Source organism: Hymenobacter daeguensis, assembly GCF_054780555.1.
Genome location: NZ_BAAGWC010000005.1, coordinates 136,734 through 177,604, shown reverse-complemented (window position 1 = coordinate 177,604; position 40,871 = coordinate 136,734). Strand labels below are relative to the sequence as shown.

Below are 40,871 nucleotides of genomic sequence, written 5' to 3'. Positions count from 1 at the left end.
CACCTGACTCGTCAGGTTGCTGGCCATGTAGTTCACGTTGTCCGTCAGGTCCTTCCACACCCCGGCCACGTTCGGCACCACAGCCTGGCCACCGAGGCGACCTTCGGTGCCCACTTCCTGGGCCACGCGGGTTACCTCGCCGGCGAAGAGGTTGAGCGAGTCCACCATCTGGTTCAGGTTCTGCTTCAGCTGCAGCAGCTCGCCCTTCACGTCCACCGTCACCTTCTGGCTCAGGTCGCCTTTGGCCACGGCCGTGGCCACGTTGGCAATGTCACGCACCTGACTCGTCAGGTTGCTGGCCATGTAGTTCACGTTGTCCGTCAGGTCTTTCCACACCCCGGCCACGTTCGGCACGCTGGCCTGACCGCCCAGCTTACCTTCGGTGCCCACTTCCTGGGCCACGCGGGTTACCTCGCCGGCGAAGATGTTCAGGTTGTCGATGGTTTTGTTGATGGTTTCGGCCATCACCTTGAAGTCGCCCGACACCGGAATCTGAAAGCTTTCGTCCAGATTGCCCCGGCTGATGTTTTTCAACACCTTGCCTACTTCCAGTACCGGCACGGCAATGCTGTCCACGAGGCCGTTGATGTTGTTCACCATGTCGCGCCAGAAGCCCGCCGCGCCATCGGCCGAGGCCCGCGCCTTGAGGTTGCCCTCCACGCCGGCCACTTTCGAGATGCGCGACACCTCGCCGCCCACGCCCGCAATCATGTCCACCATCGAGTTGTAAGCCTCGGCGATTTCGGCGAAAATATCGTCGTTCTGCTTGGTGAGGCGCACCGATACGTCGCCTTTCTTAAAGGCATCGAGGGCGAAAAGCACGCGGTTAAGCTGGTCGTTGACGTAGCCGGGGTCCTGGGTGTCAATCGAGCCGCGCGAGCCGCCGCGCTTGCGGGTCAGGTCGTTATTAGTCCGCACCACGTCGAGGGCCGAAACGGCGCCGACATCCGGCATTCCGCCGGTGGTTTCATCCGAGGTAGCCACTTCGGGAGTCCGGCGGGGCTTAGATTGCGGAGTCTTGGGGGATGCCATATAATAAAGGAAGCAAATCGGATGAAAGAAGGACTAATGGGGAGGCGAAGTACGGGGCTTTGCCGGGAATAAACAAAGGTACGGCCCCTAAGCGGGGGCAATGAACTTGCCCGGTCAATTTCCGTGTTCAACCGACCTGTACGCGGCCAGATTATTGCATGATGCACTTTTGCCAGGATTTATCCGGCATCTTTGCGGCCAATTTTAACATTTCGCAGCGGCCGGCCGTTTCATTCACCCCACCCCTTTCCGTTTGTCGTTACCCTTACCCGCCCACATGGTCAAGAATTTAGTAATCGTCGAGTCGCCCGCCAAGGCCAAAACCATTGAGGGCTACCTCGGCCAGGATTTCGTGGTGCGCTCCAGCTACGGCCACGTCCGCGACCTGCCGAAGGACAACAATGCCATCGACATTGCCAACGGCTTCAAGCCCACCTACGTGGTGTCGGCCGATAAGCGCGAGCTTATTGCCCAGCTCAAAAAACTTTCGAAGGAAGCCGAAACCGTCTGGCTGGCGAGTGACGATGACCGCGAAGGCGAAGCCATTTCGTGGCACCTGGCCGAAACCCTGAACCTGCCCGATACCAAAACCAAGCGCATCGTCTTCCGCGAAATCACCAAGAATGCGATTCTGGGGGCCATTGCCAACCCGCGCGTGGTGAACCAGGACCTGGTGAATGCCCAGCAGGCCCGCCGCGTGCTCGACCGCCTCGTGGGATTCGAGCTGAGCCCCGTGCTCTGGAAGAAAGTGAAGCCCGGCCTCTCGGCCGGCCGCGTGCAGAGCGTGGCCGTGCGCCTGGTGGTGGAGCGCGAGCGCGAAATCAGCCAGTTTCTGAGCGCCAGCGCCTACCGCATCGTGGCGCGCTTTGATGCCGGCCGCGGAGCCATATTGGAAGCCGAGCTGCCCACCCGCTACAAGACCCGCGCCGAAGCCGAAGCTTTCCTGGAGCGTTGCGTGGGCGCTTCGTATCAGATTGAGAGCCTGGATAAGAAGCCCGGCAAGCGCAGCCCGGCCGCACCGTTCACCACGTCTACGCTGCAGCAGGAAGCCTCGCGCAAGCTGGGCTACTCGGTGGCCCAGACGATGAGCGTGGCCCAGAAGCTGTACGAAGCCGGTAAAATCAGCTACATGCGGACGGACTCGGTGAACCTGTCGGCCGAGGCGCTGGCGGGCGCGCAGGCCGCCATCACGGCGGCCTACGGGGCTGAGTACCACCACACGCGCACTTTCAAAACCAAATCGGCTTCGGCCCAGGAAGCGCACGAGGCCATTCGGCCCACCGATTTCGGGGCAGTGAAAGCGGGCGCTGACGCCTCGGAACAGCGGCTGTACGACCTCATTCGCAAGCGGGCCATGGCTTCGCAGATGGCAGAGGCCGTGATTGAGCGCACGACGGCCGTGATTGGCATCAGCACCCAGCCGGGCGTTACGCTGTCGGCTACGGGTGAGGTGATTACGTTTGAGGGCTTCCTGAAAGTGTATGCCGAAAGCAAGGACGACGAGGACGAGGACGATGCCAAGGACGGCGAATCGAGCTTCTCGCGGGGCCTGCCGCCGCTGAGCGTGGGCCAGCAGCTGCCCCTGCAGCGCCTGAGCGCCACGGAACGCTTCTCGGCTCCGCCGGCCCGCTACACCGAGGCTTCGCTGGTGAAAAAGCTGGAGGAGATGGGCATCGGCCGGCCGTCGACCTACGCCCCCACCATCAGCACGGTGCAGAAGCGCGGCTACGTGGAAAAAGACACCCGCGAAGGCAAGGAGCGCAAGTTTCACGTGCTAACGCTGGACGATAACGCCGTGAAAACGGAGGTAAAATCGGAGAACTACGGCGCCGAGAAAGCCAAGCTGTTTCCCACGGACACGGCCATGGTGGTGAATGACTTTCTGGTGGCGCACTTTCCGGTGATTGTGGACTATCAGTTCACGGCCAAGGTGGAGGACGAGTTCGACCAGATTGCCAACGGCCACGAAAACTGGACGGCGATGCTGACCGGCTTCTACGACAAGTTCCACGCCACCATTGAAGCCGGGCAGGACATCGACCGCAGCACCGTGGGCGGCACCCGCGAGCTGGGCGTACACCCCGAAACCGGCGAGCGCATCAGCGCCCGGCTGGGTAAATACGGCCCCTACGTGGCGCTGGGCGACACCGAGGGCGAAACCAAGCCCGCCTACGCCAACCTGCGCAAGGGCCAGTTCATTGAGAGCATCACGCTGGAAGATGCGCTGGAGCTGTTTAAGCTGCCGCGCATTGTGGGCCAGTTCGAGGACAAGGACATGACGGCCAACCTGGGCCGCTTCGGGCCTTATGTGCGCCACGACAGCAAGTTTTACTCCCTCACCAAGGAGCAGGACCCGCACACCATCACGGCCGAAGAAGCCGTGGCGCTGATTGAAAACAAGCGCAAAGCCGATGCCGAGCGGCTCATCAAGGCCTTCCCCGAAAACCCCGACATTCAGGTGCTGAACGGCCGCTTCGGGCCGTACATCGTGGCCGGCAAGAAGAACGTGAAGATTCCGAAGGGCGAAGAGCCCACGGAACTGACGCTGGAGCGCTGCATCGAGCTGGCCGACGCTACACCTGACAAGCCCAAGGGCGGCCGCTTCGGCAAGAAAGCCGCGCCGGCCAAGGAAGAGAAGGACACCGACGCGCCCGCCAAAAAAGCGGCGGCAAAGAAGCCCGCCGCCAAGAAAGCCACTGCTGCCAAAACGGCAACCAAGGCAAAAGCAGCGGCGAAAAAGCCCACGGCAAAAGCAAAATAATTATCGCTGCATAGCGTTGAACGCATACAAAAAGCCCGCACGTCGCGGGCTTTTTTGTTGCACAATTCGCTCATGACAACCTTACGAAACGCTCTGCTGCTGGCAGCCCTGGGGCTATTGGCCTGCACTACCAAGGCTTCGGATGCCTCGGTAGCCGAAGCGCCGGAAGCCCTGCCGCAACCGGCATTGGCAACGCTGCCGGTTGGCCTCTCCTACCCGTGGCTGGCCCGGTCTGGCAAGGCGGCACAGCCGCTGGCAGGCCGCTTTGCGCCGCCGGCCGGGTGCCGGCGCGTGGCGGTGGCGGCCGGCTCGTGGGGCGAATGGCTGCGCTGGCTGCCGCTGCGCCCGGCGGGCACGCCGGTGCACACTTTCAATGGCAAGCCCAAAGCCCGGCCCGAAGTGGTGGCCGCCGTGGTCGATATCGACGTGGGCACGCAGGACTTGCAGCAGTGCGCCGATGCGGTGATTCGGCTGCGAGCCGAGTATTTATTCAGCCATGACCCCAACAAGGTGCATTTTCACCTCACCACGGGCTACGATTTCTGGTTCTCGGACTATGTGGCGGGCAAGACGTTTCAGGTGCGCGGCGAGGAAGTGCTGCCGGCCACCCGGCCGGCAGAAGCGCCCACCCACGCGGCCCTGGCCCGCTACCTCATTCCCACGTTTGGCTACGCGGGCACGCGCTCGCTCAGCCGCGAGCTCACGCCCCGCCCCTTGCAGCAGGTGCAGCCCGGCGATGTGCTCATTCATGGCGGGGCGCCCGGCCACGCCGTGCTGGTGGTAGATGTGGCCGAAAACCCGGCTACGCACGAGAAATTTATGCTCCTGGCCCAGAGCTACATGCCGGCGCAGAATATCCATGTGCTGCGCCAGCGCTATGGGGCCGGTCCGTGGTTCAGAGTTGCGGCGGCCGATGGAGTGGTGAGCACCCCGGAGTGGGATTTTGCTGAAACGGAGCTGGCGCACTTCTGATTGCCAGACGCAATCAGCCGCCAATGGCCTCAATTTCCGGCGCGGTCAGCTCCGAGAAGTGCTGAATCACGCGGTCGGACAGGTGCAGGTTCTGCCCGGCCGAGTGCTCGCTGGCGTAGCCGATGCAGTAGATGCCCGCCGCCTTGGCGGCTGCCACGCCATTGGCCGAGTCTTCGATGACGATGCATTCCGTAACGGGCGTTTCGGCCAGTTCGGCGGCGCGCAGGAAAATGGCCGGATTGGGCTTCGACTGCGCAAAATCCTCGCCGCTCACGCGGTGCGAGAAGTACGGGCCCAGGCCAAAGCGGTCGAACACCCGCGCAATGGTGGCTTTCGAGGCCGAGGAGGCCACCACCAGCTGCACGTCGTGCCGCCGCAGGTCCTCAATCAGGGTGCGGACGCCGGGCAGCAGGTCCAGGCCGGCATCTTCGTCGAAGGCCTTGTTGAACAGCTCCCGCTTGCGCTGGAGCATGGTTTCCACGTCCGGGGCAAGGTGGTACTTCTCTTTCAGATACTGAAAAACGTTGCGGGTTGACTTGCCGAGGAAGGTGGCGTATTCGGCTTCCGTAACCGGAATGCCCAGCTCGGCAAACTGCGTGAAGAAGGCGTGGTGGTGGCTGGGTTCGGTGTCGATGATGACGCCGTCCATGTCGAAGATTACAGTACGAATCATTAGAAGCCGGAAAAAGGCGGTTTGCGGGCAAAGGTACCGGGTGCAGGTACGGATAATGGAACAGATGAAACTATTTTTCCACTAAATGATGTATCAACATTAAATGTATGTACATTTGTCATACAAAATCACTCAACAACTGCCAAACTCATGGCCCGCACCGTTCTGCATCCCGCCAATACCCGCGGCCACGCCAATCATGGCTGGCTCAATTCCTTTCATACTTTCAGCTTTGCCGGGTATAACAACCCCGAGCGCGTGCATTTCGGCGCGCTGCGCGTGCTCAACGACGACACCGTGGCCGGCGGCATGGGCTTCGGTAAGCACCCGCACGACAACATGGAAATCATCTCCATTCCACTGTCTGGCGACCTGGAGCACCAGGACTCGATGGGCAACAAAACCGTCATTCGCCAGCACGACGTGCAGGTGATGAGCGCCGGCACCGGCGTGGCCCACTCCGAGAAAAACCACAACGCCAGCCAGGAAGTGAAATTCCTGCAAATCTGGGTGTTTCCGAAACAGCGCGGCATCAGGCCCAACTACGGCCAGGCCACCTTCACACCGGAAGCCCGCCACAACCAGCTGCTGCAGGTAGTATCGCCCGAGGGCGAGGGCACCAACCCGCACATCAACCAGGACGCCTGGTTTCATATCGGCAACCTCGACAAAGGCTTCACGACTGATTACGCCGTGAAAAAAGCCGGCAACGGCGTTTACGCCTTCGTGCTGGAAGGCGACGTAACCATCAACGGGCAGGCCCTGCACCGGCGCGACGGCTTCGGCATCTGGGAAACCGACAAGCTGCAAATCAGCGCCGACAGCAGCGCCGAGCTGCTGCTGATGGAAGTTCCGATGGAGTTTTAACTTTTGTGGCCGTAGCCGGTATTGGGTAGTCAGCAATCGGACTGAACACGCAATACCGCTCCTAATACGCCTACGCAATACCAAGCACCAAGCCAACCTTATGAAACCCGCCCCCACCACCTACCCCGTCCACGAGCTCATTCGCAACCGTTGGAGCCCGCGCTCCTTCGCGGCCCAGCCCGTGGAGCAGGAAAAGCTGAACCAGGTGTTCGAAGCCGCCTCCTGGGCCTTCAGCGCCATGAATCTGCAGCCCTGGCAGTACATCTACGCCCACAAGGCAGATACGGCTGCCTTCCAGAAAATTCTCGACTGCCTGGTGCCCGGCAACCAGCCCTGGGCCAAAAACGCGCCCGTCCTCATCATTGCCCTGGCCCAAACGGCCAACGCCGACGGCCAGCCCAACGGCGCGGCGCTGCACGACCTGGGCGCGGCCAACGCCACGCTCATGCTCGAAGCCACCGCGCTGGGCCTGCACGGCCACCTCATGGGCGGTTTCGACCGGGAGAAAACGCGCCGCGACTTTAACCTGCCCGATGGCCTCGCCCCGGTTGTGGTGATGGCCCTGGGCTACATCGGCGCGGCCGAGCAGCTTGAGGAGCCCTTCCTGAGCCGCGAGCAGGCCGCCCGCAACCGCAAGCCGGTAGCCGAGTTTGCCTTCCGGAACGAGCTTCCCGCCTGACTAAAACCCGCCTCACCCGCGCCGCCGACCACGGCCTCCAAGCCAGCGTAAGCATCGACACGGCGGCCGGCACTTTGCCTGGCTTGAGGCCCGCGAGCAAGGGCAGGGCTTGCGGGCAGGCTCCAGCTGGCCCGCCGGTGGCCACCAGGCAAACGGCTTTGCCCAGGGCCTCCGTACCGGCGTTAATGAGATGTCTTTGTTAGCGCAAAAAGCCCGCTGCCATCAGGCAGCGGGCTTTTTGCTGCTCGTCCAGCCTCCCTACTCCACCACCACCCGCCGCGAGGCCACTGTGCCATCGGCCTGGCACACGCGCAGCACATACAGGCCCGCCGGCAGCGCCGCCGTGTCGAAGGTGAGGGTGGTCCCGCTGGGTTGTTGGGCCAGCACCGGGCGGCCGGTAGCATCCAGCAGCGTCACCTGCTGCGGCAAGGCGCCGGCCGGTAGCTTCACCTGAAGCTGTCCGTGGGCGGGCACGGGCCACACCGCCAGCTGCGGAGCGGCAGCCATGCCCCGGGCAGCCAGCGGCGCGGCCGGCAGCAGGCGGGCCAGCCCCCAATGATTCACGCCGCCCGCCTGCACAAACTGGCCGGCTACCAGCAGCTTGCCGGTAGGTTCGAGCAGCATGTCAGCCACCCGCGCCGAGTTGTAGATGGTGCCCCGGTAAGGATAGGGCGTGTAAATAAAATCCGGATTAAATGTAGCATCGTCGCCACCGCCACTCAGGGCCTGTAGCATAGGGGCATCGCCGATGTTCGTTACCATGCTGCCACTGGCCAGCGCTTTGCCATTGGGCAGCACCACCAGGTCGCTTACCGGGTTGTTGGGCCCGTAGCCTAAGCTGATGGCAAAACAGGTGAGCGAGAAGGGGAAAGTGGTATCCCAGGCGCCATTGGCCCCAATGTGCGCCACAGCCTTGGTCTGAAACCAGCCGCCCAGCATGTAGCTGCCATCGGGGCACTGCACCATTTGGCTGACGTGTGACGAAGGAAATTGTCCCAGATTAAAGGAAAAAGTCGAATCGACGCGGCCCGAAGCCAGCAGGCGGCCCATGCTGGTGGGCGGCCCCTGCCCTTGGAAGGGGCTACGGGCATAGAGAATGCGGCCGGAGGGCTCCAGCAGCACGCTCAGATAATCGGGGTCGGCCACAAACGCGGGCGGGTTAAAGGCGGCATCAACCTGGCCGTTGGGCAACAGACGAATGATGCCGTTGCGGCCCAGCGAGTCCGTGGTGTGGCCCACCAGCAGCAGCTTGCCATCGGGCTGCACTTCAATCTGGCCGATGCCATGGCCCCGCGGCCGACTGGCCAGCCGCGCCCGAAACGTATTGTCGGGCTGCCCCGAGGGCAGCAAGCGCCCTATCGCCCCCTGCGGCGCACTCGTCGGAAAGGAATAGAGAATTTTGCCATCGGCCTGCACCGCCAGGCCCGCCCAGCCCCCTTGCCCATACACCGGCAGCAGGGGCTGGTAGGTGAAGGTGGTGTCCACATGCCCATCGGGCAGCAGCCGGGCCAGGCAATTGGTGGCATGGCCATCGACGGACTGGAAAGAGCCCGCTATGATGTAGCGCCCATCGGCCTGTCGGAGCACGCGGCTCACCGATATGCTGAGCCCCGACAGCGGGGTTAGCACCGGCGGATGAAAACCGGGGTCCAGCTGCTGGGCACGCAGCACCGAACCATTGAAAACAGCTGGTGCAGCCACCAAAGCGGCTGCCAGCCAGGCACGGGTAAAGTTGAGCATAAAGAGGAAAGGAAAGGTTCAGCCCACGCCGCCCAATAATTATGCCTTAATCAATTATACCTTACCCGCTATTGAAGACCAATCGCACTTTGGAAGCGGCATTCTTCATTTGCCAGCCACTCCCGGCCCCATTTCCCACCGTCCACCCTGAGCTTTTCAACAAACCGAATTTGAGCTTTTCAACAAAGTAGCCCTCGCCCGCCTGCCGGACCTTTGTCATGAACTTTAACCCTACGAAAGCATGAACAACGTTTGGTTTATCACCGGCAGCTCGCGCGGCTTGGGCCGCAGCCTCACCACCGCCGTATTGGCCCAGGGCGGCCGCGTAGCCGCCACCGCCCGCCAGCCCGAGCACCTCGCCGACCTGGTGGCGCACTACGGCGACCAGATTCTTCCCCTGGCGCTCGACGTCACCAACCACACCCAAATCGACGAAGCCGTGGCCGCCGCCGTGGCGCATTTCGGCCGGCTCGACGTGGTGGTGAACAACGCCGGCTTCGGCATCACCGGCGCCGCCGAAGCCTACTCCGAGGAGCAGGTGCGCAGCCAGCTCGAAACCAATCTGTACGCCCCCATTGCCATCACGCGGGCCGTGTTGCCTTATCTGCGGAAGCAGCGCAGCGGCCACATCCTGCAAATCAGCTCCATTGGCGGGCGCGTGGGCAATGCCGGCGTCACCATCTACCAGGCCGCCAAATTCGGCCTGGGTGGCTTCAGCGAAGCGCTGGCCAAGGAAGTGGCGCCGCTGGGCATCCGGGTGACGTCGGTGGAGCCGGGCGGCTTTCGCACCGATTGGGCCGGCGCGAGCATGACGTACGCGCCGGCCATTGAGGGCTACGACCTGGTAAACCAACGGGCCGAGTACTTTGCCAGCGGCAGCTTCGTGCCCATGGGCGACCCGGCCAAGGCCGCCCAGGTACTGATAAACCTGGTGCAGCACCCTCACCCGCCCGTGCACCTGGTGCTGGGCAGCGAAGCAGCCGCCTTTCTCCGCCAGGCCGATGCCGACCGTAAAGCAGAGTTTGAGCAGTGGCTGCCGGTCACCCTCTCCACCGACCACGACGACGCCGAGAATTTTCTCGACACCGAAATGGGCAAGCTGTACGGCGTTCAAAAGGAAAACCAGCGGGCTGCGGAGTAGCCCGAACCAACAGACGCCACCAGGCAGAAAGTACGTCACGCCGGGCTGCGCGCAGCCCGGCGTGACGTACTTTCTGCTCTTTCCCGTTAGCCTCCCCATGCCCACCCTCTTCGACGCCCGCCCGCAAATTCTTTACTCCTGCTACCACAACTTCAGCCGCGCGGGCGAGCAGTTTGTGCCGCAGCACATCCTCAGCTACCAGCTTGCGGGCACCCTTACCGCCTACGATGGCAGCACCGAGCAGGTGTTTCGGGAGGGAAGCCTGCGCCTGAGCAAGCGCAACCACCTGCTCAAGTTCAGCAAGCAGCCACCCGAGCACGGCGAATTCAAATCGCTCTCCCTCTACCTCGACCAGGAATCGCTCCGCCACTTTAGTCTTGAGTACGGCCACCAGGCAGACAGGCACCCCGCCGCCACGCCGGCCGTTGTGGCGCTCAGCATGACCCCGCTGTTCAAAAGCTATTTCGACTCCTTGCAGCCCTATGAGCAGCTGGCCGAGCCCGGCAACGAAGCCCTGCTGGCGCTGAAAGTGCGCGAGGCCATCATGCTGCTGCTCAAGAGCAACCCCGAGCTGAAGGACGTGCTGTTCGATTTCTCCGAGCCGGGCAAAATCGACCTGGAGGCCTTTATGCGCCGCAACTTTCATTTCAACGTGCAGCTCAAGCGCTTTGCCTACCTCACGGGCCGCAGCCTGGCTACCTTCAAGCGCGATTTTGAGAAGATATTTCGGCTTTCGCCCAGCCGCTGGCTGCAGCAGCGCCGCCTGCAGGAAGCGCATTATCTGATAAAAGAGAAAGGCAGGGCTCCGTCGGAAGCCTACCTCGAAGTCGGCTTCGAAGACCTGTCGCATTTCTCATTTGCCTTCAAGAAGAGGTACGGCGTGGCCCCGTCGCGCCTGTAGCCCGGGCGGCACTTGGCAAGCGGACGCTACTTTTACGGCTCACGTTTCCGCATTTCATGGCGCAATTCCTCCTCATTCACTGCCCCGACGAGCCGGGGCTGGTGTATAAAATCACGGGCGTGCTCTTCCGGCACGGCCTCAACATCCTGCGCAACGGCGAGTTTGTGGAGCGCGAAAACAACCAGTTTTTTATGCGCACCGAGTTTGCCGGCGACTTCGATGCCGCCGTGCTGCTGGCCGAGCTTACCGGGCTGCTGCCCGCCGGCTCCAGCATTCGCTTCTCCGACAATCACCCCAAGGACATCGTGCTCATGGCCACCAAGGAGCACCACTGCCTCAGCGAGCTGCTGGTGCGCCATGCCTTCGGCGAGCTCAATGCGCGGGTGCTGGCCGTCATCAGCAACTACGAGGTGCTTGGCGACCTCACCCGGCGCTTCGACATTCCGTTTCACTTCATCTCGCACCAAGGGCTCACGCGCGAGGCCCACGAGGCCGCCGTGCTGGCCACGCTGGCGCAGTACCAGCCCGAGTTTGTGGTGCTGGCCAAGTACATGCGGATTCTGTCGTCGGAGTTCGTGGCCCACTACGCCAACCGGCTCATCAACATTCACCACTCGTTTTTGCCGGCCTTCGTGGGGGCCAATCCCTACGCGCAGGCCTACGAGCGGGGCGTGAAAATCATCGGGGCCACCGCGCACTTCGTGAACGAGCAGCTCGACCAGGGCCCCATCATCGCCCAGAGCGTCATCCCCATCGACCACACCCAGAGCGCCCGCGAAATGGCCCAGGCCGGCCGCGACGTGGAGAAAATTGTGCTGGCCCGCTCCCTCAAGCTCGTGTTCGACGGGCACGTGTTCGTGAACCGCAACAAGACCGTGATTTTTGATTAGGCCCGGGGCATCGGCGGTGGGCCTTTTGGCAGTATGTTAGTCGCAGGAAATCGGCACCTTTGCTCCTTCTTCCATTCGTCAGCCTTCGCCTTTTCATTCCCACCTGTTTTTTTATGCCCACGCCGCATTCCCTCCGCCACGCCACCGTCGTCATCACCAATGCCACCAGCCGCACGGGCCAGGCCACGGCCCACACCTTTGCCCGGCAAGGGGCCCGGCTGGTATTAGCCGCCCGGCACGTCGAAGACCTCAACGCGCTGGCCCTGGAATGCCGGCAGCTCGGGGCCGAAGTGCTGGTGGTAGCCGCCGAGGCCGCCACGCCCGCCTCCGTGCAGCGCCTCACCCGGGCCGCCACGGCCTTCGGCGGCCACATTGATGTGTGGGTAGATGGCACCGGCCAGCGCGCCGTGCCAGCCCCCGGCGCACCGGCAGCCGGCACCAGCAGCACCGGCCTGCCCTGGCTGGCGGCGGCCCTGCTGGCCGGCGTGGCCGGCGGCTGGCTGGCCTGGCGGCGGCTCAACAAGCCCGACGATTTCAGCTACTACGTGACGGGCGGGCAGCTCTAAGCGCTGCGCCTGACTTTTCACGCCCTACCCACCCTGCCATGCAGCACCTCGTCGTCCTCACCGGTGCCGGCGTTTCGGCCGAGTCCGGCATCCGCACCTTCCGCGACACCAACGGCCTCTGGGAAGAGCACCGCGTCGAGGACGTGGCCTCGCCCGAAGGCTTTGCCCGCAACCCCGCGCTGGTGCTCGATTTCTATAACCAGCGCCGCGCCCAGGCCCGCACCGTGCAGCCCAACGCCGCCCACCTGGCCCTGGCCGGCTTCGAGGAGGCGCCGGGCTGGCGCGTGAGCATTATCACCCAGAACGTGGACGACCTTCACGAGCGCGCCGGCTCCACCACCGTGCTGCACCTGCACGGCATGCTGAACGAGATGCGCTCCGTGGCCGACGAAGCCACCGTGTATTACTGCGACGGCGACATTCACGTGGGCGACCTGGCCCCCGACGGCAGCCAGCTGCGCCCGCACATTGTGTGGTTTGGCGAGATGGTGCCCGCCATCGAAGAAGCCGCCGAAATCGTGAGCACGGCCGATGCGCTGCTCATCGTGGGCACGTCCATGCAGGTGTACCCGGCGGCCGGGCTGCTGCACTACGCCCCCGCCACCTGTCCGGTCTTCGTCATCGACCCGCACCAGCCCGAAGCCGGCCGGCGCGGCGTGCGCTACGTGGCCGAGCCCGCCAGCACCGGCGTGCCCAGGGTGCTGAAAGAACTGGTAGGCTAACGGCTTTTTGCGCGAATTTCTGCTTTTCCAATAGCTTCTGTTTTCTACCTTAGCGGCATGTACAGAATCGTCACCAAATACAAGCTGCTCGGCCTACGCAACGAACACGAGGCCGCCCATCAGCACAACCACATGGTTCTTAGGCCCATTGCCGGAGTACCCGAAGCTTTCGACACCGAACAGGCTGCCTTCGACTGGGCCCTGGGCAACCACGATGACCTGCGCCATCACCCCGAATTCGTGGTGATGCCCGTGCACCACATGGTGCTCACCTGGCGGCCGGAAGATGACCCGCTCTAAAAGCGGCTTCTGGGGCGAATTCTGGCCCAAGGCCCTTATCATCGCCGCTATTTTCGTGGCCCTGTGGCTGCTGGAGCGCTACGGCATCATCCGTCGCTGGTAATTTCCCTGCTGCGCTGGCCTGCTTTTTCCGCAAAAGCAGGCCAGTCGCCTTTTTCCCTACACCTGCTCTATGGCCTCTGCATTCGGGCACGCCGCGCTGGGCGCCACCCTCGGCAAGCTCCTGCTCCCTAACCGCCGGCACTGGCCCTGGTGGGTGGCCGCCGCCCTCTGCGCTGCCCTGCCCGACGTGGACTCCGTGGGCTACCGCCTGGGCGTGCCCTACGACAGCCTCTGGGGCCATCGGGGCCTCACGCATTCGCTGCTGGCGGCCGGGGTGTTGGCGGCGGCAGGCACCGGCCTGAGTCGGCTGGTACGCTCGCCCAACCGGCCAGCGGCGGGCCGGCTGGCCCTGCTGCTGTTCCTGGCCACCGCCTCGCACGGCCTGCTCGATGCCATGACCACGGGCGGCCTGGGCGTGGCCTTTTTCAGCCCCTGGGACCTGAAGCGCTACTTCTTCGGTTTTCGGCCCATTCGGGTGTCGCCCATCAGCATCCGGGCGTTTGTGAGCGGGCGCGGGCTGCGGGTGCTGGCCAGCGAGGCCCTGTGGGTGGGCCTGCCGTGCCTGCTGCTGCTGGGGCTGCAGCGGCTGCGCGCCCGGAGCGGCAGGACGATGTAGGGCAGGCCCCGCGCCCCTCCCCCAGCCCCGCGTAGCATCGGGCCGCACCCGGTACACCGGGCCGGGCATTTCGTCGGCAATCAGCACTTCGGGAGGAAAACCGGACGGCTGGGTGCCGAAGCGAAAACAGGAAAATGGCCAACTGTTGGCAGAAACTAACCCCGGCCCGGCCATCTGCCGTAGAAGAATGCCTTAACCCTTCATCTATGCCATTTCGCTACGTTCGCGCCCTGCTTACCGGGCTGGGCCTTGCTGCCACTGCGCCGGTTTTTGCCCAGGCCCCGGCCCACACCGTTTTTCTGCTGGGCAATACCGCCCAGGCCGATTTGCCGGCCGCCCGCCTCAAGCTGCTGCGCCAGACGCTGGAGCGGCAAACCGGCCCTTTCACCGTTGTTCACCTGGGCGATATTGTGGGCAATGCCGGCTTGGCAGCCAAAGGCGATACTGCCCTGGCGCAGGCCCAGCGCGAGCGCGCCGATGCCCTCATTGCCCTCGTGAAGGGCTTGCCGCAGGGAAAAATCTACTTCCTGCCCGGCGATAAGGACTGGGCCAACTCGGGCCGCGACGGCCTCAAGGCCGTGCGCCGCCTCGAGAAATACATCGAAAAGCAGCTGCCCGGCCAGAATGCCTTCATCCCCACCAATGGCTGCCCCGGCCCCGAAGTGGTGGACGTGGCCCCGCTGGTGCGCCTGGTGGCCATCAACACGCCGTGGTTTACGCACCCCTTCGACAAGCCCGAGGCGCCTGATACCGACTGCAAAACGCTCACGAAGGAGGAGTTCCGCGAGCAGATGCAGGATTTGATTGACGACACCAAGGGCAAAAACCTGCTGCTGGTGGGCCACCAGCCGGTGGTGACTAACGGCGTGTACGGCGGCCACGAGCCGCTGTCGCGCCACCTCAGCCCGCCGGTGTTCGGCACCATCTACGCCGCCTACCGCCAGAACGTGGGCACCCCGCGCGACCTGGCCAGCCCCGGCTACCAGGACCTGCGCAAGGAGCTGCTGAACACGCTGGGCAGCAACCCCGGCGTGATTTACGCCGCCGCGCACGACTTCAGCCTGCAGGTCACGCCCTTCCAGGGCAACTACCACCTGGTGAGCGGCAGCTTTGTGGAGGACCAGCACGTGGGGGCCAAAGGCGCGGCGCTCTACAGCAAAAGCGAGGAAGGCTACACGACCCTGGAATATTTCGCCGACGGCACGGTAAAAACGCACGTTTTCACCTTCGCCGACGACAATCAGGCCGCCAAAGATGCCTACAGCGCCACGCTGTTCCGCTCGGCCTGCGCCGATGCGGCGGGCTCGAAGGCACCGCAGAACCCCTTCATCACCGAATGCCCGGGCGCGGCCAAAACCGTGGCCGAAAGCAAGCCGGACGTTCCTTTCCAGGCCACGACTACGGTGGTGCCCGGGCCGGAATACAAGCCCACCGGCAGCCGCGACTTTTTCATCGGCAAAATCTACCGCTCGTCGTGGCTCAAGCCGGTGACGGTGCCCACGCTCGATTTGAGCCAGGTGAAAGGCGGCCTGCGCCCCACCGGCAAAGGCGGCGGACGCCAGACGACGTCGCTCAAGCTCATTGCGGCCGACTCGGCCGAGTACGTCTTCCGCTCCGTGGACAAGGACGTGACCAAGATTCTGCCGCCGGAGCTGCGCAACTCGTTTGCGGCCGACATCTTGCGCGACATCACGGCCACGGCCAACCCGTATTCCAACCTGCCCATCAGCTACATGCTGGACCAGACGGACATTCTGCACGCCCGCCCGGTGCTCTACCGCCTGCCCGACAACCAGCAGCTCGGCCCCTACCGCGAACAGTACGCCGGCCTGCTCGGCACCCTCGAAGACTCGCCCAAAGACCCCAAGCCCAACCTGCCCGGCTTCGGCGGCTCCGATGAGGTGACGCGCAGCTTCGGCCTGTTTCGCAAGCTCTACAAGGACCACGACAACCGCGTGGATGCCCCCGCCCTGGCCCGCGCCCGCGCCTTCGACATGCTGGTGGCCGACTTCGGCAAGCACGAAGACAACTGGAAATGGGCCGGCTACAAGCAGGCCAACGGCGGCACGCTCTACCGCCCCATCCCGCGCGACCGGGACCAGAGCTTCACCCTCTGGAACGGTTTCCTCACCTACCTCGCCAACCGCGAGTGGGCCGTGCCCAGCATCGAAGGCTTCAACACCGGGTTTCAGGACATGAAAAGCCTGAACTGGCCCGCCCGCCACCTCGACCGGTTCCTGCTGCAAAACCTCAGCCGTGAGCAGTGGCAGGAGGCCGCCAAATACCTGCAGGCCAAGCTCACGCCTGCCGTCATCGACGAGGCCACGGCGAAGTTTCCGGCCGAAATTCAGGACCTCTCGGGCAAGGACATCAACCGCAAGCTGAAAGCCCGCATTCAGGAGCTGCCCAAAGCCATCGACGAGTATTACCTCCTGCTGGCCAAGCGCGTGGACGTGGTGGGCTCCAACAAAGGCGAGGTATTCCAGGTGAACCGACTGCCCGACGGCCAGGTGCGCGTGCAGATGTTCGACCGGGCCGGCGACACCGAAAACCCCAAGGGCGCGGCCCTGTTCGACCGCACGTTCAAGCCGGGCGAAACCAACGAAGTGTGCCTCTACGGCCTCGACGGCAAGGACATTTTTACCGTGACCGGCGAGGTCGGCAGCCACAGCATTCTGGTGCGCGTCATCGGCGGCGAGGGCAAGGACAAGATTACCGACAACTCCAGCGCCGCTGGGCTGCGCACCCTCACCAAAGTGTACGACGTGCCCGATACCGACCTGCAGCTCGGCAAGGAAGCCGACAACCACACCAGCACCCGGCCCGGCGTGAATGCCTACGACCGCGAGCAGTTCGAATTTAACAATTACCGCCCCACCATCGGGCTGGGCTACAACCGCAACGACGGCATTACGGCCAGTGCGGGCGTCACCTTTCTCACGCAAGGCTTCCGCAAGCCGGGCTTCAAAAACCAGTATTCCATTCTGGGCGAGGTGAGCACCGGCGGCCAGCGCCAGCTCACGCTCAGCACCCGGCACCGCTACGCCATCGGCAAGATTGACGTGGGCGCGGCGGCCAGCTACGGCAACTACTTCCCCTTCTACAACTTCTTCGGCATCGGCAACAACACGCCGCTCGACCAGGATAAATACGACGCCAAATTCTACCGCGCCCGCTACCGGGGCGTCACGCTGAACGGCTTTCTGGAGCGGGTGTTCCTGCAGCGCAGCGTGCTGCGCGTGGGCCCCACATTCGAGTATTACGTCACCGATTTCGCCAACGACAGCTACATCGGCACCTACGAGTTCCGCCCCGATGGCCCGGTAGTAGACCCGCCCATCAACGCCAGTACGCAGCGGTTGATTGGCCTGAATGGCGTGTTCGACCTCGACCTGCGCGACCGCCAGGCGTTTGCCCGGCGCGGCGTCCGCATCCGTGCCCAGCACGACAGCTACCGCCAGCTTTCGGGCAATGAAAAGACGTTCGGCCTCACCCAGGGCTTTGCCGAATACTATGGCACGGCCAAAATCGGCATTCCCGTCACGCTGGTGCTCAAAGGCGGCGGGGCCAAAAACTACGGCTCCGATGCCGACATTCCGTTCTACAAGCTCGCCTCGCTGGGCCTGCGCGAAGGCCTGCGCGGCTACTACCGCAACCGCTTCAGCGGCGACGCCAGCCTCTACTACAACACCGAGCTGCGCCTGGCACTGGGCCAGGTCAAAAACGGCTTCCTGCCCTTCTACTACGGCATTTTCGGCTTCTACGACCAGGGCCGGGTGTACTACCAGGGCAGCTCGCCGGGCGGCTGGCACGCCGGCTACGGCGGCGGCTTCTACATTGCCCCCATCGTTGAAACGCTGGCATTCGCCATTTCCTATCAGAAGTCGGAAGAAAGCACCCTGGTGCAGTTCGGCCTGGGCTTCCGCATCGATAAGTAAACAGGCAAGCGCTTTCGCCAATGGCAGGCGCCCGGCTTACCTTTGGCTTTTGGTTTCACGCTCCCATTCTGCATGAATTTTCCCCTTCGCAAGCTCGCCGCCATCGACATCGGTTCCAATGCAGTGCGCTGCCAGATTTCGGCGGTTTTGTATTACGAAGGGCGCTACCGCCTCAAGCGCGTGGAGTACGTGCGCTTCCCGATGCGGCTGGGCGAAGACGTGTTTGCCACCGGCGAGATTTCGCCGGCCAAGGAGGAGAAGTTCGTCAAGTTCCTGCACTCGTTGCGCCTGCTGATGGAGGTGCACGACGTGGCCCACTACCTGGTGTGCGCCACGTCGGCCATGCGCTCGGCCAGCAACGGCGCGGCCATTGCGGCCCGCGTGCGGCAGGAGCTGGGCATGGAAATCAAGGTAATTGACGGCCAGGACGAAGCCTTCTACATCAACCGCGTCATCGAGCACGTGCTGGAAGACAAGCGCCACTACCTGCACATCGACGTGGGCGGCGGCAGCACCGAGTTCAACATCTACCACGACCGCCGCAAGGTGGCCGCGCAGTCGTTCGAAATCGGCTCCATCCGGCGCATGCAGCAGGAAGAAAGCGGCCTGGCCGGCACCGAGGCCCAGGCCGAGCTGTGGGCCCGCATGGAGGCCTGGGTGCGCCACAACGCCCGCCAATACCACGTCACCCGCGCCATCGGCACGGGCGGCAACATCAACAAAATCTACAGCCTCACCCCGGCCGCGCCCGACAAACCCGTCACCCGCCGCAGCATCGAAGGCGTGCTCAACCGCCTTTCTGGCCTGAGCATGACCGAGCGCGTGAACGTGGCCATGCTCAACCCCGACCGCGCCGACGTCATCATCCCGGCCGGCCATATCTACCTCTCGGCCATGCAGTGGGCCAACGTCAACAGCATGGTGGTACCCGACATCGGCCTGAAAGACGGCATGCTCCAGGCGCTGTTCGAAGAGTTTTTCGACGAGATGGACCCTGAGCACCTGCACCCCGCCCACGTTCCGGTGCCCGACGTGCAGAACCAACCCGCCGGCATCGACTAGGTTGGTTTGTAGTTAAGAGAAAAAGCCCGTCTGAATTACCAGGCGGGCTTTTTTAATTCTTAATTTCTAACTCTCAGCTCCCCTTACGGCAGCTTTGCTTTCACCACCTGCACAATCTGGCGGGTATCCGCGTCGGCGATGTACACGATGACGGAGCACTTGCGGTCGTTCCAGACGCTGGCGGCCGGCATCTGGTAGCCGAGGTAGTCGCTGAACTGCTGGTTAGCCGTGGGCGCAATTACCTGCTGCGTGCCAAAGGTGCCGGCCAACGCGGCCCGCATCACGTTGTGGTGCGTGTAGAGGTCCACGGTCTGCTCCGGAAATTGCGTACGGTTCAGGCGGTAGTCTTTTTGCGCGCCCACCACGCTGTCTTCGGCCACCAGAATGCCGAGGCGCATGGTGCGGCCGGGCCGGGCGGTCAGGTATTTGGTGGCCACTTTCAGAATCAGCTTGCGGCTGCTGCGGTTGAACATGGGCGTGGCCCGCAGCTCAACCGTGGGGGCCTGGGCCAGCTGCGACGTTACCAGGCCCGGCCACAGCGAGAACGTCGCCACCGGGTCGTTGTTGGCCGAAGCAAAGGGCGAGCGGTTCACCGCGCCCTGCGGCAGGCCGCGGTTCGAGAGGTCAAACGTCTGGTCCAGCTCCTGGCTCACCACGGGCACCCGGAAATCGATGGGAAAATGCGGCAGGCGCGGGGCCGCGAAGTAATCCGTGACGTGTACTTCCGTCACGAACACGCGGTCAGGATAGCGCTGGTGCAGCGAATCGCCCATGTTGGCCGCCCGGGGGCAGTTGCCGCAATACTGGCCGGTGTAGTCCTCAATCAGCACGTTCTGCGTCAGGGCCGGAGCGGTGGTCTTGCTTTCCGCCGAGTCGAGGCGCGCCTGTTCTACGGGCGTCAGCGTCGAAGTAACTTTAACGGGCTGCGGGTTTTCGATAACATCGCAGGCCGGCAACGCGGCCAGGCTGCTCAACGCCAGCACGGCCGCAGCTGCCCAGGCAAAAGAAGGGTTTTTCATAACAAAAGTCGATACGTGGTGACCAGCCGTTGGCCTACTGCACAACCGCCGGCCACTGCTGATTAGTTGCTTAAAAAGAGCTGGTGATGCTGAGCGTAGCGCCGTTGGAAGCCGGCACGTAGCGGCACACGCCGCCCACGCACACAATGCCCGCCCGCTGCCGGCCGTAGCCGGCCGCAATGCGCGTGGTGCCCCCAATGTAGCCCACCTGCCCCACCAGGTAGTGAATCTGCTTCGTGGGGTCGTCGTTGCCGTAGTTATACTGGTCGTAGGCCGTGGCGAAGAAGTGGGGCGAATACGTGTACTCCAGCAGCGCCGCCGCCCACGAGCCCTGGTCGCGCTTGGTTTGCAGGGTTTGCAGCTCGCCGCGCAGGCTGTGCTTGGGCGAGAACTTATAGGCCACGTCCACCACGCCAAGGTCGGAGGTGATGGTGCCGAAACCGGCCACGCCTTCCACCACGTCCTTGTTGTACACAAAGTGCGCGTACATGGCGTTAGCCTTTAGCCTGGTAGAAAAGCGCCGGTGCACTTCCACGTTGAAGTCGCGGAAATACGGCGTGCCGCCCACTTTGAAAAAATCCGAGGTATACCCCTGCCGGTTGGTTTGCAGGTCGTTGAGCGGCGTGGTATCCAGGTTGTTCACGGCCGAGTAGTTCACGGCAATGTCGGTGCCGTATTTGCCGCCAACGGGGCCGCTGGGCAGGTGGTACGTCACCTCCAGCTGGCCGCTCACCTCGCCCAGCGGCTGCGTGGCGTAGGGATAGATGCTGGCCGCCAGCAGGTAGGTGTGCTGCTTGGTGAGGGCCGGCAGGAAGTTCAGCCGGTTCAGAATGCCCGTGGCGTTGCGGTCGGTGCGGAAGTCGAAATTATCAACCCGCTTGATGCCGGCCACGATACCGAAGCCGTTGCGGGCGTAGCTGCTGGTCACGAGCAGCGACTCGCCCTTGCGGTAAATGAAGTTGTTGGCCACCGAGGGGTCGTTGGCCCGCCGGGCATATTCGGCGTTGAACACGAAGCCGCCGTTGCTCACGCTCACGCGGCCGGCTCCGGCCCCCACGTTTTCGGGCAGCACCAGCAGCGGGTCGTCGGCGGCCTGGTACTTGCTCACAAACGAGCCGCCCACGGTCAGGCGCGTGGCCGCCGAATCGAGGCCGGGAATCAGCTCATTCAGGCTGATTTCCGCATCGGCCCCGCGCACGATGGCCGGCGCCTTGTCGAAGAAGTAGCGCTGCTTGCCGGCCAGGCCGGTAATCCGCACGCCGCGCACCGGCTGCAGCCGTATCCGCAGCCCGTCAATGGAAGTATCGATGCCCAGGTTACGCTCCTCATAAGCCCGGAACACCAGCCCCGAGCCAAACTGCTCGTAGAAGTTGCCCACCGTCACGGCCAGGCGGCCGGCGTCGTAAGTGGCGTAGCGGTACGGAATGCCCTGGCCGTTGTAGCGCTGGTCGAAGCCCTGCAGCGGCGGCAGGTAGGCCTCGTAGCGCACCCCGGCCGAGAACTTGCCGGCTGTCAGAATCAGGTTGGCGAAGGTGTTGCTGCGAACGCGCTCGCGCACGGCCGGCGCCCCAATGGCCGGGTCGGCCTTGTAGCTCTGCACGTCGGTCTGGAAGTCGCCGTGCACCTGGGCTCCTTCGAGGGGGTTGTCGCTCTGGGCGCGGGCCGCCAGCGGGGCAGCCAGTAAGGCCAGCCCAACGGGCAGCTTACGGTAAATGTTTGTCATCAACTAAATAGCATAAAAAATACCAGTCGAAAGTTAGGGCTTACGACTGGTATTCGGGAAGTAAAACAATAGGCAGTGGCGGCAATTCGTGGTCGGCTATTGGCTTATCTTTTCGCCTTTGGCCACCTTGCGCACCAGGTCGAGCAGGTGGTTTTCGTCGCCTTCGTTGTAGGCATTGTGCTGCCACACGATGTTGCCGGCCCCATCCAGCAGGAAGGTATGGGGAATGTTGTTCACGTTCAGGGCGCGCTTCAGGTCCTGGTTCTGGTCGAGGTACACAGGATAGGTCCAGCCCCGGCCTTTGGTCAGCGGGCCTACTTTGGCCGCGTTCCGCGCATCGTCGATGCTGACGGCAATGAGCGTGGCGCCCGTTTCGGCCTGCAAGTCAGGAAACAGCTCATGAATGTTGGTCAGCTCGGCAATGCAGGGCTTGCACCACGTAGCCCAGAAGCTGATAATCACCGGCTTGCCCTGCCCCACGCCCGGCAGCGCCGCCGTGCTGATGGCCTTGCCATCCATGGTGCGCACCGTGACGGCGGGCAGCTTACGGGTTTTCAGGTCGGCATCGTTTGGGGTGGCCGCCTGTGCCGGTGCCGACGAGCCCGACTGCGCGTAGGTCCGCGCGCCCGTGCCCAATGCCAGTACGGCCGTGAGCGCGAGCAAGGAAAGATTTTTTTTCACGAGAAGAAGAGATAGGAGAGAAAAAAACCAAGCCCGGCCGGCCTGGGTGGTGCCAGGCCGGGCTTGCTAAAGGTACTGCGCAAACGCTATTCGATGGTAAGCTTGCTGGTGCGGGTGCCCTGGCTGGTGCTCAGACGCACGGTGTAGAGGCCGGCGGGGCGCTGGCCCAGGTCGAGGGTCAGTTCCTGGGCCCCGGCGGTCATGTGCTGGGCCGGGCGGTCCAGCACGCGGCGGCCTACGGCATCGAGCACTTCCACGCGCACCGTTTCGGGGCGCGCCAGGGTTACGAACAGCGTGGTGCGGCCAGCCGCAGGGTTAGGGGCCAGCGAGAAAGCCGGGCCGGTTTGCGAGGTGCGCGTAGCCAGCGGGTTGCGCAGCGTGAGGTAGCCACCCTGATATACTTCCTTCGTCACCAAATCCTGTACGAACACAACTACTCTCAAGCTATCGAAGTGCTCCACATATTGCCATGTCAGCGGCAGCGTAGGGGCTGGAAAAGTGAAGCTCTGGTTGAGGTTATACGCTTGACCTGAGGCCAAAGCAGGTAGAGTTGTGCCATTCTGATTAGGCATCATCTTCTTCATCACGTCAAAGAAGCGGGTTTCCCCGTTGGTGCGGAAATTCAGAATCGTCTCGCGTTCGACAATTGCCATATGAGCAACCAAACGGCCAGCGGGTACTGCAAAGAGAGGCTTAACAATAGCATTAGCCGTCACTGTGTTGTTGAGCACCGTATAGCTGCCACCAACCCGGGCGAGAGCCGGCTTTGCGCGAAACTGGTCGAGAATACCGGCGGTATAGCTCTGCGAATTCTGGTTCCAGCCGCCATCTAGTAGCATATAAGGAATCGCACTGATTCCGTAATAACCACGGCGCGAAATGCTTTCCGGCGATTGGTAAGGGTCATCGCCGGGCGCAGGGAAGTTTTGCTGGTACTTGATTTCCACAAACTTGCCGCGTTGAGCCGGTTGCGTATTAATCGTACGGGTATTGATGTTGCCCAAACGACAGGGGCCGCAGGTGCTGCTGGTAAAATCCTCTTCCACCACGGTGCGCTGCATCGTAGAGTCGGGTACTACCACGGTGGTGCGCAGGGTATCGTTGGTAAAGTTCTGGTCCACACCGCCGTTGATGTGCGAAAACCAAGCCCGCACGCGGTGCACACCGCCCGTGGTCGGCACCCAGGGCGTGGGGTGCACAAACGAAGCCGTGTCCAGATACGCCACGCTCAAGCCAGCCATCGACGAAGAAACTACCGGGCCATTATTGATGCGGTAGTTTGCCGTCACGTCTGTCACCGTCTGGGTGCCCAGGTTCTGAAAGGCACCCTGAATGGTCACGTTCGATTGCTTGGCCGCCGTGCGGGGCAGGCGAATGGCGCGGCCCGCAATGTCGCGCACGGCCTGGGTGCCGGGGCCAAACTCATAGTAGCCGTTGTCGGCGGGCGTGAGGTCGGCCAGGTTGGGCACGGTCACGGCCGGCGAAGCGGCCACTTGTACCGCCTGCGTAGCCGAGAGCTGAATGCCGACCGTCAGCGTCTGCGGCTCCGAGTTTGCGCGCTGCCATACGGTGTAAATTTTATTGGTGCTCTCCTCCAGCACGATGCACAGGTAAATCACCCCGTTGGCATACGGAATGTTGGTGTTGGCTCCCGGAATGCTTATCGAGTTGAACTGCACCCAGTGCTGCCGGTTGGGTGCCGTGCCAAAAGTCTTGCTTACGATATAGTCGTTATTCGCCGTCATCAGCGTACCCCAGGTACAAATAGAATTGTCTGGAATAGCGGCATCGGGCAGCACACGGTTTTGGTTGCTGGGCACTGCCAGGGCGCCGGTGCTAAACGTGAGCACGCCGCTGCTCGACACCTTATAGCTCGTGAACGTCTGCCCGTTCATCTGAAAGCCGAACGGCAGCGTCTGAACGGGGGTCCACTCCGGGGCCGTCTGGGTGTTGGCCGTGCCGGTCAGGAGCAGGTTCCAGGGGGTCAGGGCCGTGTCGTGGCGGTCCTCGTTGTCGTTATTTAATGCCCCCGGGTTCTGGCCAGCCTGCAGGTTTGGCAAGATATAATACTGGGCCGCCGCCGGACGGCCAACCAATACCCCAAGTGTGCAAATTGTGGCGAGAAGCGTTTTTTTCATAAAATGACCTTAGAGAAAGAAATATTTCGCGGGAGGCATGAGGAATTTGGCAAAAAGCGCGTCAAAATGCACCGGTTTCCCAGAACGGGCCTGCCCTCACAGCGCCTTAAAGTTAAGATATATAGCCCCATCCGCTGTTAACGGGTAGCTAATTTGTCGTTTCCCACGTATTTTTGTTTCAGTCACTTTTCTCCGTCACCCCTTACCACCTCCATTAAGCATGAACAAATTCTTACTGTCAGCGGCCCTCCTGTTGGGCATCGCAACCACCGGCCAGGCCGGCCGTCTGCAAGGCGTCAGCATGAGCGGCGCACCAGCCGTCACGGTTATGGGCGGCTTTGCCCAGGCGCTGCCCCTGCAGGCCGACGTTCTTATCACCAACAGCTCGGGCCGCACCCTTCGCCTGGGCCTGCAGCGCCAGATTCGCACCGAAGTGGCTGGCTCCGAAAATAACTTCTGCTTCGGCGTAAACTGCTACCCGCCCACCGTGACCACGGCCCCCAGCCCCATCACCCTGGCCAATGGCGGCACCGACAACAGCATGGTGCTTGACTACACGCCCAATAACAACTCCGGCATCACCATCATCCGCTACGCCCTCTACGAAGTAGGCACGCAGGATTCCACCTACATCACCGTAACCTACAACGCCACCCAGCGCACCCTGGCCACCACGGCCAGCAAAGCCCCCGAATCGGTGCTCAGCCAGCCGTGGCCCAACCCAGCCGCTGCCGGTACCAGCAGCGAACTGACCTATACGCTACCGGCCAATAGCCGCGGCGCTCACCTCGTTCTCGTCTCGATGGCCGATGGCCGCCGTGTCCGCGACATCGTCCTCCCCGTCACCCTCGCCGAAGGCCTCGTCCGTTTCCGCACCGATGGCCTCGCAGCTGGCATCTACAGCTGCCTGCTCCTCAGCGGCGCTGACGGCCGCGGCGAGCTCCTCGCGGCGCGCCGTCTGCAGGTTCAATAGATTCAGCAGGCCTTCGGGCGTGGCGCTGGCCAGCTGGGCCTCGTCACGCTTGAAGAAGTCCTTATGCACGTTCACGACCGGCTCCCCTGGGGCCGGTCGTTGTCGTATATAGGCCCCGTCTTCGCGCATGACGTAGCTGTTCTGGTTGTCCATCATGTTCATCATCAGAATATTGATGGCCTCGCGCTTCAGCTGCGGATTCACAATCAGGAACAGCGCCTCAATGCGCCGGTCGAACGAGCGCACCATAATATCGGCCGAGCCGGCATATAGCTTGGCATCGCCGCCGTTGTGGAAATAAAACAGGCGCGTGTGCTCCAGGTATTCGCCCACGATGCTGCGCACCTCAATGTTCTCGCTCAGCCCCGGCCGCCCGGGCCGCAGGCAGCAGATGCCGCGCACGATGAACCGAATGGGCACGCCGGCCTTGGCCGCCCGGTAAAACTCGTCAATCAGCTCCTTGTCTTCCAAGGAGTTCATCTTCATCACAATGCCGCTGGGCAGGCCCTTTTTGGCGTGCTTCACCTCCTCGCGCACGAGGTGGATGAGCTGCTGCCGCATGTCCTTGGGCGCGGTGATGAGGTATTCGTAGTCGTCGGGCTGCGAGTGGCCGGTAATCACGTTGAAGAATTCCGACACATCGTGGCCATACACGTCGTTGGTGGTCAGCAGGCTCACGTCGGTGTACAGGCGCGACGTCTGCTCGTTGTAGTTACCCGAGCCGATGTGCACGTAGCGCGTCACCTTCTCCCCTTCCTTGCGGATAATCATGAGCAGCTTGGTGTGCGTCTTGTACTTGCTCACCCCGTAAATCACAAAGCAGCCGGCCTTTTCGAGCCGTGCCCCTTCCCGAATATTCTTCTCCTCATCAAACCGGGCCTTCACCTCAAACAGCACCGAAACGTGCTTGCCGTTCTCGGCCGCCTTCAGCAGCGCGGCCGATACGCGGGAGTCATCGGCCAGGCGATAAATCGTTTGCTTGATGCCCAGCACGTGCGGGTCCACGGCGGCCTGCTCCAGCAGCCGCACCATGGGCTCGATGCTGTTGTAGGGGTGGTGCAGCAGCACGTCGTGGTGCTTGAGGTACTCGAACAGGTTGTCGTCGGCGCCTTCGGGCAGGCTCAGGGGCTGCACCGAGGAAGGTGTTTTGGCGGCCCGGCCCCGGAAATTGGGATGCCGCACTATCTGCCACAGCCCCTTCATGTCAATCATCGAATTGATGACGAACACGTTGCCGTTGTCAATATTCCACCGCTCGCGCAGTACCTCCATGAGCACCGGCGAGGCATTGGGCTCCACTTCCACGCGCACCACGCGGCCGCGCTTGCGGGTTTTCAGGCCTACCTGAATTTCCTTAATGAAGTCGTTGTCAATGTCATCCGATTCTTCCAGCGTAAAGTCGCCGTTGCGGGTGATGCGGAACAGGTTGGCCGACACAATCTCCACGTTGCGGAACAGGCGCGGCAGAAACTCGCGCACCACTTCCTCAATAGGCACAAACATCACCTTGTCTTTGCGCGTGAGCTCAAAGAAGCGGGTCAGGTTCTGCGGAATCTGCACGAAGGTGAGGCGCTCCTGCCCTTTCTCGGCCTCGCCATCGAGGCCGACGGCCAGGCCGTTGCCAATGCGCGTAACCACGCCGAAAATGAGCATCTGGTTCATCATCAGCGGGAAGCCGTGATACGAGTCGTACACCATCGGCGTGAGCAGCGGAAACACGGTATTCTTGAAGTAGCCATCGGCTTTCTTCACTTCAAGCTCCGTGAGGTCGCTCATTTTGAGGATGTTGAAGCCGTTCTTTTCAAAGTTGGGCTTCAGCTCATTCAGAAAAGTCAGGCTTTGGTCGTTCACGAAGCGGTGCGCGAAATCGAGCAGCTTGCGCCGGAACGGCAGTTCGCGCAGGCCTGAGTAGTCAATCCGCTCCTTGCCGTAATCGAGGTAATTATAGAGCGAGCCCACGCGAATCATGAAAAACTCGTCGAGGTTGGAGCTGGTGATGGCCAGAAACTTAAGCCGGTCGAACAGGCTGCGGCTGCTGTCCTGCGCCTGGTCGAGCACCCGGTAGTTGAACCGCATCCAGCTCAAATCGCGGCTGATGTATTTGCTTTTTCGGATAAGGTCGGCGGACTTAAAGAGCTTCATAGTGGGTTCGGAATGACAGGGCAAAATACGTGAGAATGGCCCTGTGAATAATGCTTTACGCAGAAATAATCGCCGTGGCTTCAATCTCAACCAACAGCCGTGGGTCAATCAGCGCCTTCACTTCCAGCATGGAAGCTGCCGGCCGAATTTCGCTGAATATTTCACCGTGCGCGCGCCCCACCGCTTCCCATTGCGAAATATCCGTTACGAAAATGCGCGTACGCACCACGTCGGCAAACGACGCCCCAGCCGCTTGCAGGGCGGCCCCGATTTTCTCCAGCGCCCGTTTGGTTTGGGTGTAGGCATCGGTGCCGGTCACGGCGTCGCCGTCCTGGGCGGTGGTTCCGGCCACTTCCACCACGTTGCCCACGCGCACGGCGCGGGAGTACCCCACTATCGGCTCCCAGGGAGCGCCGGAAGAAATAAGCTGTCGCATCGGTTTCAAACAGGCACGAAAAAGAAAAGGCCCGCTTTGCAGCGGGCCTTTTCAGATAACCAGACTTAAACGTCGAGCTTGGCGTATTTGGCGTTTCGCTCAATAAAGTCGCGACGCGGAGCCACTTCGTCGCCCATCAGCATCGAGAACAGGTGGTCGGCCTCGGAGGCCGACTCTACGGTTACCTGCTTCAGGGTGCGGGTGGCGGGCTGCATGGTGGTGGTCCAGAGCTGCTCGGCGTTCATCTCGCCCAGGCCTTTGTAGCGCTGCACGTTCACCGTTTCGGGCTTGCCCCGGCCCATTTCATCCTGCGCCTGCTGGCGCTCTTCTTCGGTCCAGCAGTAGCGCTCCTCCTTGCCGCGCTTCACGAGGTAGAGCGGCGGCAGGGCAATGTAGATGTAGCCCCGGTCCACCAGCTCGCGCATGTAGCGGAAGAAGAACGTGAGAATGAGGGTGCGAATGTGCGAGCCGTCGATGTCAGCGTCGGTCATGATGATGACCTTGTGGTAGCGCAGCTTGTCGAAGTTCAGCGGGCCGGTTTCGGTGCCTTCCTCATCGGTGGTGAAAGCCAGGGACTTCCGCTCGTTGAAGCTCACGCCCAGCGCGGTAATCATGTTCCGGATTTCCTCGTTTTCCAGAATGCGGTGCTCCTGGGCCTTCTCCACGTTCAGGATTTTGCCGCGCAGCGGCATAATGGCCTGAAATGCGCGGTTGCGCCCCTGCTTGGCCGTGCCACCGGCCGAATCACCTTCGACGAGGTACAGCTCGCAGATTTCGGGGTCCGACTCCGAGCAGTCGGCCAGCTTGCCGGGCAGGCTGTTGCTGCTCAGCACGCCCTTGCGCTGCACCATGTCCTTGGCCTTGCGGGCGGCAATGCGGGCCTTGGCGGCCAGAATCACCTTCTCCATGATTTTGTTGGCCTGGTTGGGGTTCTCATCCAGGTACTGTGTCAGGATTTCACCCACCACCGAGTTCACGGCACCGCTCACTTCGGAGTTGCCCAGCTTGGTCTTGGTCTGGCCTTCAAACTGCGGCTCGGCCACTTTCACCGATATCACGGCCGTGAGGCCCTCACGGAAGTCATCGCCGGTGATTTCCACTTTGGCTTTTTCAAACAGCTTGTTTTTGTCGCCGTAGTTTTTCAGCACCCGCGTCACCGCCGAGCGGAAGCCGCCTACGTGCGTGCCGCCCTCGATGGTGTTGATGTTGTTGACGTAGGAATAGACGTTTTCCTGGTACGAGGTGTTGTACTGCAGCGCCACTTCTACCGGCGTGCCGCCCTTCTCGCTTTCCACATAAATAGGCTCGGCCAGCAGCGAAGGCCGCTGCTCCCCGTCGAGGTACTGCACGAAGTCGCGCAGGCCGCCGGTCGAGTAGAATTCTTCGCCCCGGAACTCGCCGTCGGGCATTTTTTCGCGACGGTCGGTGAGGGTAATGCGGATGCCTTTGTTCAGATACGACAGGTCGCGCAGACGCGAGGCAATGGTGTCGTAGCGGTACTCGGTTTCGGAGAAGATGCTGGCATCGGGCAGGAACTGCACTTCGGTGCCGTGTTCCTCCGTGTCGCCAATTTCCTTCACCGGATACTGCGGGAAACCAATTTTATATTCCTGCTGGTACACGTGGCCTTTGAGGCGCACGGTCACCTTCAGGTCGGTGCTGAGGGCGTTCACGCAGCTCACGCCCACGCCGTGCAGGCCGCCTGACACTTTGTAAGAGCCTTTGTCGAACTTGCCACCGGCGTGCAGCACCGTCAGCACCACTTCCAGGGCCGACTTCTGCTCCTTGGCGTGCCAGTCGACCGGAATGCCGCGGCCGTTGTCGCGGACGGTGATGGAGTTGTCTTCGTTGATGGTAACGTTAATCAGGTCGCAGTAGCCGGCGAGGGCTTCGTCAATCGAGTTATCGACTACCTCCCACACCAAGTGGTGCAGGCCTTTCAGGCCGGTATCGCCGATGTACATGCTGGGCCGCTTGCGCACGGCCTCCAATCCTTCGAGTACTTGAATGCTGTCAGCGGTATAGTCCGGCTGCGGAATCTTTGCGGTTGTTTCGCTCATGAGGGCGGGATTAAATCAGGTCATAAAACAGCCCAACGGACTGCTAGGTACTGAACACTCAAAAGTACATATTTAATCCCATTTTAAGTAGTTTTTGCGGCCCATAGCCCCGGATTTTTTCCTATTAAACAGCTCGTCAGTCGCCCGCAAACGCCTGCGGGCTGCTCCCAAAAAACAGCACAAAAAAAAGGGCGTTTCTCCGCGGAGAAACGCCCTTTTCCCAAGGGGCAATAAGGGTTATTGCACCACCAGTTTCTTCTGCGATACACCCGTTTCGTTGCGCAGTTCCATCACGTACACACCGGCCTTTTCCTTGGTCAGGTCGATGGTGATGGCGGCCGAGCTAACGGAGCTGGGAGTCAGCTGGCGGCTGTACACCTGGCGGCCCAGCGCATCGGTCACGGTCAGCGTCGTGGCGGCTTTCAGGCCCCCTTCTACCTGCACCTGAAACAGGCCGGTGCTCGGGTTAGGATAGGCGTTCAGAGCCACCTTGTCGGTAGTGGCGGCGAAGCGGCTGGCCAAAGGCGTTGCAGCATTCAGCTTGTAGATACCACCTGCACCGGTACCTACTTCCAGGTAGCTGCCGATGTAGCCAGCCGTGCTGTTGAGCACGTCCATGCACAGGTACACGCGGCGGTAAGACGAGCCGTTGTTCGTGTACGTGATGCCGTTGTCGATGTCTTTCCAGTTAACACCATCCGAGCTGGTCGAAGAACCGAACTCGTCGTTTGCGGCAGTAGTGGTAGCGTTCGGCACACGCGAAGTACCGGCGCTGATGTAGAAGCCCGGCGTGGTAGCCGTGGCGGGCACAGCGTCGATATCGTACGAATAGAACTTACCCGTGGCGTTGTTGATGGGCGTGATGGCCGTCCAGGTGCGGCCACCGTCGGCCGTCCGGATAACGTTGATGGTGCCCGGCGAAGGCGGAGTGGTGGTCACGGCAGCAGCTTGCGTGTTGAAGGCAATGCCGTTGAGCGGGTCTTTGAACGCGATGCGGTTGATTTGGCTCATCAGCGGCGTGGTGGCGATGGCCGTCCAGGTGAGGCCCCGGTCCGTCGATTTCAGAATGCGGCAGGCGCCTACCGGGCTTTGACGCGACGTGCTGGCCCAAATGGTGTTGGTGCCGGCGAGGGCGAAGTACGAGCGCACCAGGCCGCCTTCGTTGGCGCCGGCAATGGGTGCGGGCAGGTTGGCCGAAGGCACGCGGGTCCAGGTCAGGCCGCCGTCGGTGGTGCGCATTACTTCAAAGTAAGGCGCTGCGCCGCTGGCATCCGTGTTGGGGTCGCCAAAGGCAACGCCTTCGTTGGCATCAAACATGTGCACCCAGTTGTTGAAGCCGGCCGGAGCGGCGAAGCCCGTACCTTGCACTGCCGTCCAGTTCTGGCCGCCGTTGGACGTGCGCAGAATCTGGCCGCCGCCGGTGTTGTTGAACATAGCTGCCACGGCAATCTGGTTGTTCACGCCCTCAATGTTGGCCGCCTCAAAAGCGCTGCCGCCCTGCGAGCTGATGCTGCCCCAGTCAAACTCGGTGCCTGTGCTGTTGTTGGTGCGAACGAAGAATTTGTTCTGGGTGCGGGTAGAGCCCGGAGCCAGCGTAGTGGAATAGGTCAGACCCCAAGCAACGTTTTGCGACACCGTGTGAATGTCGTCCAGCTGGTTAGTATCGTCGAAGGTCTGTACGTTGGTCGTGTTAACAACGGTCCAACGCTGGGCATACGCGCTGCTGGCAAAGCCGAGCAAGCCCAGAAAAAGTAATGATTTTTTCATGACAACTAAGATGTTAAATTTAGGTGGTGAAGAGAGGAGAAATTAAACGGTGGAAAAATGACATTGCAGAAATGGCTGCCTGGCAAGCGCCTGCACCGCCATTTGGAGGCCCAATATAGGGCTAATTGTTGGTTATTTGCTAATCCAACGGCATTCGGCCGCCCGGAGTTGCTGAATTCGGCACCGGCTGAAACCGATTTAATCTTGCTTTAATGCGATTGGCCGGAGTCCTGAATCGGCAATGGGTGGTAAAAAGCAAAAGTCCCTCCCCAAACGGGGAGGGACTTTTGCAGTGGCCCCGTTTGGATTCGAACCAAAGACCGACTACTTAGAAGGTAGTTGCTCTATCCAGCTGAGCTACGGGGTCGAAAACGGGGCAAACAATGTCGGGGTGGCAGGATTCGAACCTACGACCTCCTGGTCCCAAACCAGGCGCGATACCGGGCTACGCTACACCCCGAAAAAAATAATGCTGAGCCCTGAAGGCGGCCTGCCGGTTGGAGCCCCGGCGGGCAGCTTTCGCGGCCCAACATTATAGTGGAGAGGGGGGGATTCGAACCCCCGGTAACCTTTAGAGCTACGGCAGTTTAGCAAACTACTGGTTTCAGCCACTCACCCACCTCTCCAGGTCGGCTTCGCTTCCGTCCGAAGCGGGTGCAAATATACTAGCCGAACTGAAAAGGCCATGCTTTCGGCAAAAAAATTATCTGACTGCTCAAAAAACGCCCTGGCCCACTTCGAACAGCGCCGTAGCCATCCAGTATTTAAACCCGTCCGTGACAGCACAGATGGCGCGGCTGGAGGTTGTAATATTGGGCCTCATTTTCCGACGACCATTGCTGAGCTGGGCATATCCTGATTTTATGTTGGCCGCGCTGGCCCTGGCGCTGGCCCTGGGGCTGCTGGCCCGACACTGGCGCCGGAGTGGCCGGCTGGGGCGCGCGCTGGGCGGGCAGGCCCGCCACCGGGGCTGGAAAACCCTGGTGCGGGGGCTGGCCGGCCTGCTGCTGCTGGTGGCGGCGCTGGGCCCGGCCATGGGCGTGAGCCAGCAGCCGGTGCGCACGGCGGGCAAGGATGTATGGCTGCTGGTTGACGTCTCACGCTCGATGGATGCGCCCGACGTGGCCCCGTCGCGCCTGCTACGGGCTCAGGCCGAGCTTCAGGAGCTGGTGGCACAGTTTCCGGCCGACCGGCTGGGGCTGGTGATTTTTGGCGCCGAAGCGGTGGTGCAATGCCCGCTCACCTACGACCAGGGGGCCGTTCAAACTTTCATCAGCACGCTGCGCACCGGCCTGCTGCCGCCGGGGCCGACCACTTTGCAGGCTCCGCTGGAGCTGGTGCTGGCCCGCATGACTCCTACTGCGGGGCTGGCCACCAGCCCCCCACGAACGACTGCGCTGGTGGTGGTGAGCGATGGCGAAGACTTCGGGGAGAACCTGGAGCCGGCTTTGCGGGCTCTGGGCCGGACGGGAGCCCGCATCTACACAGTGGGTGTGGGCACGGCGGCGGGCGCTAAAATCCCCAAGCCGGCGGGGGGCTTTGTGACGGACGGCAAAGGCAAAGCCGTGCAAACCCGCCTGCGGGAGGCCACGCTGCTGCAGCTGGCGGCCCAAACCGGGGGGCAATACCTGGAGCTCACAAACCAGCAAAACGGGTTTGGGCCGTTGCTGCGGGCGCTGCGGGGCATGCAGGGCACGGCCGAGCAGGTGCGCACCGTGGCCGTGGCCGACAACCGCTACCGCTATCCATTGGCAGCGGCGCTGCTGCTGCTGGCGTTTGATGCGATATTAACGGTGACGGTTATCCGACCATGAAGTATCTGCTGCTGTTACTGCTGCTGCTTAGCGGACCGGGGCTGAACCTGCTCACGCGGGTGCGCGACCGCAATGTGGCCGTGGCCGATGCTACGGCCGCCTACGCGCACGGCGATGCCCGGCGTGCCGCGCAGGCTTTCGCCGAGGCGCTGGCGGCGCAGCATGCCAAAACGCCCGACCCGCGCCTGGTGCTCAACCTGGCCCATGCACAGGTGCGGGCCGGCCAGCGGGAGGCGGCTTATGCCACGTATGGGCGCTTGCTGGGAAGCAGCCCGGCCGGGCTGGGCAGCGTAGCCCGGCAGCAGCTGGCGGTGCTGCTGGCCCAGCGGGGCGAGCTGGCCCAGGCGCTGGGCCTGCTGCGCCAGGCGCTGCTGCTGAATCCGAAAAACAGCGACGCCCGCGCCGACTACGAATTGCTGACCGACTACCTGGCCAGGCACCCGAATGGCCCGCAGATTGCCCCCCCGCCCACGGCTTCGGGGCCGGAAAAAACGAAGCCTGCTTCGGAGGAGCATTCGGCAGAGAAGAATAAGCCCGCCGAAAAAGAAGGCACCGACCGCAAGGGTGAAGCCAACGACCAGATACCCGCGCCGCCCTCCCCCACCCCGCCGCCCGCACGCCGGCCCGATGCCAACGGCCAGCCCGACAACCAGCGCCCCGAAGCCAGCCCCGGCAATGCCGCGAACGGCGGCCGCCAGCCCGGCACCGGTACGCCGCAACCCGTGGCAACGGGCCAGGCCCCCGGCACGCAGCGGGGCCTTGACCAATCGAGCGCCGCCGCAGCTGCCAATCCTAACGGCCGCAGCAACCGGCCCGGTACCGATGCCGCCACGGCGGGCGACCTGAACCTGCAAACCCAGCGCGAGCGCCTGCAAGCCATGAGCCTCAGCCCCGCCCAGGCCCGGCAGCTGCTGGAAACCCTGCGCGCGCAGGAGCAGCAGTATCTGCAGCAAATCACGCGGCCGGCCGCCGCGAAGCCCGACCCGAACAAACCGACGTGGTAGGCTGGCGTTGGGCAGAAATTGCTGAGGCAACCATCTGCGACTAACGCCTGTTAGGCTGAGTGCTGGCCGGGGCAGCCGAAATCCGTACTTTTGCGGCCAGTCTCAACCTCCCACCCCACCCTTTTTTACAAACAGAATATGCAAACCAAAGAAGTTGTCATCATCTCCGCCGTGCGCACGCCGATTGGCTCGTTTGGCGGCGCGTTGTCGTCGCTGTCGGCTACGGAGCTGGGCGGCATTGCCCTGAAGGGCGCGCTGGACAAAGCTGGCGTGGCCGCCTCGGAAGTGCAGCAGGTGATTATGGGCAACGTGATTTCGGCCAACCTGGGCCAGGCTCCGGCCCGGCAGGCGGCCAAGAAAGCCGGCCTGCCGGATACCGTGGAGTGCACGACGGTAAATAAAGTGTGCGCTTCGGGGTCGAAGGCCATCATGTTTGCCGCCCAGGCCATCATGCTGGGGCAGGCCGAGGTGATTCTGGCCGGCGGCATGGAAAGCATGAGCAATGTGCCGTACTACCTCGACAAAGCCCGTTTTGGAGCCAAATATGGCCACGGTCAGATGATTGACGGCCTTGTGCGCGACGGCCTGTGGGACCCCTACCACGACTACGCCATGGGCAACGCCGCCGAGAACACGGCCAAGGAAATGGGCATTACCCGCGAGCAGCAGGACGCTTTTGCCATCGAGAGCTACACCCGCAGCGCCGCCGCCGCCAAAGCCGGCAAGAAGAAGGACGAAATCGTGCCCGTGAGCATCGAGAGCCGGGGCAAAACCACCGTCATCGAAGACGACGAGGAGTACCTGAAAGTCGATTTTGCCAAAGTGCCCGGCCTGAAGCCGGCTTTCATCAAAGACGGCGGTACGGTGACGGCCGCCAACGCCTCCACGCTGAACGACGGCGCCGCCGCCGTGCTGCTGATGAGCCGCGAGAAAGCCGACGCGCTGGGCCTCACCCCCATCGGCCGCATCCTGGGCTTTGCCGATGCCGAGCAGGCGCCCGAGTGGTTCACCACCTCGCCCTCGCTGGCCATTCCGAAGGCCCTGAAAAACGCCGGCAAGACGGCCGCTGACGTGGACTTCTACGAAATCAACGAAGCTTTCTCGGTGGTTTCGCTGGCCAACAACCAGCTGCTGAACCTGGAAGGCACGAAGGTGAACGTGTACGGCGGGGCAGTGAGCCTGGGCCACCCGCTGGGCGCTTCCGGCGCGCGCATCGTGACCACGCTGATGAACGTGCTCAAGAACGAGGGCGGCAAAATCGGCGTGAGCGGGATTTGCAACGGCGGTGGCGGGGCCAGTGCCATTGTGGTGGAGGCGCTGTAAGCTTCTATTGCTCACTATTTAAAGAAAAGCCTCATCGAATAATTCGGTGAGGCTTTTTTTGGCTTGAATTTTAGAAGCACCTTCCTGCTGCACGGAAATAGCATTTCCTGCGTTCTTGCGCCTATGAAATACCTGTTGCCCTTCTTTCTGCTGATTGTCGCTTTTCCCTCCCACGGCCAGCGGCTGCGCCGGCTCGTGACTTATTTCGACTCGACCAAGGTGTATAAGCGCGAGGTGTACACGGCACTGATAGCCGCCGATACCGTGCCGCAGGGCACCTACAAGCGCTTTTACCGCTCGGGCAAGCTGGAGCAGCAAACCAGCTTCAACGCCGGCAAGCGCGACTCGGCCTACGTGGAGTTTCACCCCACGGGCACGCGGCGGCTGGAGGCGACGTACCGCGACGGCATCCGGCAGGGACCGTTCAAGACCTATTACGACGACGGGAAGGTGGCGCAGGCCGGCTTTTTTGTGGACGATGAGCCGAACGGGGAGCTGACGTACTACCACCCCGATGGCTCCATTCGGCTGAAAACCACGCTGGTGAAGGGCCAGCCCAACGGCGCCCTGAAAGCCGTGTATCCGGATGGCAAGACCCAGGCCGAGATAAACTACGAGAACGGCCAGCCCAACGGCGCGGTGAAGTTCTACTACCCCACCGGCGCGGTGCAGAGCGAGGGCTCCTTCACGAAAGGCCTGCTCTCGGGCCCCTACAAAACGTACTACCCCAACGGCCAGATTGAGGTGGAGGTGCTGGCCGACAAAACCGGGCGCGGGCGCTACCGCAGCTACTACGCCAGCGGCAAGCTCCAGACGGAGAGCACCTACGTGCCGGCCCCGCTGGTGCAGCGCAACGTGAAAAACCAGCTCGGCGACGACCTGACCAAGCGCGCCAAGCCCCTCACCGGCACCACCAATCTGGACGGGCCGGCCACCAGCTACTACGAAAGCGGCCAAATCAAAACCAAGCTCACGTATAAAAACGGCGTGCCCACCGGCCACGGCCTGGAGTACTTCGAAAACGGCCACCTGCGCGAGGACACCGACTACAGCAACGGCGGCAAGGACCGCAAAATCACGCGCTACCAAGACGCCGCCGGACAGCTGGTGCAGGCCGAGGAGCAGTACAAGAATAACCGCCCGGCCGGCACCTGGCGCGAGTATTACCCCGATGGCAAGGCCGTGCGCAAGCAGGAAACCTACGGCCCCAGCGGCCGCCTGGTGAACGACCGGCTCACCTATTTCGAGAACGGCCAGGTGCAGACCCGCCAGCCCTATCTGAACGGTTTTATGGGCGGCATCGGGCAGGAGTATTTCCCTTCGGGCAAGCTGCGCAAGGAAACCACCTACGTCCGCAGCCAGATTCAGGGCGCGTTCAAGGAATACCGGGAGGACGGCACCGTGGCCGTGAGCGGCCAGTACCGCAACAGCAAGCAAAGCGGCGTGTGGACCTACTACAAGGAAGACGGCACCACCGTGGACCGCACCGTGACCTACCGCAACGGCGTGCTGGTCGACCCCATCAAGCAGCCCAAACCAAAACCCAAAGCCCCGGTGAAGCGGCGGTAGCCCGCTGGCCCTTCCCCGCAGCACGTTGAGCCCTGGCCGAATGGTCAGGGCTTTTTTGGGTTTCAGGAGAATTTCTATCCCCTTGGGCAACCGATGCAGGGACTTGCGCATCTGACCACCAGGCGGCACAACCCAGACCGGCCCGCATCGAATGGTGCTAAGGCATTTTTGGCAATAATTTTTTTCTTCTGACAATCAATGGGTAACAGGATTCAAGGCTTTGCTTAACCCTTATTTCTGCAAACAGTACCTTGCGTTACAAAGTACCTGCTTTACATTTGTTCCATACAACGCCCAGTAGCTGCCGTTAGCGTGTACCAAAGACCACCCGCTACCGCCCGGCTGCAGCCGCCTCACCGGGACAACCGGGCGAGGGAACACCTCACCTCCGCAGTGGAACCGCGGCCACTGCCCGACCTGAGTGCTCTCTCGCTCCCCACTACCTCACCATCTGCACCATGAAAACCTTCCTCACTTTTCCTGCGCTTTCTTCCGTTGACCGCGTGCTGCTCGGCCTTACCATTGCCGGTCTGGCCCTGCCGCTGGGCGCGGCGGCCCAGACTGGCGGCCCCGGCAGCGTGAGCGGCAGCCTGGTGGAAGAGGCTTCGGGCCAGCCCGTGCCCTTCTCCGACGTGCTGCTGCTGCGCGCCGCCGATTCTACCTTTGTGGCCGTGGCCCAGACCACCGAGCAGGGCACGTTTAAGGCCACGGCGCTGCCGCTGGGCGCGTATCTGCTGCGAGTGCAGGATTTGAACTACCGGCCGCTGCGCCGCCGCTTCACGCTCACGGCTGCGGCCCCGGCCATGCAAGTCAATGGCTTGAAAATGGCCGCTGCTACCGCCACCCGGCTGAATGAAGTGGTGGTGACCGGCCAGAAAGCGGCCGTGGTGGAAGAGCTGGGCAAGCGCGTGATTAACGTGGAAAAAGACCTGGGCAGCGTGGGCGGCACGGCGGCCAACGTGCTGCAAAACGTGCCCTCGGTGAGCGTGGACGTAAACGGCACCGTCTCGATGCGCGGCTCCTCCAACCTGACCATCCTCATTGATGGCAAGCCGGCCGGCGTGAGCAACGGCGGTACCGGCGGCACCCGCCTCGACCAGATTCCGGCCTCGCGCATTGCCCAGGTGGAAGTCATTACCAACCCGTCGGCCAAATACGACGCGGCCGGCGGCGGCGGCGTTATCAACCTGATTACGAAGAAGGAAACCCGCACCGGCACCAACGGCACGGCCGCCCTCAACCTCGGCACCAAGGACAAATACAGCGGCAACCTGAGCCTGAGCCGCAAGGTGGGCAAAGCCACCTGGCAGGCCGGCTACGACGGCCGCGACGTGACCTACGGCAGCAAAGGCCACAGCGAGCAAACCGCCCTGCTCGGCACCGAAACCGTGCGCACTACGCAGGTAGCTACCGGCAACGAAATCCACCGCAACCACTCGCTGCGGGCCGGCGTGGACCTGGAACTACCTAAAAACCAAAGCCTGGGCCTGAGCGTGAACGCCGGCACCGAGCGCAACCTCGAAGGCGAAAGCCAGGAGCTGGGCCAGCAAACCAACAACGGCCCCGTGCAGCGCGCCCTCGGCCGGCAGGACCTCGACGTACAGGTGAAAGTCCTCAACTTCAACAGCAACTACCGCCGCACCTGGGAAGCCCACAAGGGTCGCGAGCTGACCGCTGGCTTAGGCGGCGTGTTGATTGACGCCAACGTGCCGGTGGTGCAGCGGCAGTACGCCGAGGCCGGCTCGGCGGGCGTGCCGCAGCCCGGCACCCGGCAGCTGCTCGACCTGCTGGCCAACGTGCAGTATGGCCAAATAGACTACACCCACCCGCTGGCCGACGGCAAAGGCCGCCTCGAAATGGGCGCCAAAGTAGAGCGCCAGGCCAACGACGGCAGCAACAGCTTCGGCTACGCCACCAGCGAAACCCGCCCCGACGACTTCCGCAACGACCCCGCCCGCTCGCTCACCTACACCTCGCAGCAGGTGGTGCCGGCCGCCTACGTCACCGCCCAGCACAGCTTCGGCAGCAAGTGGAATGCCCAGGCCGGCCTGCGCTCCGAGTACACCTACCTGAGCGGCAGCGTGGTGGGCGGCGAGGGCATTGCCCAGCGCGGCAGCCTGAGCCAGGACTACCTGAGCTTCTTCCCCTCGGCCCTCATCAGCCGCGACTTTGGCAAGGAAGCCGGCCAGAACCGCCTGCAGCTGAGCTACGCCCGCCGCCTCAACCGCCCCAACTTCATGCAGCAGCTGCCGCTGGCCATCTACCAGGACCCGCGCAGCTACCGCCTCGGCAACCCGCGCTTGCAGGCCGAGTTCAGCAATAACCTGGAGTTGGGCCACCAGATTACCCTCGGCCAGGCCACCATTACCAGTACGCTGTTTGCCCGCATCACCACCAATTCCATCCAGCGCCTGCGCTTCGTGGACACCACGGCCACCCGCCTCGCCGGCCCCGGCGCCGGCCTCGTGACCGCCGAAACCTACGACAACCTGGGCACCACCACCAACCTCGGCGCCGAGTTCAGCCTCAACCAGCCCCTGGCCAAGTGGTGGCGCGTGAATGCCAGCGCCAGCCTCTACCGCGCCCAGATTGCCGGCAACGGCATCGCCAGCAACCGCACGGCCCTGGTGAGCACCGCCCGCCTGGCCAACAACTTCACCCTCCGCCCCACCCTCGAAATGCAGCTGAGCGGCAACGTGCGCTCGGCCTCGCTCACGGCCCAGGGCCGGCAGCTGGCCTGGGGCCAGGTGGATGTGGCCCTGCGTCAGCGCTTGTTTCAGGACCGCGCCGCCCTCACCCTCCGCGTTTCCGACCTCTTCAACACCAACGTTTACCGCACCGAAATCGCCACCGACCTGCTCAGCAGCACCCGCTACAGCAAGGACGAAACCCGCGTCGGCTGGCTGGGCTTCACCTGGTACATCGGCGCCAGCAAGGCCAAGCCGGGCCGCATCGAGGCCGCGCCCCAGGGCGGCGGCGGCTTCGGCGGCTGAGGTACCCTTCCGTTTGCCACCCCGCTTTTCTCACCTTCTTCTTTCTGCGAAAAACCCCGTCGTCGGCTTGGTCCGGCGGCGGGGTTTTGGTTTGCAATTGGTGATTCCCGAACCATGTAGGGGCGGGGCCTGCCCCCGCCCGGCGTTGAATGGCATCGTTGCCAGCCCCGACTGTCGTTGAATGGTATCGGTGCTATTCAGCAACCGATGGTTACGCTCCTATCTTCGTCGTGCAACGCCGGGCGGGGGCAGGCCCCGCCCCTACTT

At 62.6% G+C, this 40,871-nt stretch carries 29 protein-coding genes and 3 tRNA genes; 18 read left to right on the top strand and 14 right to left on the bottom strand.

The window, feature by feature from the left end:
• Nucleotides 1-1,032: HAMP domain-containing protein (locus ACYVHT_RS08855; RefSeq protein ID WP_460550154.1), on the bottom strand; the 1,032-nt coding region annotated here is incomplete at its 3' end.
• 277 nt (nt 1,033-1,309) lie between these two features.
• On the opposite strand from ACYVHT_RS08855, the gene topA reads away from it, so the two are divergent.
• Both topA and ACYVHT_RS08845 read left to right on the top strand, forming a co-directional pair.
• On the top strand, nt 1,310-3,793 hold the full coding sequence (topA, locus tag ACYVHT_RS08850; protein WP_460550152.1) for a type I DNA topoisomerase: 2,484 nt from the start codon (nt 1,310-1,312) through the stop codon (nt 3,791-3,793).
• A gap of 72 nt (nt 3,794-3,865) precedes the next feature.
• Nucleotides 3,866-4,765, top strand: a complete 900-nt coding sequence (locus tag ACYVHT_RS08845) for a DUF4846 domain-containing protein (RefSeq protein WP_460550150.1) — start codon at nt 3,866-3,868, stop codon at nt 4,763-4,765.
• Between the two features lie 13 nt (nt 4,766-4,778).
• Here ACYVHT_RS08845 and ACYVHT_RS08840 read toward each other — a convergent pair whose 3' ends face one another.
• On the bottom strand, nt 4,779-5,438 hold the full coding sequence (locus tag ACYVHT_RS08840; RefSeq protein WP_460550148.1) for an HAD family hydrolase: 660 nt from the start codon (nt 5,436-5,438) through the stop codon (nt 4,779-4,781).
• Nucleotides 5,439-5,588: 150 nt separating this feature from the next.
• Here ACYVHT_RS08840 and ACYVHT_RS08835 point away from each other — a divergent pair, with 150 nt between their 5' ends.
• Together ACYVHT_RS08835 and ACYVHT_RS08830 are read left to right on the top strand one after the other, a co-directional pair.
• Nucleotides 5,589-6,305: a pirin family protein gene (locus tag ACYVHT_RS08835; RefSeq protein WP_460550146.1), complete on the top strand. Its 717-nt coding sequence runs from the start codon at nt 5,589-5,591 to the stop codon at nt 6,303-6,305.
• 100 nt (nt 6,306-6,405) lie between these two features.
• Nucleotides 6,406-6,984, top strand: coding sequence for a nitroreductase family protein (locus tag ACYVHT_RS08830; RefSeq protein WP_460550144.1), 579 nt, complete (start codon nt 6,406-6,408; stop codon nt 6,982-6,984).
• Nucleotides 6,985-7,242: 258 nt separating this feature from the next.
• On the opposite strand, the gene ACYVHT_RS08825 is transcribed toward ACYVHT_RS08830, so the two are convergent.
• Nucleotides 7,243-8,724: a T9SS type A sorting domain-containing protein gene (locus ACYVHT_RS08825; protein WP_460550142.1), complete on the bottom strand. Its 1,482-nt coding sequence runs from the start codon at nt 8,722-8,724 to the stop codon at nt 7,243-7,245.
• Between the two features lie 241 nt (nt 8,725-8,965).
• Between ACYVHT_RS08825 and ACYVHT_RS08820 the strand changes: the two genes are divergently transcribed.
• From ACYVHT_RS08820 to ACYVHT_RS08780, 9 genes are all read left to right on the top strand, one after another.
• A complete protein-coding gene (locus ACYVHT_RS08820) occupies nt 8,966-9,865 on the top strand; it encodes an oxidoreductase (protein ID WP_460550140.1) in 900 nt (299 codons plus the stop codon).
• 97 nt (nt 9,866-9,962) lie between these two features.
• Entirely contained in the window at nt 9,963-10,766 is an 804-nt protein-coding gene (locus ACYVHT_RS08815) for a helix-turn-helix domain-containing protein (protein ID WP_460550138.1), read from the top strand.
• A 56-nt stretch (nt 10,767-10,822) separates the two neighbouring features.
• The gene (gene purU / locus ACYVHT_RS08810) at nt 10,823-11,656 is read left to right on the top strand and encodes a formyltetrahydrofolate deformylase (RefSeq protein WP_460550136.1); all 834 of its coding nucleotides are present in this window, start codon (nt 10,823-10,825) and stop codon (nt 11,654-11,656) included.
• Nucleotides 11,657-11,769: 113 nt separating this feature from the next.
• On the top strand, nt 11,770-12,222 hold the full coding sequence (locus ACYVHT_RS08805) for an SDR family NAD(P)-dependent oxidoreductase (RefSeq protein ID WP_460550134.1): 453 nt from the start codon (nt 11,770-11,772) through the stop codon (nt 12,220-12,222).
• Between the two features lie 38 nt (nt 12,223-12,260).
• Nucleotides 12,261-12,944: an SIR2 family NAD-dependent protein deacylase gene (locus ACYVHT_RS08800; protein WP_460550132.1), complete on the top strand. Its 684-nt coding sequence runs from the start codon at nt 12,261-12,263 to the stop codon at nt 12,942-12,944.
• Nucleotides 12,945-13,001: 57 nt separating this feature from the next.
• Nucleotides 13,002-13,244 carry a hypothetical protein gene (locus ACYVHT_RS08795; protein WP_460550130.1) on the top strand — a complete coding sequence of 81 codons (243 nt, stop codon included), beginning with the start codon at nt 13,002-13,004 and terminating at the stop codon, nt 13,242-13,244.
• A gap of 172 nt (nt 13,245-13,416) precedes the next feature.
• Complete coding sequence (locus tag ACYVHT_RS08790; protein WP_460550128.1) at nt 13,417-13,962, top strand: metal-dependent hydrolase; 546 nt, start codon at nt 13,417-13,419, stop codon at nt 13,960-13,962.
• 206 nt (nt 13,963-14,168) lie between these two features.
• Nucleotides 14,169-17,900 (top strand): BamA/TamA family outer membrane protein, encoded by a 3,732-nt coding sequence (locus tag ACYVHT_RS08785; RefSeq protein WP_460550126.1) that lies wholly within the window; start codon nt 14,169-14,171, stop codon nt 17,898-17,900.
• 72 nt (nt 17,901-17,972) lie between these two features.
• Entirely contained in the window at nt 17,973-18,962 is a 990-nt protein-coding gene (locus ACYVHT_RS08780; RefSeq protein WP_460550124.1) for a Ppx/GppA phosphatase family protein, read from the top strand.
• A gap of 83 nt (nt 18,963-19,045) precedes the next feature.
• Here ACYVHT_RS08780 and ACYVHT_RS08775 read toward each other — a convergent pair whose 3' ends face one another.
• The 11 genes from ACYVHT_RS08775 to ACYVHT_RS08725 form a co-directional block, all read right to left on the bottom strand.
• Nucleotides 19,046-19,981 (bottom strand): Omp28-related outer membrane protein, encoded by a 936-nt coding sequence (locus ACYVHT_RS08775; protein ID WP_460550122.1) that lies wholly within the window; start codon nt 19,979-19,981, stop codon nt 19,046-19,048.
• A 70-nt stretch (nt 19,982-20,051) separates the two neighbouring features.
• The gene (locus ACYVHT_RS08770; protein ID WP_460550120.1) at nt 20,052-21,704 is read right to left on the bottom strand and encodes a DUF6029 family protein; all 1,653 of its coding nucleotides are present in this window, start codon (nt 21,702-21,704) and stop codon (nt 20,052-20,054) included.
• A 96-nt stretch (nt 21,705-21,800) separates the two neighbouring features.
• Nucleotides 21,801-22,385 carry a TlpA family protein disulfide reductase gene (locus tag ACYVHT_RS08765; protein ID WP_460550118.1) on the bottom strand — a complete coding sequence of 195 codons (585 nt, stop codon included), beginning with the start codon at nt 22,383-22,385 and terminating at the stop codon, nt 21,801-21,803.
• 86 nt (nt 22,386-22,471) lie between these two features.
• On the bottom strand, nt 22,472-24,445 hold the full coding sequence (locus ACYVHT_RS08760) for a T9SS type A sorting domain-containing protein (RefSeq protein ID WP_460550116.1): 1,974 nt from the start codon (nt 24,443-24,445) through the stop codon (nt 22,472-22,474).
• Nucleotides 24,446-25,283: 838 nt separating this feature from the next.
• A complete protein-coding gene (gene ppk1 / locus ACYVHT_RS08755; RefSeq protein ID WP_460550114.1) occupies nt 25,284-27,638 on the bottom strand; it encodes a polyphosphate kinase in 2,355 nt (784 codons plus the stop codon).
• Between the two features lie 55 nt (nt 27,639-27,693).
• Entirely contained in the window at nt 27,694-28,074 is a 381-nt protein-coding gene (locus ACYVHT_RS08750) for a RidA family protein (protein ID WP_460550112.1), read from the bottom strand.
• 65 nt (nt 28,075-28,139) lie between these two features.
• Nucleotides 28,140-30,134 (bottom strand): DNA topoisomerase subunit B, encoded by a 1,995-nt coding sequence (gyrB, locus tag ACYVHT_RS08745; protein ID WP_460550110.1) that lies wholly within the window; start codon nt 30,132-30,134, stop codon nt 28,140-28,142.
• Nucleotides 30,135-30,371: 237 nt separating this feature from the next.
• A complete protein-coding gene (locus tag ACYVHT_RS08740; RefSeq protein ID WP_460550108.1) occupies nt 30,372-31,901 on the bottom strand; it encodes a T9SS type A sorting domain-containing protein in 1,530 nt (509 codons plus the stop codon).
• 293 nt (nt 31,902-32,194) lie between these two features.
• Nucleotides 32,195-32,268 (bottom strand) — tRNA-Arg (locus ACYVHT_RS08735).
• Nucleotides 32,269-32,287: 19 nt separating this feature from the next.
• Nucleotides 32,288-32,361: transfer RNA gene (locus ACYVHT_RS08730), tRNA-Pro, on the bottom strand.
• Nucleotides 32,362-32,439: 78 nt separating this feature from the next.
• A tRNA-Ser gene (locus ACYVHT_RS08725) sits at nt 32,440-32,527 on the bottom strand.
• Nucleotides 32,528-32,764: 237 nt separating this feature from the next.
• Between ACYVHT_RS08725 and ACYVHT_RS08720 the strand changes: the two genes are divergently transcribed.
• The 5 genes from ACYVHT_RS08720 to ACYVHT_RS08700 all read left to right on the top strand — a co-directional run bounded on the left by ACYVHT_RS08720 (nt 32,765) and on the right by ACYVHT_RS08700 (nt 40,604).
• Complete coding sequence (locus ACYVHT_RS08720; RefSeq protein ID WP_460550106.1) at nt 32,765-33,715, top strand: vWA domain-containing protein; 951 nt, start codon at nt 32,765-32,767, stop codon at nt 33,713-33,715.
• Nucleotides 33,712-34,719: a hypothetical protein gene (locus ACYVHT_RS08715; RefSeq protein ID WP_460550104.1), complete on the top strand. Its 1,008-nt coding sequence runs from the start codon at nt 33,712-33,714 to the stop codon at nt 34,717-34,719. Before ACYVHT_RS08720 ends, ACYVHT_RS08715 begins: the two co-directional genes overlap by 4 nt.
• A gap of 138 nt (nt 34,720-34,857) precedes the next feature.
• The gene (locus ACYVHT_RS08710; protein WP_460550102.1) at nt 34,858-36,042 is read left to right on the top strand and encodes an acetyl-CoA C-acyltransferase; all 1,185 of its coding nucleotides are present in this window, start codon (nt 34,858-34,860) and stop codon (nt 36,040-36,042) included.
• A 123-nt stretch (nt 36,043-36,165) separates the two neighbouring features.
• Nucleotides 36,166-37,611 (top strand): toxin-antitoxin system YwqK family antitoxin, encoded by a 1,446-nt coding sequence (locus tag ACYVHT_RS08705; RefSeq protein WP_460550100.1) that lies wholly within the window; start codon nt 36,166-36,168, stop codon nt 37,609-37,611.
• Nucleotides 37,612-38,069: 458 nt separating this feature from the next.
• Entirely contained in the window at nt 38,070-40,604 is a 2,535-nt protein-coding gene (locus ACYVHT_RS08700) for a TonB-dependent receptor domain-containing protein (protein WP_460550098.1), read from the top strand.
• Nucleotides 40,605-40,871: the final 267 nt, after the last annotated feature.

Coding starts and splice junctions, on each gene's coding strand:
- ACYVHT_RS08740 (WP_460550108.1), bottom strand. CDS start 31,901: ATGAAAAAATCATTACTTTTTCTGGGCTTGCTCGGCTTTGCCAGCAGC.
- gyrB (WP_460550110.1), bottom strand. CDS start 30,134: ATGAGCGAAACAACCGCAAAGATTCCGCAGCCGGACTATACCGCTGAC.
- ACYVHT_RS08800 (WP_460550132.1), top strand. CDS start 12,261: ATGCAGCACCTCGTCGTCCTCACCGGTGCCGGCGTTTCGGCCGAGTCC.
- ACYVHT_RS08805 (WP_460550134.1), top strand. CDS start 11,770: ATGCCCACGCCGCATTCCCTCCGCCACGCCACCGTCGTCATCACCAAT.
- ACYVHT_RS08820 (WP_460550140.1), top strand. CDS start 8,966: ATGAACAACGTTTGGTTTATCACCGGCAGCTCGCGCGGCTTGGGCCGC.
- ppk1 (WP_460550114.1), bottom strand. CDS start 27,638: ATGAAGCTCTTTAAGTCCGCCGACCTTATCCGAAAAAGCAAATACATC.
- ACYVHT_RS08815 (WP_460550138.1), top strand. CDS start 9,963: ATGCCCACCCTCTTCGACGCCCGCCCGCAAATTCTTTACTCCTGCTAC.
- ACYVHT_RS08795 (WP_460550130.1), top strand. CDS start 13,002: ATGTACAGAATCGTCACCAAATACAAGCTGCTCGGCCTACGCAACGAA.
- ACYVHT_RS08825 (WP_460550142.1), bottom strand. CDS start 8,724: ATGCTCAACTTTACCCGTGCCTGGCTGGCAGCCGCTTTGGTGGCTGCA.
- topA (WP_460550152.1), top strand. CDS start 1,310: ATGGTCAAGAATTTAGTAATCGTCGAGTCGCCCGCCAAGGCCAAAACC.
- purU (WP_460550136.1), top strand. CDS start 10,823: ATGGCGCAATTCCTCCTCATTCACTGCCCCGACGAGCCGGGGCTGGTG.
- ACYVHT_RS08830 (WP_460550144.1), top strand. CDS start 6,406: ATGAAACCCGCCCCCACCACCTACCCCGTCCACGAGCTCATTCGCAAC.
- ACYVHT_RS08835 (WP_460550146.1), top strand. CDS start 5,589: ATGGCCCGCACCGTTCTGCATCCCGCCAATACCCGCGGCCACGCCAAT.
- ACYVHT_RS08710 (WP_460550102.1), top strand. CDS start 34,858: ATGCAAACCAAAGAAGTTGTCATCATCTCCGCCGTGCGCACGCCGATT.
- ACYVHT_RS08720 (WP_460550106.1), top strand. CDS start 32,765: ATGTTGGCCGCGCTGGCCCTGGCGCTGGCCCTGGGGCTGCTGGCCCGA.
- ACYVHT_RS08790 (WP_460550128.1), top strand. CDS start 13,417: ATGGCCTCTGCATTCGGGCACGCCGCGCTGGGCGCCACCCTCGGCAAG.
- ACYVHT_RS08775 (WP_460550122.1), bottom strand. CDS start 19,981: ATGAAAAACCCTTCTTTTGCCTGGGCAGCTGCGGCCGTGCTGGCGTTG.
- ACYVHT_RS08700 (WP_460550098.1), top strand. CDS start 38,070: ATGAAAACCTTCCTCACTTTTCCTGCGCTTTCTTCCGTTGACCGCGTG.
- ACYVHT_RS08715 (WP_460550104.1), top strand. CDS start 33,712: ATGAAGTATCTGCTGCTGTTACTGCTGCTGCTTAGCGGACCGGGGCTG.
- ACYVHT_RS08780 (WP_460550124.1), top strand. CDS start 17,973: ATGAATTTTCCCCTTCGCAAGCTCGCCGCCATCGACATCGGTTCCAAT.
- ACYVHT_RS08705 (WP_460550100.1), top strand. CDS start 36,166: ATGAAATACCTGTTGCCCTTCTTTCTGCTGATTGTCGCTTTTCCCTCC.
- ACYVHT_RS08840 (WP_460550148.1), bottom strand. CDS start 5,438: ATGATTCGTACTGTAATCTTCGACATGGACGGCGTCATCATCGACACC.
- ACYVHT_RS08845 (WP_460550150.1), top strand. CDS start 3,866: ATGACAACCTTACGAAACGCTCTGCTGCTGGCAGCCCTGGGGCTATTG.
- ACYVHT_RS08750 (WP_460550112.1), bottom strand. CDS start 28,074: ATGCGACAGCTTATTTCTTCCGGCGCTCCCTGGGAGCCGATAGTGGGG.
- ACYVHT_RS08785 (WP_460550126.1), top strand. CDS start 14,169: ATGCCATTTCGCTACGTTCGCGCCCTGCTTACCGGGCTGGGCCTTGCT.
- ACYVHT_RS08770 (WP_460550120.1), bottom strand. CDS start 21,704: ATGACAAACATTTACCGTAAGCTGCCCGTTGGGCTGGCCTTACTGGCT.